A 53,993-nucleotide genomic window follows, 5' to 3' on the forward strand; every position below is an offset into this window, starting at 1 on the left:
CCTGCTGTCCAAAGCACTCACGACGCTGTCCAACATCGGCGTCCACCTCGTCTCCTGAAAGGGGCGTCATGCCAGAAGGATTCCCCGGCATCGACATGACCGATCCCGCCCAGCATTTCGCATGGGCGATCGGCGCGATGCCATCCCACCAGGCCGGCGGAATGCCCGTGCCGATCCCGCCGAAGATCGTCCCCGACTGGAGCAAGTTCCTGTACGACCTCGGGTTTCGGCATCACCCCGACGAGCAGACCCTGTTCCCCATTACTGGCGAGCAGACACACATGGCATGGCTGACGCCGGTGCGGTTCGTCAATCGCGACGAGTACGACAAGCACGTCGCAGCACGGGAGGGGAAGCTCGCCGACCTCGCGGCCGCGGCCGAGGCGATGAATCCAGGTCTCGCCGAACAGATCGCGGCCATGTCCGACCCGGATCGGCGTGCCGCGATGGCAGCCGAGGGCGCAAAGCTCGGCCGCCTGTTCGAGCAGATGCAGAACATGCAGAAGGGAAACACTGATGCCTGATCCGACATGGCTGCCCGAAGTCCTACGCGAAGCGGGCCTGCAGGTCGAGGAGTACCCCGGCTGGAAAGACCGAGGGCACGGCGACTTCGGGGATATCTGGGGCGTCGTCTGCCACCACACCGGCAACCCGCCGCCGGGCAACAACCCTGGCTACATCGCCAACCACCCCACCCTGGGCCTGTGCTCCCAGCTGCACCTGTCCCGCTCCGGTGTCTTCACCGTCTGCGGCGCCGGGATCGCCTGGCACGCCGGTATGGGCTCCTACCCGGGGCTGCCGACCAACAACGCCAACCAGGTGACCATCGGCATCGAGGCCGAGAACAACGGCACTGAGGGCTGGTCCGACGCCCAGTACAACGCGTACACCGCGGGCGTCGCGGCGATCCTGCGCAAGCTCGGCGAGCCCGCCTCCCACGCCATCGGTCACAAGGAGTGGGCCGGTGGATCACAGGGGAAGTGGGATCCGGGCGGTATCGACATGGACGACTTCCGAGCAGACGTAGACACCCAGCTGAAAGGCGACCCCATCATGTCCCTCACCGACGCCGAGCAGGTTGAGCTGCTCCAGAAGGTGCGCAAGGTGCACCACGAACTGACCTACGGATTCCAGTCACGGGTGGCCGGGTCGCCGTTCCGCGACACCGTCGCCGGGTATGTTCTGAACTCCGATGCCGCGGACTTCCGCAACGAGCAGCGGCTCAAGGCGTTGGAGCTCAAGGTCGACCAGCTGCTGGCGGTCCTGGTGCCGAAGGCAGGTGCGTGATGTCTCGCATCCCCGAGCCCGCCCTCATCCGATCGACGCTGATCGCGGTCACCGGCGTCCTCGCATTCATCCTCGGCAAGAACATCGACGTGTCGTGGATCGAACCTGTCTGCACGTTCTACGGATTCGCGGCCCCCGTCCTGGCTGGTCTCCTCATCCGGCGCGTGGTCACACCGGTCAAGGATCAGGTCGGTCTACGGGAGGCCGCGTGAGCCCCGAACTGATCGCGGCCGTTGGGGCCGCGGTCGGAACTGCGGTCACCGCACCAGTTCTCGCTGCCTGGACTGCGAGCCAGGGCAAGAAGCTGGCCGAGCTGGAGAAGAAGGTGACCACACTCCAGACCGAACTGGAGAAGTCGCAGGGGCTGTTCCGGTTGGCGGTGCGTTACATCCGCTCGCTGATCGGGCATGTGCGGGAACTCGAAGATGCGCAGCGCGATGGCCGTACGGCGCCGACTATGCCGCCCGTTCCCGAGCTGCTGATGGACGAGGTCTGACGTGACGTTCCCCGGCGGCGCCGGCGGATTCAACTCCGGCAACTACGGGCTTAGCGCGAACGGGTCGATCCCCGGTATGACCGGTCGCAGCCAGGCCACGGTTACCGATCAGATTTCCAGCCAGGCGATGGAAGGGTCGAACTGGAATGGGCTCGGCGGCATGCTGATCGGGATGATCCTGTCGCTGATCGCAGGCGCGATCGGTTCGGTGCTGGGCGGCTTCGGTTCGGTGCTCGACGCCATCTTCGGCACCGTCAACGACAACTACGTCCGCGACCTGCCGATCATCACCGACCACTCTCAGCAGCTCGCCGACCTCGAGGACGCGTTTCAGCAGCTCATTCTGCAAGGCGATGCGCTCGTCTTCACCGACGGCGAGATGTACACGCCAACGGCGGGCGTGCTGTCCATCGACGTCATCCTGATCGGCGCGGGCGCCGGGGGCGGCGGGGGACGTGAGGATGTCCTCGGCACAAACCGCGGCGGCGGAGCTGGCGGCGGCGGCGGTGGAGAAGTGCACACATCCATTCCGGCGAATCTCTTGCCGCAGATCGGGGGAGCGTTCGCCCCCATTTCGATTGGGATCGGGGCTGGCGGTGTAGGCGGGATTGGATCGCAAGTGCCCGGCAATGGCGGCGGGAACACCACGTTCGGCACTTTCCTCACTGCTGGTGGGGGCAACGGCGGACAGGGCGGGCAAGGTCAGCCCAGCATCGGCGGACTCGGGGGCACCGGCATGATCCCCGGCGGTAACGGAGGTATGGGCAGCGGGACCAACGGGTCCACTGGCACATCCACCAGCGGCGGGAACTCCAGCTCGCCCTACGACTTGCACGGTGGCGGCGGTGGCGGCGGTGGCGGCAACGGCTACGCAGCCGTCGCCCGCGCAGGCGGCACTGGGGGAATCTCCCCAGGTGGATCCGTGAACCAAAACGGCACGGCACCCGCGGCGATCATCGCCACCGGTGGCGGCGGTGGCGGCGGTGGGTTTGAACACCCCGGCGGTGTCGGCGCGGTGCCGGCCGGAGGAGGTGGTGGCGGGGCTGCCGCCCCGCTGGGATCGGGCTGGACTAACGGCGGCAACGGAGGCAACGGGATCGCGTTCGTGATCGAGCGGTTCACCTAGTGGCGAACGCGATCGCGACGATGCGCGTCTACACAGACGACGCCGTATGGACCAAGCCGGACAGACTGCTGCGCATCGATGTCTTGGTCCGTGGCGCGGGCGGCGGCGGTGACGCCACCACTGGCGGCGGCGGCGGTGCGGCGGTCCTCCTCGAGCGCATCCGACCCAACGACCTCGACGCCACAGTCAATGTGGTGGTCGGCCTCGGCGGGACGAGCGGCGATAACGGTGGTGCCAGCCAGTTCGGAGCCATCGCAGCCCCCGGCGGTGCGGGAGGAGCCAACGGCGGGGCTGGCGGGCTGGTAGCGGGCATGCGTGGCGGCAATGGGGGATCGACCGGACAGCCCGGCGAAGCGGCCACGAGCGGGGTGATCAGGCTGCTCGCCGCAGGAGGCGGAGGCGCCGGGTCTGGATCGACCGGCGGCCGGTCCGGGCTGGTCCCCGCCGGTGGCACTAGCCCGACCTTTTGGCCGTGGTGCCAATCAGGCGGCGGCGGAAATGCTGGCGGCGCAGGAGGTTTCCCCTCTGGCGGTGGCGGCGCGGGAGCCGCGGGTGCACACGGCGCCGTCGTTGTCATCGAGTACACACAGGAGGTCTGACCATTGAATACAGCTACCGTCCACATCCCATCTGTCGACGGATATTTCGGCGTCGCGGCTAGGTGCTTTCACCTCGACCCGCCCCGCATGATCGACGGGCGCGCGCACGAGTACGTCACCGCGGTGGTGCAGCAGCGGGTCGGAGTCCAGGCTGCCGAGGTCAAGGTCTATCCCGCCTCCGTCACCGGCGCGAGTGCGAGTTTGCAGCTCAACCGCCGGGTGGGCTCCGTTACCCTCGATGGCGATCCCGATATCGAGGGTGGCTACTGGCTGGCGCTCCAGCTGCTCGGCGGCTACATCGTTCGGGTGCGAGACGCCGTGGGGGACGAGTGAGCGCCCCTATCGGCCATGACCCGATCGGCCGGGGCCTGATCCTGTCGGCGGGCGCCGACTTCGTCCACGAGATCCAGCCCCGCACCGGCGAATTCCCCGCGGGCATGGAGGCGTGGATCGATATCTGGGACAGCCAGATGGCGGGAGTCCTCGACACCTGGACCGCTACCTGCACTGCCACCTCGGCGGGCTGGAAGGTCGAGGCCGCTACCGCCGACACGATCCCGGAGAACTCCCGCTACCGGCTGTTCGTCCAGTACCCGACCGCGCCGACCACCGAGCACCTCTGGTTCTACGGCTCGATCATCCGCAAGCAGTAGTCCCGCAACCGAACTCACCTCAACCCCCACGGCCGTCGGCCTGGGGGTTTCGTCATTTCAGGAGGCATCATGGCCATCGCAGTAGCAGCATCCCGGCAGGCCCTGGCCGACGCCTACAAGGCGCTCGGCGGCGCGGGCACTGTGTGGGTTTCCCTGCACACCGGCGACCCCGGGACCACCGGCACAGCCGAAGCGTCGGGCGGCACACCCGCCTACGCGCGCAAGCAGAGCACCTGGTCGTCCGGATCCGGCGGCGTGCTCACTGCCACCCAGGTCGTGATCGACGTCCCCGCCGGCACCTTCACCTACGCCGGACTGTGGACCGCGTCGAGCGCTGGCACCTTCATCGACAAGGTCGCTATCACCTCGACGACTCTGGGTAGCCAGGGTCAGATCCTGGTCACGCCCAGCTACACCCAGAGCTGACATGGCCTACGTCGACCCGCCCCAGCTCGGAGACCGGGCCGACCTGCCGACGACACTGTGGCGCGTCGACCCACCTGCCGCGGCCGTCGACCGCCTTCCGGCCGTGCCCCACGGGGTCGTCATCCCTGACGGGGTGGTCGCGAACTTCACTGGCGCGGGTGCGTCTGTCGCCACGCTGATCACCAAGCCCGGCGTCTACGCGAACTTCACCGGCCGCGGCAGCCTCACGGCGTCGATCCGTGCGAAGGTTCCCGTCATCGCGGCGTTCACCGGTGAGGGCTCCGTCGACCTAACCGGCTCATTGCCTGCGCGGTTCACCGGCGCTGGCGGGTTCGCCGCGGTGGCCTACCCCGGCAAGGTGCTGACAGCGGACTTCACCGGGTCCGGCGCCCTGACCGCACCCGTGGTCCCTGTCGGCACGACCGACGCGCCGTTCACCGGATCCGGCACGGCAACGGGCGCCATCGCGGTGCCGGTCACCGCCGAATTCACAGGATCCGGCGCACTGTCGGCGACCGTCCTCGGCGGCATCCCTGTCGCCGCGGCATTCACCGGCTCGGGCGCATTGGCAGCGAGCTCCACTTTCCAGTACGCAATCGCCGCACCGTTCACGGGATCAGGACAGCTCGGCGTTCAGCAGCACACATTCTCCGTGAACGCACCATTCACCGGCTCAGGCACGTTGTCGGCGGTCGTTGCACCCCAGTTCAACCCGTCCCGCATGACCAAGAACGGGAACAGCCCGAACCCCGGCACGTCCTTCTCATTGATCACGAGCTGGACGGCAGACACCGGTGGCTATCCAGGCAGCTCGGTGAGCAGCAATGGCTTGGTCGTGCAGAACACTAAGACCGGCGCGACGGTCGCGACCTCGATCGTGGCGAGCAATGCCGCGGCCGGTGCGATCAACATGACGATCCGACTCAAGGTCGGCACAAATGTGGTGGCGACCAGTGCCCCGACGAGCGTGCCCGCTTTCGGCGGCACTGCCACCATCGCCACATCGGGGTTGTGGGACGTAGTCGCAGGCGACCTCATCACCCTGGAGGCGATGGTGTCGGCGGGCGTCAACGCCTCGGTGACCGGCGGTGCGAACAGCTGGGTTCGGATTACCTGACCGAAGACACGAGCACACATCTAGGTCGTCGCGACGAGGCGCACTTCGAGCGTGAACACGGCAGCGTCGCTAGGGTCCAAGTCGAGTACTGTTTCGCTCACAACCCATTCCGTGGTGACCACGTTCTGTGGGTAGTTCGGCGTACACGGCAGTGCAGAGCATCGCATCACGAATCCTCCCGCGGTGACGGGTACAGCGCGATACCTGCCGGGAGGTATCGAGGCGCGCAGGCCACCGCTGGGGGATGATCCGACGCTGAATGTTCCAGGGGCCCAGCTGGCCTCGCCGCGCTTGACTGGCGCACTGCTAGTCGGCGGCATCGAAGTGACAACGCGTATCGGCGCTGCAACCGTGGTGGTCCGCTGCGCTGCGGCGTTCGTGCGTGCCGGTTGTCCGTCGCTGTTGAATGCGTCGAGGACTGTTGGCAGGATCGCAAATGCGCAGAGGCCGACGATGAATATTACGAGCAGCTTCCAACGTGTTCGCTGCTGCTGATTCCGGTCTGCCACTGTGCCCCCTGATGGATGAGTTGCCAACGTATCGGTGACAATCTCATGTCGTTACCCTGTTCGAAAAAATCGATCGCGCCCCGCCAGATTCTTGATTCTGGCGGGGCGCTTTTCGTCTATCCGTGCTCAGCTGTTCCGCGCGTCCATCGCGGTCGGCTTCTGCCAGGAGTCAGTACCGTCGATCCGGAACTTCCTGGGGGCGTCGGGGTCGGAAGTACCGGCGTTGCCGTCGGGGCCCGGGATTGCGAACTCGTTCATGTCACCTCCTCACGAATCTCAGTAGAGCTCGGATGGATCAGGTCAGCGGCGGATCGAATCGACGACCAGCCAAGCTACGAGCACCAGCAGCACGATCACGAGCACCAGCAGAGCCACGTCCATGCGGCGGATCTCCTTCGCTTGTCGAACTGGGTGGGTCGAACAGGCCCGCCAGGCGGCGGGAGTGGGCCTCCTCGGAGGAGACGATGACGACGTCGGCCGCGGAGATCAGAGCCTCGGGGATCTCGCCGCCGAGGTGCTCGGTCGACGGGGTGACTACGGCGTCGACCTCGTCGCGTTCGATGGTCGACAGCAGCTGGGCCAGCGGGTCATCGGTGTGCTGCGAGAACTCGATCGTCTTGAGCAGTCGGTAGCCGAGACGCTCTGTGAGGGTGCGGATTTGGATCTGGTCCCACACCTTGCGGGCGCCGGAGATGTCGGCCCGGATGTAGCCGATGGCGGGCGGTCTCATGCCTGGATGCCTAGCGCGCATCGGCCGACGCTCTGGCGTGACCACTCCTGTGCTCGGCCGGTCATCCCCCACACTCGCGGGGTCGCGGTGGTCCCGCTGACGAACCCGATCGCGGCCAGCCCTCGCAGGTGTTCGCGGACCTGGGTGGGCGACATCTGGGTGCGCTTGGCAATGCCGGCGGCGGTGAGCGCGCCGTCGACCAGGGCGCCGAGGGTGCGCGATTCTCCCTCGGTCATGACGTCGGCCCCGCTCGGCGTGCGCTCCACTGGCCGCAGCGGTTGGACCATGCGAGTCGCCGTCTGTGCAGCGATTCGACTGCATACAGGATCTCGGACAGTGGCTGTTGCAGAATCGCGGCCAGCGTCTCGGGGTACAGGAGTCGGCCAGGCTGGTCGAGCACCCCCATCACCCTGGTTTCCAATGTGGTCATGGCGTCCCCTGCCGTCAGCCCCACCGAATGGGGGATGACTCAGACGTTAAGACCGTGCGGAGACTTGAATGTTCGATGTTTGTTCGGAACGAACACGAGTACCGTGGTGGCCATGCACGAGGGTGACTCCGTAGGCGCAAACGTCAAGCGAATCCGCAACCAGCGCGGCATGACCCAGGGGCAGCTGGCGCGTGCTGCCACAGTGGGCCGTGCTCACCTGTCACAGGTCGAGAACGGTCACGCCGCTGCGTCAACGGTGTGGATCGGCGCTGTCGCTACGGCGCTCGGTGTCGACGCTGCAGTGCTGTACGGCAAGGATCAGCCCGAACAACTCCTCGACGTGCTGCCGGTGCTGCGCCGCGCCCTGGCCGCGACCGATCTTATGGACCCAGACCTGGAGCCGCAGCCAATCGAACAACTCCGCGCCCAATCGGCGCAGGTCGCACGCTGGCGGAAAGACACCGCCTACGGCAAGGTTATTGGTGCGCTACCCGATCTCGTTGACCAGCTGCTGATCTCAGGCAACGGCGTCGGCGAGCCTGCCTACGCGATGCTCACCGACGCCTACAGGGCAGCGAACACGGTGGCGCACAAGCTCGGCTACTCGGACCTGTCGCTGACCGCGACTGAGCGAATGGAGTGGGCGGCAACACGATCCGGTGACCCGCTACTCCTCGCGACCACCCACTACGTGAAGGCAGCGACGTTGTCGCGGGTCGGCGCGCCGAAGCAGGCGCTCCGTCTGCTCAATCGGGCAATGGCCGACATCGAATCCCTGGTGGACGAGGACGCTACCGCCGCGGCCGTGTACAGCATCCTGCACATGCGGGCCGGCACTATCGCCGCGGCGATGGGCGACGCGGATACCTCACGTTCGCATCTGGCTGAGGCTGCGCAGCTGGCCCGACACTTCGGTCCGGAGCGCATCGTCTACGACACCCCCGTCGGCTCGACGAACATCGCGCTGTACCAGGTGTGCGCGGAGGTCGACCTGGGCGAGGCTGGCAAGGCGCTCGAGGTGGCGAAGGCGACGCGGTTCCCTGACAGGTTCCCGAAGGAACGCAAGGGGTACTTCTGGCTGGACACCGCCCGCGCGTACCTCCTGGCGGGCGAGGTGGACGAGGCGATCGGCGCTCTGTACGAGTCGAGGCTGGCTGCGCCGGAGCACTTCCGGTCATCCTCATCGGCGAAGAACATCATCAAGACCGCTGCCGTGCAGCAGCGACGCGCGTCCGAGAGCCTGCGTAGCTTGTCGAATTACGCAGGTTTGCGGGACTGAGCGGCTACTGGTCTCGCCGTTCATCGAACACCCGGTGGTCGCACGCATCGGTCAGGGGCGGCCACATGATCACCGCGTCGCACGTCCGGCAGGCGTGGGTGCGATGGAGGCCCACCGCAGCGCAGGCAATCTTGCCGACAAGCACCCGGCCAGGGCCGAGACGGTGCCCGTTCGGGCAGGCGGCCGGTTCGGGCTCGACCCACCCTCGGCGCGTGCGGTAGAGGCGACCGGGCTCGACCACGCTGCCGTCGCGGAGACGCCACAGGATCGAACGCATGAGCGAATCGTACCGCTCAGTATGGGAGGTTTCCCAGGTACTGCTGGAGGTCAACTGTTGGGGGATTCTCGGCGCGGTCGAGCATGGCTCGCATCCGATCCAGCACCGCGGCTGACGACTCGCCTGGCCGGTAGGTGAGGTTCGGCATCCGCAGGATCGCCAGCGCGGATCGCACGTCGACCAGGCTCGGTGGGTCCGACATCTCCGCGACGAGGTGCCGGTGCAGGTGTTCGGCGGTGATGGATGTGTCGGGCTCGATCGCGTCGATCACGGCAGCCATGACGGCTGCCTCCTCAGGCGAGATCGGGTCGGTGCTCACCGCTTGCCGAGCCACTTTCGAACGGTCATGCGGTCGACACCGGCCTCGTGCGCGATGCGGGTTTCCGGCACGCCGTCTTCGCTAGCGAGGACAGCGGCGATCTGGCACCGGGCGAGCGCGTATTGCAGATCTCGGCGGCACGAGGCGAGGGTGTCGCCGAAGGTTTCCAACATCGAATCCCCAGCAAGGACCGCGACCGACTCTCGGTCCAGCATGTAGTCCAGCCCGGCGGCGAGCGCGACATCGCGGGTCGGCTGGTCATCGGGGTCGCTCCAGATCTTGCCAACATCGTCGCCGAGCTGGTTCATTCGCTGCTGCTGGTCGGGGGTGAGCTCGCCCCAGGACTCGCCTACCCAGTCACTCATGTCCATGTCAGATCTCCTCGTCTTGGTTGAGTTCCCACTCGGTGAAGTAGGCCAGCTCGTCGGGGATGGTTTCGCCGCCCATCGCGTTCTTGAAGGCCAAGCCTTCGGGGGTGCAGTGCACGTCGGGGGCGTGGTAGATGTCGACCTGGGCGACGGCGGCTTCGTAGAGGCGACGGGCAATGCCTTCGCGGCGGCGGTCGGCGCGCACGTCGACGCTGTTGATCTCGCCGGTGTTCAGGTCGGCGTAGAGCGACGCGACTTCGCCAGCGGTGTCGGTGATGATCCAGCGGTGCTGGTCCTCAGCCTGGCCAGGGAAGGGGCCGATGCTGTAATCGATCGCGTTGCTCATGTAGACGACTCTACAATCAATGTGTAGAGCTGTCTACACCCGCCCAGGAATCGGTCCGAAATGCCGGGAACCTCGGGCCTGTCCACCGCGTCTAACCAGGCATGACTCCCCGGACACGGCAATGCCAGGCCGACGTAGACCGCGGCCTGGCATTGGTGCGCGCACGCTGGCAGCGGCTAGGCCCCTGCCCTGGACTCGCAGACAGTGATCATCACGGCCACCGCCTCCAGGCGATCACCCGGCAGATCATCGCCGACATGGCCGCCCTCGACGTACGCCCGCCATGTGAGCCCACCACCGGCGGCCCAGGAGTTCTGGGCGATCCGGACGGTGACACCGGCGCGCAGGGTGAGGGTGACTGACCCATCCCGGTCGGAGACATGCCGGCGGGTGACGGTGCCCGGTCGGCACAGGGCGATCGTCGCCGCGGCGAGTGCCTGCGGGGTGAGAGTCGCGACCTCGGTGGGGGCGGTCATCGGTGCACCACCACATCCCACCCGTCGACGGTGCCTTTGGCTGAGATGTGGCGATCGGTCTCGTCGATCGTCAAGCCCAACGCTTGCCAGGTCTCGCCGAAGACTTCATCCCGCTTGGCGTAGTCGCGGGGGTAGGCGTAGACCGCTGGACCGCAGGTGTCCCACGACAGCTTCGGGTACTCGTTGCGTAGCCGATCCAGCAGGGCCGTCCCGACGACACCTTGCATCTGGAGGTCTCGCTGCAATCCCCGCAGGTCGACGCGGATCAACAGGTCGTCGCGGTCGAGGATCTGGCCGATGAGCTCGGCCAGGTGGTCGGCGTCGAGCGGGTGGAAGGACGCCAATGCGGGGACGCGACCGTCGTTCCTGTCGCGCCTCGAGCGCCAGTCGTCGGCGCGCTCTGTCGCGCTCGGGGCGGTCACCGGTCGGCCCACACCTGGCAGAGGTTGGTCACCTGGGCGAGCGCTGCCACGGGGTCGGCGGGCAGCTCGCCAGCCACCACGTCGGCACGCTGTGAGGCCAGGCGGCCGTCGCCGATGTGGCCGGTGAGCTCCCACAGGATCAGCGTGGAGTTGAAGACGTCGGTGGTGAGGACGAGGTCCAAGCGGTGGGTGATCGCGATCCGGGCGTAACCGGGCATGGCATGTAGGCCGAACTCGGGCATGTTGGTGACGAGCTCGGCGGCGATGGTCTCGGGAGCGTGGGGGAAGGCTTCGGTGGTGGTCATGGAGACGGCCTCTCGGGATGAGTGATACTGGACCGAGATGGCGCGTTCTGCCTGCTCAGGCCATTACGCCCTCTATATGACATTAACTAAGGTCACCGATGAGAATGTCACTCCGGAGCAGAAATCACAGCTCATCAGAGGCGTCACCGATCTGCTCTTCGACGTGCTCGGTAAGGCCCCCGACAGTACTTATGTCGTGATCGACGAAGTGCCGCTGACGGATTGGGGTGTGGGCGGGGTGAACGTCGCCGAGTATCGCGCTCGGCGCGCCGCCGCGGAATGAGTCCCCGCTGACGAGCCGGGTGCGCGCAACGGTTGCGCCCGGCTCACAGCAAACTGTCGAACTCGACCGAGGCGTCGAGGGCGAACCAGCCCATCGAGATCCGTCTCCCGCGCGTCACGAAATAGCTGGGCCCCAGCCACAATCCCGGCTCGATCTCGCGCAGTTCGTCGTAGATCCCGCGAGCGGGGCTGCGCGGACCCGTGCGGGAATCGTCGTAGTCGAGCCGCACCGCGGACTTGCCGTCGACCACCGAATCGCCCACCGTCGCGACGAAGCTCAGCGCGCGGACACCGCCGAGGAGACGAAAGACATTGTGGCCGACCGCCATGGCGTCGTCCACGTGACGAAACGATTTCCCCACCCATGAGTACGAGGGCCGCGCCATCAGTGGTCCCAGCACCCGCTGCGCGGACCCGGGGAACGAACGCATCACCAGATCACCCTCGAGGCGCGCGAAATCGGCTGTCGTCACCGCGGGCGCCGCGGCGAACAGGCGAGGGAACTCGGCGATTCCCGCCGCGGACAGCGCGTCCAGCCGGGGCCGATGATCGGACGGTCGGCGGACCGGCATCAGGCCGTTTGCGGACAACGGTGTCTGCGTCATTGCTGGCTCGATTCTGCACTGGCGGGCTCGGGTACTGACCAGTGTCGCCCGGTCGCCGCCCGCGGACCGGCGAATCCGCCGGATCGGCGGTGCCGGCGAACGACGAAGGCGGTGACCCGGAACTCCGGGTCACCGCCTTCTCGCGTATCGAGAATCAGCCGCGCAGGGCGTATGGCTCGATCGCGCCGCGCTCCAGTGCCCGCGCGTCGATGGTTTCGGCGCGGTAGGGCAGCAGGGCGAGGCGGTCGCGCATGCCGCGGACCGGGTCGTCGATCTTCTCGTTCAGGCCGAACAGGAAGGTCCACTCGTGCTCGTCGCTGCCGTAGGGGACCACGGTGGCGAACTGCTCCTGGAAACGGCCCCAGGAACGCTTCAGCGTTTCGTTGCGCCACATGGTCGCGCAACCCGCCTGCGCCGTCAGTACGCCGCCGGGTGCCAGCAGTGCCTTACATCGGGACAGGAACTCCGACTCGTAGAGGCGGTTGTGCTGGGCATCCTCGACGCGCTCGTCGGGGAGATCGATGACGATCACGTCGTAGCGGGTGCCGGCTTGCTGCGCCTTGGCCAGGAAATCCCAGCCGTCGGCGTAGTGCACGTGGATCGGGCCCTCGTGGGCCACGGCGGCGGTGAGCTCGGCGGTGGTGTAGCCGTAGGGCAGGTGCTCGGCGCACAGCTCCACTTCGCGCTGATCGATGTCGACATGGTCGACCAGGCTCGCCCCGGCCGCCACCGACATCTGCGAGGCCACACCCTCACCGGAACCGATGATCAGCACCCGATCGAGCTTCTCCGCCAGCACGAACGCCGGGACCATCATGGCCTCGTGGTAGGTGACCTGCGAGAACTCGGTGGACTGGCGATCGTCGTCGGAGAACAGGGAGATCCCCTGATCGGTCCGCGCGATCACCATGTGCTGGAACGGGGTGTTGGTATCGACGATCACCTCGTGCAGATCCCAGATCCGGGTCAGGCCGTCGCCCACCGGTTCGTAGATCTTCTCGGCGCCGTGGCCACGCTGGACCACCTGCATCCGAACAGTGGTGGGGGACAACTTGTCTCGGAGCAGGTCGACTGCTTTCGTCGCGCCCGCACCGATGCTGCCGCAGGTGAAGACGTCGACGAAGATGTCGCCGGACTCCGGATAAGTGTGAATCGAGGCGTGCGACTCCGCCAACAGCGCGAGGACGGTCACCCCCTGCGGATCGAACTTTTTATGTACGACTTCGCAGATGGTGACGCCCGCCGCGAGCAGAGCTTCACGCAACGCCGATTCGAGTCGTTCGAGATCGTCACACAGGTCTGTGTCGACGCCACCGAACTCGGCCAGCACGTGCCAACCGGTGAATTCCGCCGTCATGGGCAAACTCACTCTCGCTCAGCGCCCGAGACATGAACGGTCAAGGGCGGAAAACCATTGAAGGACACCGACGAATAACTCGCGGTATAGGCGCCGGTGTGCAGGATCTGAATCCGGTCACCGGCTCGCAACGTGGTCGGCAGAAGGACCTTCGTGCGTTGATACAGTACATCGTCGCCGTCGCAGGTCGGACCCGCGACCACCGCCTCCTCGACCGGATCGCCGTCGCGATCGGTGACGAAACGGTAAGCGATGTACTCGTTCTCGGTCTCGGCCATACCGTTGTATCGGCCGATGTCGAGATACACCCAGCGCCGGCCATCCGGCGCGAAACGCACGCCGACGACCTCGGCGTGAATGGTGCCCGCGTTACCCACCAGCGCACGGCCGGGTTCCACGATCAGGCCGGTGGCCGCGGGCAGGAACTCGGCGGCGGCGCTCGAAATGGCGGCCGCGATCGCGTCGAGTTCGGGGGCTTGTTCGGCGTAGGAGATCGGCAGACCGCCGCCCACATTGACCGCCGTGAGGTGAATGTCCTTGTCCGCCAATGCCTTGACGATCTCACCGGCCTGCTCGATGCCGATCCGCCAGGCGGCGGGGTCGAGCTGCTGGGAGCCGACGTGGAAATAGGGGCCGCCGACCGTCAGGCCCAGGTCATGGGCACGCACCAGCAGTCGCAGGGCCTCGGCGGGCGCGCACCCGAACTTGGTGCCGAACGGCGTCCGTGATTCGGGGGCCGAGGACAGGAATCGGCACTCGACCTCGGAGCCGGGCGCGTGCTCGGCGATGCGGTCGAGGTCGTCTTCGGTGTCGAAGGCGTAGCGGCGTACCCCGAGGGCGAAGGCGCGCGCGATGTGGGCGCTCTTCTTGATCGGGTTGCCGTAGCAGAGCCGCTCGGGGGCGACGCCGAGGTCGAGGCACTGGTCGATCTCGCCGATGCTGGCGACGTCGAATTCGGCGCCCTCGTCGTCGAGCAGGGTGATCAGTTGGGCCACCGGTGCCGCTTTGACCGCGTACCTGATCCGGGTGTCCGTGGAGACGGCGGCGTCGAGGGTTCGGTAATTGGCACGTACCCGCTCGGGGTCGATGACAAGGTACGGGGAATCGAGCACGGTGAACTTTCTCCTCGGCGGCCGGGAGAGACTATCAGCGGCGCCTACCCAACAACGAATCCGTCAAACATTCGTCATATTCGTCATAGGCAGCTGGTATTACTCAGCCGGCTGTGACTGTGACCTCGTCGAACACGACCTCGCCCGCGGCGTCGGACTCCTCGAGATCCACGATCGCCGTCAGCGCCCAGCCGTGATCGCCCGACGGGTCGTCGATCACCTGGCGCACATGCCAGAAACCCGGCCGCTGCTCGATCTGGAACAGTTGCGGGCCGCGCGCGTCGGGACCGGTGCCGATCGTGGCGTACTCGTCGAAATAGGGGGCGAAGTCCTCGGCCCAGTCGGGGCCGGTGCCCAGCTCGTCGAGTTCGTACCAGCGGCGACGCGAGGCCAGCTCCACGCGACGGAACATGGCGTTGCGGACCATGATCCGGAAGGCGCGTTCGTTGGCGGTGATCGGGCGCACCGTTTCGGCGCCGAACGCGACCTGCTGGGCATCGTTCTCGGCGCCGGGATTGGTGAGCTGTTCCCACTCGTCGAGCAGGCTCGAGTCGACCTGGCGGATCAGTTCGCCGAGCCATTCGGTGAGATCGTCGAGATCCTCGGTGCGCGCGGCGTCGGGCACGGTGCGGCGCAGGGCCCGATAGGCGTCGGCGAGGTAGCGCAGCACGACGCCTTCGGAGCGGGTCAGTTCGTAGTGCGAGATCAGCTCGGCGAAGGTCATCGCGCGCTCGATCATGTCGCGTACCACCGACTTCGGCGACGGCGCGAATTCCGACACCCAGGGGTGTCCGGCCCGGTAGGTCTCGAACGCGGGGTCGATCAGTTCCGACAGCGGCTTGGGCCAGGTGACCTCTTCGAGCAGCTCCATGCGCTCTTCGTATTCGATGCCCTCGGCCTTCATTTCGGCGACAGCGGCGCCACGGGCCTTGTGCTGCTGGGCCATCAGCAGTTGGCGTGGGTCCTCGAGGGTCGCCTCGATCAGGGAGACGACATCGAGTGTGTAGGTGGGGCTTTCGCGATCCAGGAGTTCGAACGCGGCCAGTGCGAACGGTGACAGCGGCTGGTCGAGCGCGAAATCGCGTTGCAGGTCGACGGTGAGCCGCGCCATCCGGCCCTTCGCGTCGGGTTCGGAAAGCTGTTGCACCACACCGGCATCACGCAGCGAACGATAGAGACGGATGGCGCGCAGGATGTGCTTGCGCTGCGCGGGGCGCGGCTCGTGGTTGTTCTCGAGCAGGTGACGCATGGCGTAGAAACAGTTGCCGGGGCGGGCGATCACGTTGAGCAGCATCGAGTTCGTCACCGCGAAGCGCGACACCATCGGCTCGGGCGGGGCGGCGATGAGACGGTCGAAGGTCTCCTCGCTCCAGGAGACGAAACCCTCGGGGGGCTTGCGGCGCACCACTTTTCGCTGCTTCTTCGGGTCGTCGCCCGCCTTGGCGATCAGGCGGGTGTTCTCCACCTCGTGCTCGGGTGCCTGCACCACCACGGTGCCCATCGTGTCGTAGCCCGCACGGCCCGCGCGTCCGGCGATCTGGTGGAACTCACGGGCCTTGAGCCTGCGGGTGCGCACACCGTCGTATTTGGTGAGGCCGGTGAGCAGCACGGTGCGGATCGGGACGTTGATGCCGACGCCGAGGGTGTCGGTGCCGCACACCACTTTCAGCAGGCCGTCCTGGGCGAGCTTCTCCACCAAGCGGCGATATTTGGGCAGCATGCCCGCGTGGTGCACGCCGATGCCGTGGCGGATCAGGCGCGACAGGGTCTTACCGAAGCCCGACGCGAACCGGAAATCGCCGATGGCGGTGGCGATCGCGTCTTTCTCGGCGCGGGAGGCGAAGTTCACGCTCGTCAGTGCCTGCGCGCGTTCGAGGGCGGCGGCCTGGGTGAAGTGCACGACGTAGACCGGTGCCTGGTGGGTGGTCACCAGTTCTTCGAGGGTTTCGGTGATGGGCGTGCGCACGTACGAGAACGTCAGTGGGACAGGACGTTCGGTGCCCGCGACCACCGAGGTCGAGCGGCCGGTGCGCGCCTCGAGATCGGTGGCGAAGAAATCCACCTCCCCCAAAGTCGCCGACATCAGCAGGAACTGGGCGCGGGGGAGTTCGATGATCGGCACCTGCCACGCCCAGCCGCGATCGGGGTCGGCGTAGAAGTGGAACTCGTCCATCACGATCTGGCCGACCTCGGCCGCCGCGCCCTCGCGCAACGCCAGGTTCGCCAGGATCTCCGCGGTGGCGCAGATGATCGGGGCGTCGGCGTTGACCGCCGCGTCGCCGGTCACCATGCCGACGTTCTCCGCGCCGAACACCTCACACAGCGCGAAGAACTTCTCGCTGACCAGGGCCTTGATCGGCGCGGTGTAATAGCTGCGCTGCCCGTTGGCCATGGCGAACAGGTGCGCGCCGACCGCCACCAGAGATTTTCCGGAGCCGGTCGGCGTCGCCAGAATGACATGGGATCCCGACGCCAACTCCATCAGCGCCTCGTCCTGTGCTGGATACAGGGGTGTGCCCTGCTCGGCGGCCCACGCCGCGAACGACTCGTAGAGCGCGTCGGCGTCGGTCCCGGGAATTTCCAGCAGGTCGGTCAGATCCACTCCGACCACCCTAGTGGGTCCGGCGGGTCAGTCCTTACCGTCGCCGGCGGTGTCGTCGTAACCACCTTGCTCGGCCAGGAAGCGTTCGAACTCCGCGCCGAGCTCCTCACCACTGGGCAGTTCACCATCAGCGGCCAGCAGGCTGGACTGGCTTTCCTGGGCGGTGACGAAGCTGTCGTACTGGCGTTCCAGCGCTGTGACGACCGTCTCCACCTCCTCGTTGCCCGCGATGTGCTCGGCGACCTGCTCGCGCACGCGTGCGGCCGCCTCACCCAGCGCCGAGAGCGGCAGATCCAGGCCCGCGTTGTCGGCGAAATTCTCCAGTAGCGTCTGCGCGGCCTCGGGATAGTCGGTCTGGGCCAGGTAGTGCGGCACGTGCACCGAGAACCCGAGTGATTCGTGGCCGTGCTGGGCCATCCGGTACTCGAGCAGCGACGACGCGCTGCCTGGCACCTGCAACTCGCCCGGCCAGCGCTGGTGCTCGCCGATCAGCGAACGGTCCGAGGAATGCGCGGTGACACCGAGCGGACGGGTGTGCGGGATCGCCATCGGAATCGCCGAGAGGCCGATCGTGCGGCGCACGCCGAGCTGTTCGGCCAGCAGTCGCACCGCGGTGGTGAACTTCTCCCAGCGCAGATCCGGTTCCAGGCCCGAGAGCAGCAGGAACGGAGTGCCTGCGGTGTCGCGCAACGCCCACAGGTTCAGTTCCGGCTCGGCGTAGTCGGCGAAATGGTCGGTCTGGAACGTCATCATCGGCCGGCGCGAGCGGTAGTCGAGCAGCTCGTCGACATCGAAGGACGCGACCAGCTCCGATTCGAGGCTCTCGCGCAGATGGGTCGTCGCCAGGCGCACGGCATGTCCGGCGTCGGTGAAACCTTCCAGGCCGTGCACCAGCACGGGGCCCGCACCGTCGTCCGAGGACAACTGCGGCGCCGGGAACTCCAGTTCGTACATATGCGACTGGTCATCCATCGCGTTTCTCCTTCCTGCGCGGTCCACCATCGCTCGCGGGGGTGGGGAAGCGGATCTCCATTGTCCCCCACGCGAGCTAGTGCCATCGCACACGGCCGGGGACGGCTCGTCCTGGTAGGCAACAGCATGGACTCTCCTCGCATTCCCGCTGGGTGTGGTGATCGGGTTTCTGGCGGTGGTCGTGGGCTCTCCGCGCATTCCCGCCCGGTGTGGTGACCGGGCTTCTGACGGTGGTCGTGGGCTCTCTACGCATTCCCGCCGGGTGTGGTGATCGGGCTGCTGGCGGTGGTCGTGGACTGTTCGCCCATTCCCGTCCGGTGTGGCGGCCGGGCTGCTGACCTGGGTCTTGTGCACGCCGCGACTTCCCGGACGGCGTGGCGCGACCGGGCAGATCGACGCGGTGGGGCACAGTGGACGGTGTGAACGTGGCGCAGGCGACACCGATCCGTACGGGTGATCCGGGCCTGCGTCGCTGGTGGCTGGGGTTGGCGGCAGTGTCGTTCGCGCTCACCGGATGCGCGCAGAGCGTCAGCGGGACGCCGGTCGCCGAGAGCGCGGTGTCGGTGCGACAGGTCGATGGTGCATTGGCCGACCTACTGCCTTCACCTTCGCGTTTTCCGGCTCGGTACCCGGCGGTGGTGCTGCCCGCGCAGGCGGCGACGGCGGCCGCGGGCGATCTCGACGGAGTGGGGGCGGGCGCGACGGTCAGCCCGGCGCAGTGCATGCCGACCGAGGCCGAGCCCGGTGGGGAGCCCGCGGCGGTAGCGGTCGGGACCGACGACGCGAGCCGGGCCACCCTCACCGTCGAATTGTCGCGTAGCCCCGAGCCGGTGGCGCGACTGCGCGATCGGCTCCACGAGTGCGGGCAGATCCAGGTCCGGCGGGCCGGTGCGGGCTCCACCGTCACGACCGTGCTCGACCAGGCCGCGCCTGCCGGTACCGACGATGCGATAGCGTTGCGGCGCACCGTAGTTCCCGAGGTCGGCGGTGCGGGGCTGACACAGACGATGCAGACCTCGATCGGGCAGATCGGCGACGTGCGCATCACGGTGACGTCGATGACTTTCGGTGCCGGACAACCGGATACAGCCGCCGTGGACGAAATGTTCGCGACAACCGTTGCCTCCGTGAACGGCAGCTGACGCGCCTACCACGAGGCGCTGACAGATTCGCCGGCGGCGCATCGCCGGGACCGGGGTTTCTCCACAGCTCCGGCGCTACTCACAGGGCGGATAAAAGCCCAGGTCGGTGCGCCGCGTGTGCGGTAGGCGGCGGGCACAGTGGAGCCATGACGCATTCGACGAACCCCACCCGCCGGGCCAAGCGCACCGGGCCGTTTCCCCGCGCACTCGGCTGCGCCGAATCCACCCCCCGCTATCCCGGCGGCCTGCCACGCCCACCGCTGCGCGTCGACGAACCCGGTGAACTGATCGCCGCCCTGCCCGCGATGCTCGGCTTCGTCCCCGAACGATCCCTCGTTGTCGCCGTTCTGCACGAGGTGGCGGGTGGCGGGTCCGAGGCAATCGAGGCAGTAGTGCGCTTCGACCTCGACGCGGCCACCGACATGCGGCTGCTCGACCAGTTCACCGCCTGCCTGGCATCGATCTGCTTGCGCGAAGAGGCAACCGGGGTGCTCGCCGTCTTCGTCGAGGACCGCGCCGAGTTCGAGGGTGAGGAAGTCTTGCGTGCGGCCGAATTGATCGACGTGTTCGCCGAGGACGGGATCGCGGTTCGCGGTGCCTGGTCGGTGCCCGCGATCGCGGTGGGCGAGCGCTACTCCAGCGTGTTCGGCACGGTCGGGACCGGCCTGGTCGCCGACCCGGCGTCCTCGATCGTCGCGGTGTCACATGTGCTGGAAGGCAAGCAGATTCGCGGCTCCCGCCACGAGATGACCGCGCTGATGATTCCCGACGACCTGCTGAGCGCGCGAGTGCGTGCCCAGCTCGGGGCGGCGGACGCGTGGTATCGGGGTGGGCTGGCGGCGGCGACGCGCGCCGGGAACATGGTGGCCTACCAGCGGCGGGCACTGGAATGGGTGCTGTGGCAGATCGCCGACACCGCGTCGGGTGCACCGCGTGCCGAGCGCGAACTCGCGCGACTGGCCGCGAACCTGCGTGACCGGCCGATCCGCGACGCCATGTACGGGCTGGCGCTGGGCGATCACGCCGAAGCCGCCGAGCTGCTGTGGGCACAGCTGGCTCGGGCGACTTCCGGTTCCGACCGCGCCGAGGCCGCGGCCCTGCTCGGCTTCAGCGCCTACCTGCGCGGCGACGGACCGTTCGCCGGTGTCGCTATCGCCGCCGCCGTCGAGGCCGACGCCGAGCACGCGATGGCGGCACTGCTGGAGACTTCGCTGCAGACCGGGTTGCGGCCCGAACGGCTACGCAGACTCGCGCATTGTGGCCACCAGATCGCCGCCGATCTCGGGGTCGACATCGGCCCGATCGCCGGATGAGGCAGGCGTTTCAGCGAGCGCTGTGGGCGTTCGTGCCGAGGGAACGCAGGAAATCCCAAGCGTCGGAGACGATCTCGTCGAGGTCGTTGTGCTCGGGTTGCCAGCCCAGTTCGGCGACCGCGCGGTCACTGGAGGCGATCAGTACGGCCGGATCGCCCGCGCGCCGCGGTGCGTCGATCGTCTCGATCGGCAGGCCGGTAACCCGCTCGCACGCCGAGATCACTTCGCGCACCGAGAAACCCGTGCCCGAACCGAGGTTGCAGATCCGGTGCGTGCCCGGCTGCGACGACGACAGCGCGAGCAGGTGTGCCTGCGCCAGATCGCGGATGTGGATGTAGTCGCGCACACACGTACCGTCCGGCGTCGGCCAGTCGGTGCCGTACACCGAAATGGCCTTGCGGTGACCCAGCGCCACCTGCAACACGAGGGGGATCAGATGTGTTTCCACGACCCGGTTCTCGCCGAGTCCGGCATAGGCGCCTGCCACGTTGAAGTAGCGCAGGCTCGTCGCGGCCAGATCGTGCGCCACCGCGTAGGAGGTGATGGCGTGATCGATGGCCAGCTTGCTCGCACCATAGGGATTGGTGGGGCGAGTGGGCGAGTCCTCGGTGATCGGGACCTGCTCTGGCTCGCCGTACACCGCGGCCGTGGAGGAGAACACCAGGCGCGGCGTGCCGGTCTCACGGATCGCCTCGAGCAGCGTCAGCGTCTTCACGACATTGCCGTGCCAGTACTTCTCCGGCTGCTCCACCGACTCGCCGACCAGCGACTGTGCCGCGAAATGCAGGACGCCGTCGAAGGATTCGGCACGCAGCAGGTCGGGGGCGGCGACCGCGATATCGCCGTCGACGAATCGGGCACCGGCCGGGACGCCGTCGGCATTACCGGTCGAGAGGTCGTCGACGACGACAACCTCGTGGCCCTCTTCGAGCAACACTGCGGCGCAGCCGCCACCCACGTAGCCGGCGCCGCCGGTGACAAGGAGTTTCACGAATCAGACCAGCCTCACCTGGACGGCATGCGCCATCTCTTCGGACAGTTCGAAACCGTTGTGGCCCGGCACCGTGATCAATACCGCACCCGGTTTGGTCTCCACGGTAACGCGGGCGTCGGGCACAACGCCCGCCTCACGCAACCGCCCGATGACCTCCGGGTCGGTCTGGATGTGCTCTGCCAGCCTGCGCACGACCACCGCGTGCAGCGCGCCGTTGGGCAGATCGGAGAGCCGGATCAGCTTCTCCTCGGGGGCGGGAGCGTCGCTGAGGCCGAGTTCGTCCAGGCCGGGAATCGGGTTGCCGTAGGGCGAGGTGGTCGGGTGGTTGAGCACCTCGATCAGGCGCCGCTCCACCTCCTCGCTCATCACGTGCTCCCAGCGACACGCCTCGGCGTGCACGTTCTCCCAGTCCAATCCGATGATGTCGACCAGCAACCGCTCGGCGAGCCGGTGCTTGCGCATCACCGACACGGCCATGGACCGGCCCTTGTCGGTGAGCTCGAGATGGCGGTCGCCGGCGACGAGCAACAGGCCGTCGCGCTCCATCCGCGCGACCGTCTGGCTCACCGTCGGACCACTCTGCTCGAGGCGTTCGGCGATACGCGCCCGCAAGGGCACCACGCCCTCTTCCTCGAGGTCGTAGATGGTACGGAGATACATCTCCGTGGTGTCGACCAGATCCTTCACCTGATACCCCTTCGTCAGGACGAATTCTACCCACGCGCGAACACCGGTCCGCCCGTCGGACCAGCGGCCCTATTTCTACTGCATGTCAACGCCACACGGGGTCCGCTGCTTCCGGCTAGCGTGGCGACCATGGTCACGTCGCCGCGCAGCGAACACGCAGGGACCGTCGTATGGACCGAGCGATTCCTCGGCTACACCTGGAGTCCGGAGCATCCGATGAAGCCCGCGCGCCTGCAATACACCATGTCGCTGGCCCAAAGCCTAGGTCTTCTCGATGGTGTCGAGCCGCTGGCACCCGACGCGGCCACTCGATCGGACCTGATGCGGGTCCACAGCAGCTCCTACATCGAGGCGGTGCGCCGGGCCGGGCAAGGCCCGCCGACACCCGAGGACGCCGCCTACGGGCTCGGAACCGCCGACAATCCGGTGTTCCCGCATATGCACGAGGCGGCGTCGGTGATCGTCGGCGGCACCCTCGCCGCCGCACGGGAGATCGCGGCGGGCCGTACGCGGCGCGCGGTGAGTATCGGCGGCGGAATGCACCACGCCATGCCGGATTCGGCGGCGGGGTTCTGTGTCTACAACGATGCCGCGATCGCCATCTCATGGCTGCTCGACCACGGCTTCGACCGCATCGCCTACCTCGATGTCGATGTCCATCACGGCGACGGCGTGCAACGGGCGTTCTACGCCGATCCGCGTGTGCTCACAGTCTCGCTGCATCAGCATCCGGCCACGCTGTGGCCCAATACCGGCTGGCCCGAGGAGACCGGTATCGGGGCGGCCGAAGGCACCTCGATCAACCTGCCACTGCTGCCCGGCACACGGGATGCGCAGTGGCTGAGGGGATTTCATGCGGTGGTACCCGGCGCGGTAGCCGCCTTCCGGCCGCAGATCATCATCAGCCAGTGTGGTGTCGACACCCACCGCGAGGATCCGCTGGCTGATCTGGAACTCACCGTCGACGGCCAGCGCGCGGCCTTCCTCGCGATGCGGGACCTGGCCGACGAATACGCCGAAGGGCGCTGGCTGGCCGTCGGCGGCGGCGGTTACGGCGTGGTGCGGGTGGTGCCGCGTGCCTGGACCCACCTGCTCGCCGCGGCACTCGATCGGCCGCTCGCCCCCGAAACGCCGGTGCCCACCGACTGGATCGAACAGGTGCGGGCATCCGCGCCGCGCGTGCGACCACCGACGACCATGGGCGACGGCGGCGACACCGCCTACCGCGCCTGGGACGGTCCCGGCGGCACACCCGAGATCGGCGATGCGGGCCAGATCCGCGCGCAGCGCGCGGTCGATACCGCGATCACGGCCACCCGGCGGGCGAGTTTCGGCCTGCTCGGGCTCGACCCGGAGGACCCCCGTGACTGAGCCACTGCTGCCCGATACCTCCGACACGCCCGCGAATCCGCCTGCGCCACCCCAACACTGGTACGGCGATGTGCTCGCCGCCGACGGCGGTGTGGTCCAGCTACGCCCGATCGTGCCCGCCGACGCCGACGCGCTCGCCGCCTTTCACACCGGTCTGTCCGATCGCACCCGATATCTGCGCTATTTCGGTCCCTACCCACAGATCTCGCCGAAGGACATGTACCGCACCACGCACGTCGACTACCGCGACCGGGTCGGCCTCGTCGCGGTACTCGGCACGGCCATCATCGGCGTGGCCCGCTACGAGCTGCTCGCCCGGCCGGGTCCACGCGCGGCCGAGGTGGCCTTCGTGGTCGCCGACGAGCACCAGGGACGCGGGCTCGGCTCGGTGCTGCTCGAGCATCTCGCCGGTGCCGCCGCCGAGAACGAAGTGGTCGCGTTCGTCGCCGAGGTGCTGGCCGAGAACGAGGCCATGATCACGGTCTTCCGCGAGGCGGGCTACCAACTGCAGCGCAGCCGCGACGGTTCCGAAGTGCACCTCGAATTCGCCATCGACCCCACCGAAGCGCTGCGCACCGTGCGGGATTCACGGGAGGCGGCCTCGGAGGCGCGCAGCGTCGGAAATCTGCTGGCACCCGGTTCGGTCGCGGTGATCGGCGCGTCACCGGAGCAGACCCGCGTCGGTGGTGCCGTGTTCGCGAATCTGCTCGCCGGCGGCTTCAGCGGGCCGGTGTTCCCGGTGAATCTGCACCGGCGTTCGGTGCGCGGTGTGCGGGCCTACGCCACGGTGCGCGAGATCCCCGACGAGGTGGACCTGGCGGTGGTCGCGGTGCCACCCGCCGCGATCGGGGCGGTCCTCGACGATTGCATGGCCAAGGGGGTCAAGGGCCTGGTCGTGCTGACCGCGGGCTTCGGCGAGACCGGAGCGGCCGGGTTGGCCGCCGAACACGACCTGGTGGCCGCGGCGCGCGGGCACGGCATGCGGGTGGTGGGGCCCAGCGCGCTCGGCATCGCCAACACCGACCCCGCGGTCGGCCTGAACGCCACCCTGGCCCCGGTGCTCCCCGAGCGCGGGCGGATCGGCTTCTTCTGCCAGTCCGGCCCGCTCGGTGCGGCGATTCTCGGCGAGGCCGCGGCCCGCAACCTCGGTCTGTCGACGTTCGTCTCGGCAGGCAATCGAGCCGACGTCTCCGGCAACGATCTGCTCCAGTACTGGGACACCGCCGCCGACACCGAGGTGATCCTGCTGTACCTGGAGAGCTTCGGTAACCCGCGCAAGTTCTCCCGGCTGGCGCGCCGGGTGGCACGCGGCAAACCGATCGTCGCGGTGAGCAGTGGGCGCCTCGCGGCCGGTGCCGACATGGACCGCACGGTGGTCCGTGACCTCTTCGGCCAAGCCGGAATCATCCAGGTCGACTCCATCTCCGAACTGTTCGACTGCGCCGCCCTGCTGGCCTGTCAGCCGCTACCGAAGGGCCCCCGAGTCGCGGTGGTCGGCAACAGCGCCGCGCTGAACTGGCTGGCCATCGACGCCGCCCGCGGCGAAGGTCTGCACGTGTACCGGCCCGTGACGGCCCGCGACCGAGGCCCCGGCGCTCGACCGACCGAGCACGGCGTGCACGGCAGCCGGCCGACAGCTGTGCAGAGTGCCTGGTCGGAGGGACGGGTCGTGGACAGCGCCCAGCAGGCCGAGCGGGATTCGGGTGGTGCGGTGTCGGCCGAGCGGGGTGCGGACAGTCCTCTGCGGATCGACCGGGATTCGGCCGAAGTGGCCGAGCGAGATGCGGACCGAGCAGGGCGAGTCGGCCGGAGGGCAGATCGTGGCGGGGCCGGGCGGGGAGCAGATCGTGTGCGGCGGACCGCACGGGATTCGGATCGTGCGGCGCAGGGTGCGGATCGCGTCGGCCGGACCACGTGGGGCGCGCGTAGTACTCGGCGTGCGGGCCGCGGTGCGGACATCAGCGTCGAACTTCCCGAGCGGGATACCGGAGTTGCCGGGCCCATCGAGCGGGGCGTGGGCGTGGACGGCCCGGTGGACCTCGGACCGGAGGCGACGCCTGCCGACTTCAGGGAAGCGGTCCTCGCTGCGCTACGCAGCGACGAGATCGACGCGGTGATCGTCGTGGTCGCACCGCCGGTTCCGGTGCCGATGGAGGGCTTCGGGGACGCCTTGCGGGCGGCCGCCGCGGCGGCGCCGGGCAAGCCGGTGCTCACCACCTTTGTCGCGGAATCGGGCATTCCGCGACAGTTGGCGGTGCGTACCACCGCGGGCGCACCGGCGCGCGGATCCATCCCGTCCTACCCGGACCCTGAGCGGGCCGCGCGTGCGCTGGCCAGGGTCGATCGGTACGCGCGCTGGCGTGACCGGCCGATCTCGCCGGTGGTGCGCCCGCCCGGGATCGACACCGCGGCCGCGGCGGCGCTGGTGGAGGGCTGGCTGGCGGAATCGGGCGGACGGTGGCTCACCGATGAGGAGGCGGTGCTGCTGCTCGGGTGCTACGGGATCGACGTGGTCGAGTTCCGGGCGGTGCGCGACGGCGGGCAAGCGGTCGCCGCGGCCGAGGAACTGGGCTATCCGGTCGCGGCCAAGGCGACCGGGGAGCTGTGGCGGCGCCGACCCGATCTGATCGGCGTGCGCTTGGACCTGTGGGGACCGGATGCGGTCCGTCAGGCCTACACCGACCTGGTGGAAATCTGCGGCGATCCGCTTCTGCACGTGCAGAAGATGGCGACCAAGGGGGTCGGCTGCGTGCTGCGCGTCACCGACGACCCCTCGTTCGGGTCGGTCATCCAATTCGGCCTCTCCGGCATGATCATCGACCTGCTCGGCGACCGTGCCTACCGTGCCCTACCGCTGACCCAGGAGGAAGCGACCGCGCTCATCGACGCGCCACGTGCGGCACCACTGCTGTCGGATGGACCGGGCCGAGTGGGCGTCGACAAAGCAGCCCTCGCCGAACTGGCCCAACGCATTTCGGCCCTGTTCGACGACATCCCCCAGATGCGCGAACTCTCCTGTGACCCCGTGCTGGCCGCGTCGGCATCGGCGGAGATCATCTACGCCCGAGCCCGCATCGGCCCCGAACCCAGCCGCTTCGACACCGGCCCCCGCCGACTGGCCTGAGGTGCGACGGTCCCCGTCGGCCGTGGTCGCCCCGCCCAGGCGGCGCGTCTGACCGGGGATCCGACGCGGAGCCGGAATAACGAACAACGCCGACCGGCTCGCGACCCGGAGGGGAGGGGTTCGCGGTCGCCGGTCGGCGTTTCGGCAGACGACCCCGGGGGGCCGTCGAGATTTGGATCAGCTGGCGTAGGCGCGCAAGCGGTCGGCGCGGTCGCCCTTGCGCAGCTTGGACATGACCTCGCGCTCGATCTGACGGACTCGCTCACGGGACAGCCCGAACAGCTTGCCGATCTGGTCCAGGGTGCGCGGCTGGCCGTCGTCGAGACCGAAGCGCAGGCGGATGACCTGCTGTTCGCGCTCGTCGAGGGTGGCCAGGACACTGCGCACGTCGTGGTGCAGCAGGCCGGCGATGACGGCACTCTCGGCGGAGGTGGCTTCGGAGTCCTCGATGAAGTCACCGAGCGGGGCCTCTTCGTCGTTGCCGACGGGCATGTCCAGGCTCACCGGGTCGCGGCTGTGGTCGAGCAGGTCGGCAATCTTCTCCACCGGGATGCCCGACTCGTTGGCGAGTTCGGCGTCGGTGGCCTCGCGGCCCAGCTGCTGGTGCAGTTCACGCTTGATCCTGGCGAGCTTGTTCACCTGTTCCACCAGGTGCACGGGCAGCCGGATGGTGCGGCTCTGATCGGCCATACCGCGGGTGATGGCCTGACGGATCCACCAGGTGGCATAGGTGGAGAACTTGAAGCCCTTGGCGTAGTCGAACTTCTCCATCGCGCGGATCAGTCCGAGGTTGCCCTCCTGGATGAGGTCGAGCAGCGGCATGCCGCGGCCGGTGTAGCGCTTGGCCAGGGATACGACCAGACGCAGGTTGGCCTCGAGCAGGTGCGAGCGGGCGGCGGAGCCCTCGCGGACCAGGATCGCCAGATCACGCTTGCGAGCCGCCGTCAACCGCTTACCGGTTGATAGCAGGTTCTGGGCATACAGGCCCGCCTCGATGCGCTTGGCCAACTCGACCTCGTCGGCCGCCGTGAGCAGTGCCGTGCGTCCGATTCCGTTGAGGTACACGCGTACCAGATCGGCTGCGGGGCTCTGGGCGTCGATATCGGCCTCGCTGGGGCGCAAACGAGTGGTGGCGGGGCTTGTCATGACTTGCCTCCTGTCGGTGGTGTCTCACTCCGTTCAACGGACCCGACTTAGAGAAAGTTCCCGTTCCCGCGGTCGATAAACCGCTCTGAGCTGCTGGTTCCCACCCCAACGGCTGAGAAGTTCCTGAGAAGAGCGCCGTGGTCGCCAACTCGCTACCACCGCGGGGCGGTTCAGACCGGCCGCACCAATCCGTGGCGGACGAGTCCGGCGACCACACCGAGTGCCTGGGCGGCGAATTCCGGCGTGACCTGCTCGGCTCCGTCGGCGAGAGCGAGGAGTTCGATCAGCTCGTACAACGGCAGCCCGTCGGGCCGCATTCCCGCGACCAGGGCGACTGTCGACTCGTCGACTTCGTGCTGCCAGCGTGGTCCGTCGCCGCGATGAAGCCGGGCCACCTGCTCGGTCCAGCCGAACTCGCCGGGCAGGTATACCCGCTCCAACGCGGTCGCCGGGCTCGGCGCGAAACGAGATGTCCACGCGAGTTCCTCGTCGCCTGCGACCGCGCGCAGCCACGCCGACCGCGCGAAATACCCGGCCACCTCAGTGCCGAGCGGGTCGTCGAAACCGTGGGTGAGGTCCTCGGCGAGGAGTTCGGTCGGGCCGTCGATCGCGCGCAGATAGACGAAGCCGAACCCGATGCCTTCGACGTCGGCGGCGTCGAAGGCATCGAGCCACCGCGCCGCCTGTTCCTGGGCGGCCGGGTCGCGGGGGTCGAGGCCCGCGTCGCGCAGCCAGGTGCCGACGTAGAGGGCCGGGTCGGCGACGTCGCGCTGCACGACCCACGCGTCGACGCCGTGGGCGGGCAACCAGCTCGACACCCGTTGCCGCCAGTCCTCGCCGTCCACGTGCACCCAGGCAGCGAGCATGGCCGCCGTGCCGCCGGGTGCCAGCAGCGCGGGCGCCCGCCCGATAACCAGTTCGCTGGCGCCGTCCAGGGCGAGTCCGGAGTCGCGATAGGTGTGCTCGATGCGCGCCGGACCGACCACGAACGGCGGATTGGCCACGACCTGATCGAAGCGCCGCCCGGCCACCGGCTCGAACCAGGACCCCTCGAGCAGTTCGATATCGAGTTCGTTGAGCGCCGCCGTGGCCTGTGCCAGCCACAAGGCCCGCGCGTTGACATCGGTCGCGGTGACCCGGCCCGCGTAACCCGCCGCGTGCACGGCCTGCACGCCACAGCCGGTGCCCAGATCCAACACGGTGCCGACGGCTTCGGTCGGTGTCGCGCGCAGCAAGGACAGTGACGCGTGCCCGACGCCGAGGACGTGATCAGAGGTGAGCGTGCGCCGCCGCATCGAATCGTCGAGATCGGACAGGATCCACCGCGTCCCCGCGCCGACATCGAGCGGCCGCAGATCCAGCGCGGCCCTGACCTCGTCGCCCTCGCGGAGGAGCAGACCCGCCGCCACCGCCGCGTCGATGCGCACCGGCGCCAGCGCGGCGGCGACCTCGCGCTCCGGCAACACGTCGCCGAGAAGCAGCAACCGCACCAGCGTGCCGAGGTCACCGGCCGCGCGCGCGGCCCGGCGCACCGGTACCGGCTCCGAACGGCTCAGCGCCGCATGCACATCCGGACCCAGCGCTTCCACCAGCGTGTCGGCGGCGTAACCGACCCGGATCAGCGCGGTGCGCAGGTCCGGGCACAGTGCGGTGAGCAGGGAGTCGGTCATCGTCGGGTTCGTAGGCACCCGCCTACTCTGCCAGGACCGCGAGTACTGAGATCGACCAACTGCCGGTGCGTGTCGCCGCGCACACAGCGCCTCGGGTCGCCGGTGGCTGTGGCGGTCGATGCGGCTGGGAAGGATAGCCGTCGGGTCGGATGGGCATCGTCTGCGCTCGCAGTGGCCGACCGATTGACGTATTGCGATAGTCGGCGGCGCTGCTGCTCAGCCGGTGTACGGGTCTCTGGATGTCACGCAGTACAGCGCGTTTCCGGGGTCCCGTAGGACTATCCAGTGTTCGGCGTCGGTGATTCGGGTGGCGCCGAGGGATTCGTGCCAGGCGGCGGTGGCAGTGATGTTCGACGAGGCCAGGTCGGCGTGCGCGCCCGTGGGGCCGGGGTCGTCGAGGCGTTGGAGCAGGAAGTGCAGTGGCTGGTCGGGGCCGCGGAGGCGGGAGAATTCCGGGCGGCGGCCGGGCCTGTGCGTCCAGTCGGTGAGTGCCTGCCAGAAGGCGGTATCGGCGTCGATGTCGGTGGGGGACAGGTCGAGACAGATCTGGTCGAGGCGGGTCACCGTGCCGTCGGGTGCGGTCGACACCGTGACCGGTGCAGGCCCGAGATCCGATCGGCCGGCCGCCGGAGTGAGGCAGAACGTCTGTCCGGCAGGCGATTCCAGCACGGTGTAATCAGGCAGCTCGGCCGTGACGCGGGCGCCGAGCCCCGTTGCGGTCGCGACCGCCGCGGGGATGTCGTCGACGTCGAGGTCGAGATGGATGCCACCGTCATCGCCGACCGCTTGCATCTTGATCCACGCAGGTCCGGTGGCGGGCAACAGCGTGACGAACTCGTCGTGCTCGCCGCGTGGCGCCGACACCGTGGAATCGGTGACCGTCGCCCAGAACCGCGCACAGTCGGCGAACGAATCGACGGGCCGATCGAGAAACGCCCAGGTCCAGCGAATCATGCTGTCTCCCTTCCGATATGCGGCACTCGCCGAGCGGTCGGCCTGTTCCGGGCACACTGTCGGCAGTCCTGTCCGAACGGTAGGCGCCATGAGCTCCGCTGTCGACCAAGGTTGCGCGAGCGGATCGCGAGCGCCGCGATCGAGAGAACCTTGCGCGCGGGCGTCGAGAGTCCTTGGTGCGCAGTATGCGCGGCCGTTGACAGGCCCGCGCCCGTACTTGTTGGCAGGATATCAACGAAACATGTCATATCGGCCACTAGTCCGTCCTTCGCCGATGCGGCACGCTGGGCAAGTGACCGATCTACGTGCGCCCCTGCCGCCCACCGGCGACGACCCGGCCGACAACCTCACTCGCACTCCGGCATCGGGCGCCGGCGAACGCGGTCGACTCCACCCCGCGTGGATCGTGGCCGGCGTCGGATTCGTGGCCCTGCTCGGCGCGGCCGCCTTCCGCTCGGTTCCCAGCGTCCTCATCGACCCGCTGCACACCGAATTCGGCTGGTCACATGCGACGATCTCCACCGCCATCTCGCTGAATATGCTGCTCTACGGCCTGATTTCGCCGTTCGCCGCCGCGCTGATGGACCGATTCGGCATCCGCAAGGTGGTGTGTTCGGCGCTGGTGCTGATCGCCGCGGGCAGTGGGCTGACGGTGTTCATGACCCAGGCGTGGCAATTGGTGGCGACCTGGGGACTACTGGTGGGCGTCGGTGTCGGGTCGATGTCCATGCCGTTCGTCGCCACTATCACCGGACGCTGGTTCGTCCGGAGTCGCGGCCTGGTCACCGGGGTGCTCACCGCCGCGGGCGCCACCGGTCAGCTGGTGTTCCTGCCCCTGGTCTCGATGCTCGCCACCGAGCACGGCTGGCGGCTGCCCGCATTGATCGTGGCGGCGGTGGCACTGTCGGTGGTGCCGCTGGTGTGGTTGTTCGTGCGCGACTACCCCAGCGATGTCGGCGTGCGTGCCTACGGGGCGCCTGCCGGTTCGGACGCGGGGGCGCGGGTGCCGATCGCCGGCGGCGCGAACCGGGCGCTGACGGTGTTGGCCTCGGCCGCGCGCCAACCCGGATTCTGGCTGCTGGCGGGCGGATTCGCGATCTGTGGTGCCTCGACGAACGGCCTGGTCGGCACCCATTTCGTCACCGCCGCCCACGACCACGGCATGCCACCGACCACCGCGGCCGGACTGCTGGCACTGGTCGGAATCTTCGATGTGGCGGGCACCATCGCCTCGGGCTGGCTCTCCGACCGCGTCGACCCGCGCTATCTGTTGCTCGGCTACTACTCGCTGCGCGGCCTGTCGCTGCTGATCCTGCCGTCACTGCTCGGCCCGCACACCCAGCCGAGCATGTGGGTGTTCATCGTGTTCTACGGCTTGGACTGGATCGCGACGGTCCCGCCGACGGTGCTGCTGTGCCGTGAACTCTTCGGCGCCGACGGACCGATCGCGTTCGGCTGGGTCTTCGCCGCCCACCAGGTCGGCGCCGCGATCGCCGCCACCGGCGCCGGCCTGATCCGTGACCTCCAGGGCTCCTACGACCTCGCGTGGTACGTCGCGGGCGGTCTCTGCGGTATCGCGGCCGTCATGTCGATGTTGGTCCGCAGACCCAAGACGGCCGTGTAGCCGAACGCTGGCGGCTACCCAGCCTTCGCTAGCCGGACTGCGTGCGACAGGCGCCTATTCCAGCGTCTTGTGGTGTCCGGATTCGAGGGCGATCTGGTTGTTGCGGCCGTCCCAGCGGCTGGGTTCGTCCTTGGTACGCGGCGGCCGATCGTTGGCGACCAGTACCGCGATCCAGGGCAGCGGCACCGAGGCGGCGATGATCAGGATCGAGAGCAGCGGGTTCTCGAACGCGCTGTAGGCGATCGCGGCCAGGATCAGGCAGGGGATCCGGAAGGCCATGATGAACGTGTAGCGGCGCACTCTGGCGCGATGCTGGTCGTCGAGCGAGGGCGCGGCCTCGGTGATCAGCACGGCATGTTCGGCGGGGGCGGGACGGAAGAACCCACGCGAGGGCTTGGGCTCGGTGGGCATGGTCACTTCCGGGTCCGGCTTCGATTCGTCGGCGCCTGGGACATCGCCGTAGGACTGCATACCCCCGAGTCTTCCACTCGGCGTCGTCGAGCGCACACGCGGCTGGTCAGCGGTGCGGGCGCCGGATGCGGCATCATGGATGGCGTGAGTACAGACACTCTGGTACGCCCGGAAACCACGACCGACGAGACGACCAGCGACGACACCCCCAAATTCTTCCATTATGTGAAGAAGGACCGGATCGCCGAAAGTGCCGTGATGGGCACGATGGTCGTCGCCCTGTGTGGCGAGGTTTTCCCGGTGACGCGTTCGGCCAAGCCCGGCTCGCCCGTGTGCCCGGACTGCAAGAAGGTCTACGAGGGCTTGCGCAAGGACGGCGACTGAGCGCAGCGCTCGGTCGATGACGCCGGTGCCTCGGGTGAGGCGTCGGCGGTTTCGTCGTGCTCGTCGACCTCCTCGTCGTCACCGCGCACCTGGCTGGTGATCCAGTCCTTGACCTGCTCGATCCGGGTGGCCCGGGCAGGCCAGAACTCCTGAACGGCGGCGTTGAACTCCGCGCCGAGGATCACCGCGAAGCCGAGAAAGTACGTGAACAGCAGGAAGGCGATCGGAGTGGCAAGCGCGCCGTAACTCACCCCGGTGTCGGTGATCCACGACAGGTACCGGCGCAGCAGGTCGCTGGCGCCCATGAAGAAAACCCCGGCCACCAGTGCACCGCCGAAGAGCCGATGCCACGGCAGCGATTTGTGCAGGGCCAGCTTGTAGAGCGTGGTCAGCCCGAAAATCAGCAGCAGGCCGACGATCGGGTAGTAGAACGTGTCGATCAGCCGCAACCCCGGCTCACGCCAGGATTCGGGCAGCACCCGCCCGATCCGGGTCGGACCCAGGGCGATCACCGGCAAGATCAGCACCGCGGCCACCAGGAACTGCACGTACAGCAGCAGCGCGAAGATCCGCTGCCAGATCGGGTGACGCGCGTCCTGCTGCCCGTGCGCCTCCACGATGGCGTCGACGAAGGTAGCCATCGCCGAGGATCCGGCCCACAGCGACAGCACGAAACCCACCGACACCACCGCACCGCGTCCCCGGCCGAGCACGTCGTCGACGGTCGGTTCGATCAGATCCGAGACCACCGACGGACTGAAGAACTCGCGGCTGAACGCGATGATCTTGCTCTCCACGATCTGCACGGTGTCGGGCCCGAACAATCCGCCCACATAGCCGAGGCTGCCGAGCAGACCGAGCAACAGTGGGGCCAGCGACAGCGTCTGCCAGAACGCCGCGGCCGCGGACTTGGCGAAGATCGAATTGTCCCAGCACTTGATGGCGACCCGGACCATCAACCGCCATGCCGTAGCCAGCCGGCGCACCCACGGCGCGTGATCGCTGTGACGTTGCGGGGCGGCCTGCGCGCCGACCGTGGGGCGCGCGGGCGAGTCGAGGGGCGGGAGCGTGTGCGGCGGGTGTGCCGCGTCGGCAGCCGGGACCTGGTCGTTGTTCATCTCAGTGTCAAGCATCCCGCACGATGGAGGTCCGTGTGGTACGGGCCGGGCATCGTGTCGGCGGGTAACAGGTAAATGGCCGGTGACCACGGGTGCGGTTGTGATGCCTGTCGCCCACCCCGCGTCGGTTTGGCGACACGCCGCATCGGGCGGCTAGGGTCGTCTGCGTGACTGGGTCGGGTGGTGCCGCTACGGCGAAGCAAGTGGGGACACCGGGCGATTCTGCCGCAGGAGGTGCCCCGTCGGGTTCGCTGCGCGCCTGGCAGCGGCGCGCATTGACGAAATACCTGGCCACCAAGCCGCGAGACTTCCTCGCGGTCGCGACGCCCGGCGCCGGTAAAACCACCTTCGCGCTGCGGGTAGCCGCGGAGTTGCTGGCGGATCGCACGGTGGATCAGATCACCGTCGTCGCCCCGACCGAGCACCTCAAGCACCAATGGTCGTCCGCGGCCGCGCGGACCGGAATCCAGCTCGACTCGCGGTTCTCCAACTCCACCGGCGCGACCTCCGGCGACTATCACGGCGTGGTCGTGACTTATGCCCAGGTCGCCGCCCACCCCACCCGGCACCGGGTGCGCACCGAGAACCGGCGCACGCTGGTGATCCTCGACGAGATCCACCACGCGGGCGACGCCAAGACCTGGGGCGAGGCGACCGAGGAGGCGTTCGGCGACGCGACGCGTCGTCTGGCGCTGACCGGAACCCCGTTCCGCAGTGACGATTCGAAGATCCCGTTCGTCACCTACGAGCCCGACGAAGGCGGTTTCCCGCGTTCGCGCGCCGACCATTCCTATGGCTATGCCGACGCGCTCGCCGACGGCGTCGTGCGTCCGGTGGTGTTCCTGGCCTACTCCGGCGACGCGCACTGGCGCGACAGTGCGGGTGAGGAGCACACCGCCCGGCTCGGCGAACCGCTCAGCGCCGAACACACCGCGCGGGCCTGGCGCACCGCGCTCGATCCGGCGGGCGACTGGATCTCGTCGGTGTTGCGCGCGGCCGACATGCGCCTGCGTCAGCTGCGCGCCTCCGGGATGCCCGACGCGGGCGGTCTGGTGATCGCCACCGATCAGGAACGGGCTCGCGACTACGCCGAACTGCTCGAACACATCTGTGGCGAGCGGCCCTCGGTGGTGCTCTCCGATGATCCGCAGTCCTCGCAGCGCATCAGTGAGTTCGGCAAGAGCACCCAGCCGTGGATGGTGGCGGTGCGGATGGTGTCCGAGGGCGTCGACGTGCCACGGTTGGCCGTCGGCGTGTATGCCACCAGCGCGTCGACGCCGCTGTACTTCGCGCAGGCCATCGGCCGTTTCGTGCGTGCCCGCAAGCCGGGGGAGACCGCGAGTGTGTTCCTGCCGTCGGTGCCGGTGCTGCTGGATCTGGCCGCGCAGCTCGAGCTGCAGCGCGATCACGTCATCGGCAAGCCGCATCGCGAGAAGGACGGCCTCGACGATGAGCTGCTGATGGACGCCAACAAGGCCAAGGACGAGCCCGGCGAGGACGAGAAGTCCTTCGTCGCGCTCGCCGCGGACGCCGAACTCGACCAGCTGATCTACGACGGATCCTCCTTCGGCACCGCCACCATCGCGGGCAGCGACGAGGAAGCCGACTATCTGGGCATCCCCGGTCTGCTCGACGCCGACCAGATGCGCGCGCTGCTGCGCGACCGGCAGACCCGCCAACTCGCCGACCGAAGCGCCGCCCAGGAGTCCGCCCCGCCGCCAGCGGCCGTCGCCGAACGGGTCGCCACCTCCGACAAATTGGGCGAACTGCGCCGCGAACTCAACAGCCTCGTGGCCATGCACCACCACCGCACCGGCAAACCCCACGGCGTGATCCATGGCGAACTCCGCCGCGAATGTGGTGGTCCGCCAACGGCATTGGCCAGTGTCGATCAATTGGGCGAGCGCATCGCGGCCCTGCGTCGACTCTGAGAGATCCCGCCGACGGGTCGCCGCCCTCGACGTAGATCCCTGTCCGGCCGTTCGTCGATCACACGGCCCCACCTAGCGCGTCGCGGCCGCCAGTGTCTGCATGGCGCTGTCGACGGCGATGTTCAGTTCGTCGGGCCCGACGCCGTCTCTGGCCTGGATCGACAGCCCGTAGAGCACAGTGCTGAAAAGCATGGCGAGCGAAGCGGTGTCGGTGTCGGGGGCGAGGTCGCCTTCGGTGACGCCACGGTCGAGCCTGGCGTGGATGTCGGCTGTGGTGTGGCGGCGGGCTTCGACCAGGAATTCGCGGACTGCGGCATTTCGGGTGGTGTAGGTCGCGCCGGCGAGGACGACCATGCAGCCGTGCGGAAGGCCGGGGTCGGTGTAGATCGGAATGTTGTCGCGCAGCATCGCCTCGATCGCGGCGTAGGCGGTGGGTTGCTCGCGCAGCGCCCTGGCCGTGTGGGAACCCTCGCTGCGGCCGTAGAGCTCGACGGCGGCCCGGAACAGTGCTTCCTTGTCGCCGAAGGCGGCGTAGAGGCTGGGGGAGTTGATGCCCATGGCGGCGGTGAGGTCGCTCATCGAGGCGCCGTCGTAGCCCCGTTCCCAGAACACCTCCATCGCCCGGCGCAGCGCGACCTCACGATCGAAACCCCGGGGACGCCCGCGTTCTGCCATGCGAAACCTTTCTGTGCCGATCGGTAAATATACCCCGTGGCGCGGGAGTCGCAGCGTCCGCCCGCTAATTCTGTGTCGATCGATAAGAAACTCTTGACGGCGGGGTGTGGATGCGCTTGTCTATTTGTGTATCGACCACTACAAAATTGGAGCGAGCCCGATGACGAGTACTGACAACGTTGCCCTGGTGACCGGCGCGAGCCGTGGGATCGGCGCGGCCATCGCCCGCGCACTGGCCGCCGCGGGCGCCGATGTGGCGTTCACCTACCAGCGCGACGAGGTCGCCGCGAAGGCGGTCGCCGCCGACATCGCGGCGCTGGGCAGGCGGGCGCTGCCGATCAAGGCCGACAGCGCCGATGCCGCACAGGTCGTCGCCGCCGTCGATCAGACCGCGCGCGAACTGGGCGGCCTCGATGTGCTCGTGAACAACGCAGGCATCTTCCCGGCCAAGCCCTACGAGGAGTTCACCCTCGACGAGATCGACCGCGCGCTGAACATCCACGCACGCGCCGCCTTCGTCGCGGGCCAGGCCGCTCTACCGCACCTCGGCGAGGGCGGCCGGATCATCTCCATCGGCTCCAACCTGTCCGACCGCGCGCTCTTCGGCGGGCTGTCGCTGTACAACCTGAGCAAGTCGGCCCTCAACGGCTTCACCAAAGCCCTTGCGCGCGAACTCGGTCCGCGCGGCATCACCGTCAACCTCGTCCAGCCCGGCCCCACCGACACCGACATGAACCCGGCGAACAGCGGCCACGCCTCGACCCAGCGAGAGTTCAACGCCCTCGGCCGGTTCGGTGCCGCCGCCGATGTCGCCGACCTGGTCACCTTCCTCGCGGGACCGTCCGGTCGATCGATCACCGGCGCGATCCTCACGGTGGACGGTGGCACCAACGCCTGAGCAGGGTCGATGGGCACATGGCTCGGGATGTCGGGTGCCGCGTGGTGTTCGAGCGGATGAGCCGCATCGCCTGCGGCTCATCCGGCCGTTGATTCCTGGCCGAAGGCTCAGGGGGCGGGCACGAAGAACTGGGTCGGGTCGAGAGCGTTGATGCTGGTCCAGCGCGGTTCCTGGACGGGGAGGCCGGAGTCGGTGGTGGCGTCGAAGTAGCCCTGCAATTCCAATGCCAGGCGCGGATTCTCGTCGACCTTGCGGGCGATCGTGTACAGGGTCGCGAACACATGCACGCAGCGCGCGGTCCGTGCCGAGCAGGAGCAATCGGTGCTCACCACGGTCGGCGCGGGGGAGTGGCCCGCGTCGAGCAGGGCCCGGTGCATCTCGTCGGTGAGGACGGAGGGGTCGGTGATCGTGTGACCGATCGCGGTCACCGCCGCCCGCGACAGCGGTGCCACCTCGACGTGCGCGATCGACGCCTGACCGCCGCGATGCAGGTGCGCGCGCACGGTGCGACCCTCGATCTCGATGCGCGCACCGTCGTTGCGGGCGATGCTGCGGGCCCGCGGCAGCAGTGGTTCCGGGCGGGTCTGGCGCAGCGGTTCGGCCAGTCTTACCCAGTCCATTCCCCATGGGGTGTAACCGAATTCGTTGTCGGCCATCAGTTCGCTCGCTTCCGGCGCAGGATGTCGACGAGGGCGTCGTCGTCGAGGCGGGCCAGTTCGGCGATGCCCGCGGTATCGGACAGGTCCGTCAGCGCGGACTTGCGGGTGTGCATCGCCGCGATGTGTTCCTCCACCGTCGTGGCGCTGGTGAGGGTGGTGACGGTGACGGTGCGCGTCTGCCCGATCCGGTGCGCCCGGTCCGAAGCCTGCGCCTCCACCGCCGGATTCCACCAGCGATCGAAATGGATCACATCGGCCGCACGGGTGAGGGTGAGGCCGGTGCCCGCGGCGCGCAGGCTCAGGATCAGGACCGGCGGTCCGTCCGGTGCCTGGAAGCGGGTAACCAGGTCGCCGCGCTGGGTGGCGTCGAGCCCGCCGTGGAAGAACGGCGCCTCGACGCCGAACTGTTCGGCCAGATGACGCACCAGCAGGTCGCCGGTCTTGCGGTACTGGGTGAAGATCAGCGTGGGGTCACCGGTGTCGAGGTTGGTGGCGACGATGTCGGCGCACAGGTCGAGTTTGCCGGAGCGGCCCGCGAGTTCGCCCAGGTCGCCGGAGACCAGTCCGGGGTGGTTGCACACCTGTTTGAGGTGGGTGAGCGCGGCCAGCACCCGTCCCTGTCGTTGCAGGCCCGAGCCGAATCCCTCGTCGAGGGCCTCGGCGAGTACCGCGTCGTACACCCGTTCCTGCTCGGCGGTGAGATCGCACAGCAGATCACTGTGGATCTTCGCGGGTAGCGACGCCGCCACCTGAAGCTTCTTGCGTCCCAGGACAACCGGCTCGACAGCATCGCGCAGCCGGGCCGCCGCTGTGGCCGAACCCTCCTCGATCGGCCGGACGAACCTTCGCCGGAACTGTGTTCGATGTGCGAACAGTCGCGGCACGGTGAGGTTGAGCAGCGCGAACAGTTCGTCGAGGTGGTTCTCCACCGGCGTGCCAGTGAGCGCGACCTTCGCGTCGGCGGTCAACGCTCGCGCCGCCCGCGACACCTGGGTCCGCGGATTCTTCAACGCCTGCGCCTCGTCGAACACCACCGTCGCCCACTGCTCACCGGTCAGCGCCGCACCGTGCAGCCGCAAGGTCGGATACCCGGTCACGACGACCGTCCCCGCCCCGGCGGACACCGCACCACCACGCCACGGCACCGGCTTCAACCCCGGCGCGAACCGTTCGATCTCGTGCGCCCAGTTGCCGACCAGCGAGGTCGGGCACACTACCAACTGCGGCCCATCGGCGCGCCCCTGAAGGAACCCGATCGTCTGCACCGTCTTACCGAGGCCCATCTCGTCGGCCAGCACGGCCCCGCCGTACGCCGAAACGGTCTCGCGCAACCAACCGACCCCACGCACCTGATACGGCCGCAGCGTGGCATCGAGGACACCCGCGAGCTCTCCGTCCAGCGCCTGCGTCTCGCAGAGCACCCGCGCCGCTCGCTCGGCGGAGACGATCGCAGTGCCGACCGCATCGGGCACCGCGTGCGCGGCGGCGGGTAATCGGCCGGGCCGTTCGTCGGTCATCAACGCACGCCACGCCAGGGCGGACGGGGCGAGGTCGTCGATGGTGACCTCGGCCAGTTCGGCCGACGTGACCACGGCGGTCGCCACTTCGACGGTTTCGATCGCGCCGCGCTCGCCGACGGGCAGCGCGAGGGTGAGCTGTTCCGGATCGCCGATTCCTGTCGGCGCGGCACCGGCATCGTGCCCGGTCCACGTCCACAAGGCGAACAGATGACGGTCGGGGAGGTAGGTGGCCTCGATGGCGGGCAGAACGTTCTCCTCTGATCGGGAAGCGCGAACAACCGAACAACGTACACTGTACTGAGTTTGTTCCCGAACGCTCGGACAAGTTCCGGAGAGGACGGCCCGTGCCCGCCGACGAGGACGCGAAATCCACCGCACAGGCCACCCAGATCCTCGAACTACTGTGGCGCCACGCCTTGCCGTCCAAGCCGGGCGCGCGTGGCCCGAAACCCGGTCTCACCGTGGACGATGTGGTCTCGGCCGGCATCACGCTGGCCGACCGCGACGGTATCGACAAGCTGACGATCCGGGCCGTCGCCGCGGAACTGGGCCTGCGCGCGATGAGCCTCTACACCTATGTCCCCAGCAAGGACGCCCTGATCGTGCTCATGGTCGACGCCGTCGCCGCCGCGGACACCCCGATCCCGGTCGACCTGCCGGTCCGGGCACGCATGATCGCCATCGCCACCCAGATCAGGGCCGAACTGATCGAGCACCCCTGGCTGCTGGAAGTGTCCCCCTGGCGCCAGGTACTCGGCCCGGCCAGGATGCGCCGCTACGAACGTCAGCTGGCCGCGATCGACGGCGTCGGCCTCGGTGATCTGGTCATGGACCGCGCGATCGCGGTGCTCACCGACTTCGCCACCGGCAATGCCCGCCTCGCCATCGCGGCCGCGGGGGCCGCCGCGCAACTGAGCGACGCGCAGTGGTGGGAGGTCAGCGGCCCCGTACTCGCCCGGGTGATGCCCGCCGACGAATTCCCGCTCGCCGGGCGGGTCGGCACCGCCGTCGGCGAGTACTACCAGGCCCCCGCCGACCCGGACGGCGCGTTCGACTACGGCGTGGTCACTCTCGTCGACGGCATTCTCGCCGACGCCCGCTGAGCGCCGATGCGGCATTCCTCCGCCGCGCACGGCCGAAGCGTTCGGCGAGGGCCTGCGTCGATACCCGGATACAGCAACAGCGGGCGCCCTGTTCGGGTCGCCCGCTGTCGGGAGTATTTGATTGTCGGATGTGATTGTTCCGGACGCGAGGAGGGGTCAGATCGCGGGAGCTTCGTCCGTGTTGATCACGGCTTCGAGTTCGCGCAAACGGTCCATGTGTTCATTCGCGTGATGCTGGCAGAAGAGCAACTCGCCACCCGCAGGAAGCACGGCACGCACTCGGGCAGCCGCCCCGCAACGATCGCAACGATCGATCGCGGTCAGTGGGGTGCTGGTCAGGGTTCCTGGCATGACTCCTCCGTCCCGGCTCCCGGCGCTGCGTGGCCGTTCGCCTAGGTGTGGGCCTCGTGGTCACTCCACGTGGCTCGCGTCCGCTACTTCCCAGCAGTGGTACGACTACTCTGTCAGACGTTCGGGGTTCAGGCTTTGTTCCCGGAAGTGAATCTTTGTGTTTTCGATAACAGACCTGCGGTTTCGCTGAAAGCGAACACCCGCCGGTCGTCGGTTTCGAGCACCCACCGATCACCCGCGAAGCGCTGATGCCACCTCCCACTCGATCCTGCTACTCACCGATATGTCGCTCGCTGCGGTGTTGCTCGTTACGCACGGGGCGTAACCACCGAACCGGGCCGAACATGTCGAGTTGTGACAGGGTCTTGACCGTCCGAACCTGTTGTCTACCCGGAGATTACCCGTGACATCCGACACTCACACGTTTGTTCACCTGTGTTCTTCCCAAGAATGGGAACAAGCCCGCAGCGCGGGCGAACGCAGACCCCCGTCACTGGCCGACGCCGGCTTCGTGCACCTGTCCACCCCGGAGCAGGTCCACCTGCCCGCCAACCGGCTCTTCGCCGGCCGCACCGACATGGTCGTGCTGTGGCTGGATCCGGCGGCGTTCACCGGTGCGGTGAAGTGGGAGCCGGGAGTGCCGAGCGACCCGTCGTCGATGCTCTTCCCGCACCTGTATGCCCCGCTGCCGGTCGCCGCGGTGCTCGCCGCGCAGCCGTACCTGCCCGGCTCCGACGGCGTGTTCACGACACCGCGCCGGGACGGAGTGGCGTAGACCACAATCGGCACCGGGCGCGACTACTGTTGATGAGGTGAACGTCGACGTCACAGCGCTACCGGGCATCGGAGTGCGTAAGGATTTCGAAGTCAGGTCGGGGCGCCGCGTCGGGGTGGTCGCCCACCGCGACGGTGACATCGATCTGATCGTGTCCAAACCCGACGACCCGGACGCCATCGCCGCCCAGGTGCCACTGTCCACCGATGAGGCATCGGTGCTGGCGAACCTGCTCGGCGCGCCGCAACTGGTCGCCAAACTCAACGACGACCACCGCGATCTGCCGGGCATCACCACCCGTCAACTCGCCGTCGTCGACGAATCACCCTATGCGGGGCGAACCCTCGGCGAGACGGGCATGCGCACCCGTACCAAGACCTCGATCGTCGCGGTGATGCGCGCCGGTCAGCTCCACCCGTCACCCGGACCGGACTTCACCTTCACCGAGGGCGATCTACTCGTGGTTGTCGGCACCCCGGAGGGCCTGGAAGCGGCCGCGAAGATTCTCGTGCACGGCTGAGCGCCGTGACCTCGCAGGCCTTGGCTCTGCTCGAGCTCGGCGTGATCTTGTTCGCGCTGGGGATCTGCGGGCGAGTGGCGGGCCGGTTCGGGATGTCACCGATTCCGCTGTACCTGCTCGGTGGGCTGGCGTTCGGTCGCGGCGGGTTCATCGAGCTCGACGCCGCCATCGAGTTCGGGCACATGGCAGGCGAGATCGGTGTCGTGCTGCTGCTGTTGCTGCTCGGGCTCGAGTACACCGCCCCCGAGCTGATGACCGGCCTGCGACGCTCCTGGGCGGCCGGAGTGCTGGACCTGGTCGCCAACGCGCTCCCCGGCGTCGCGGTGGCGCTGATCCTCGGCTGGGGTGTACTCGGTGCCGTCGTGCTCGGCGGGGTCACCTATATCTCGTCGTCGGGGATCGTGGCCAAGGTGCTCGACGACCTGGGCCGCCTCGGTAACCGCGAGACCCCGGTGGTGCTGTCGATCCTGGTGTTCGAAGACCTCGCGATGGCGGTGTACCTGCCGATCCTGACCATGATGCTGGCGGGGCTGAGCCTGCTGAGCGGACTGATCTCGCTGGCGATCGCGCTCGCGACCATCACCGTGGTGCTCGTGGTCGCGCTGCGTTTCGGGCGGGTGGTGTCGGCGGTACTCGACAGCGCCGATCGCGAAGTGTTCCTGCTCCAGCTGCTCGGCGCCGCGCTGCTCGTGGCCGGCGCGGCCTCGGCGCTCAATGTCTCGGCCGCGGTCGGCGCGTTCCTGCTCGGCATCGCCATCTCGGGATCCACCGCGCACGAGGCAGCGAAACTGCTGGAGCCGCTGCGTGATCTGTTCGCCGCGATCTTTTTCGTCGCGTTCGGCCTGTCGATCGACCCGGCCGCGGTCCCACCGGTGTTCGCCTGGGCGGTCGCGTTGGCAGTGGTGACCACCGGCACCAAGATCGCGGTCGGCTGGTGGGCGGCGAGCAAGCAGGGAATCCGGCGGATGGGCCGTGCGCGGGCGGGCGCGGCGCTGGTGGCGCGCGGCGAATTCTCCATCGTCATCGCGGGACTGGCGGTCGCCTATGGCAAGGCCGACGCGGAACTGGCCGCGCTGGCCTCGGCCTATGTGCTCCTGATGGCGATCCTGGGCCCGATCGCGGCGCGCGTGGTGGAGCCGGTGGTCGAATTCGTCAGGCGCCGTTCGGATGTCGCGACGAGCTGATCAGTCGACGACGCGACGCGGCCAGGCGCCTGCACCGTCGTAACTCAGTTCCTCGGTGCGGTACTCCTGCGGTGCGGCCGGCGCGAACTGCGCGACCGGCCGTGCGGTCCTGGCCGGTCGCGGACGGTGCCGCGAGGTCAGCCACATGCGCGGCAGCGCTTCCTCGTTCTCGATCTCGGTGAGGCTCACGCTGATCAACACGAGCATGGTGACGATGCTGCTCACCCCGATCAGCGGAGCCAGCAACTCCATCGCCTCGGCGCCGGTCGCGGGCGCGGTCTGATGCCCGGTGTGCGCGCGCATCGACGCCATCCCGGTGTAGTGCATGCCGCACACGGCTACGCCCATGATCAGCGCCGCACCCACGGTGGCGAGAAAACCCTTGACGCGCAACGTGAACCACAGCGCCACCACCGAAGCCACCACCGCGATCAGCATCGACAGTGCCACGATCGCCGGGTCGTATTGCACGGTCGCGCTGGACTTCATCGCGTACATGCCGGTGTAGTGCATGGTCCCGACACCGAGGCCGGTGATGGTGCCACCGGCGAGCAACGAGCGCAGTGTCGGCTGCGGCTTGTTGACCATGAACAGCCCGATCCCGACCACCACCATCGCGGTGATCGCGCTGCACAGCGTCAACGGGATGTCGTAGCGGATGTCGGCGCCGCGGATGGTGAAACCGAGCATGGCGATGAAATGCATGACCCAGATGCCGGTTCCGCCGATCGCGATCGCGGCGCCGATGAGCCAGGCGACCCGTCCCTCGGCGGCATTGCGACCGCGAGCCGCGCACTGCAGCCCGAGCAGACAACCCGTGACCGACATGAAGTAGGCGAGAACGGGGGTGATCCAGCCGTAGCTGAAGTGGTAAATGTCGAGCACGCGCGAAAAACCCTCAAATGCCGATACCGCAGACTCGAGGCGGTAGAACGAAAAACTGAATGTGACGATACGGTGAAATTCGCCAAACCGTGTCCTCCCCAGTGCAATCCATCGGTGTGGGTTTGATCACGAAACGATTACCCGTCGGTACATTGGATAAAACAGACCGCTTGGAATGTAGCGGTCGAAACGAAAACGAGGCCCGCACCACCGAATCGGTGGTGCGGGCCTCGTGTCGTAGAACCGTTAGTCGAGGTAGTCGCGCAGAACCTGCGAACGGCTCGGGTGGCGCAGCTTGCTCATCGTCTTCGATTCGATCTGGCGGATGCGCTCACGCGTGACGCCGTAGACCTGACCGATCTCATCGAGGGTGCGCGGCTGACCGTCGGTGAGGCCGAAGCGCAACCGCACCACGCCCGCCTCACGCTCGGACAGGGTCTCCAGCACCGACTGCAGCTGATCCTGCAGCAGGGTGAAGCTCACCGCGTCGACAGCGACGACCGCCTCGGAATCCTCGATGAAGTCACCGAGCTGGCTGTCGCCCTCGTCGCCGATGGTCTGGTCCAGCGAGATCGGCTCACGCGCGTACTGCTGGATCTCCAGCACCTTCTCCGGCGTGATGTCCATTTCCTTGGCGAGCTCCTCCGGCGTGGGCTCACGGCCCAGGTCCTGGAGCAACTCGCGCTGGATGCGGCCGAGCTTGTTGATCACTTCGACCATGTGCACCGGAATACGGATGGTGCGGGCCTGATCGGCCATGGCGCGGGTGATGGCCTGACGGATCCACCACGTCGCGTAGGTCGAGAACTTGTAGCCCTTGGTGTAGTCGAACTTCTCGACCGCGCGGATCAGGCCCAGGTTGCCTTCCTGGATGAGGTCCAAGAACGCCATGCCGCGGCCGGTGTAGCGCTTGGCCAGTGAGACGACCAGTCGCAGGTTGGCCTCGAGCAGGTGGTTCTTGGCCCGGTTGCCGTCGCGCACGATCCAGTTGAAGTCCCGGCGTGTCGTCACCGAGAGTTTCTCGCCCGCCTCGGCGAACTCGCGCATCTTCTCCGCGGCGAACAGGCCGGCCTCGATCCGCTTGGCGAGTTCGACCTCCTCTTCGGCGTTGAGGAGCGCGACCTTGCCGATCTGCTTGAGGTAGGCGCGCACCGAGTCGGCGGAGGCGGTGAGTTCGGCGTCCTTGCGTGCTTGACGCAGCGCTTCGGACTCCTCCTCGTCCCAGACGAAATCGCCGGAGGCCTTGTCCTTCTCGGACGGCTCCGCGGTATCGGCTACCTCGGTGGTTTCCTCGGCGACGTCTTCGACGACGACTTCCTCGCCGACGAGTTCGTCCTCGGCGACTTCGAGATCACCGAGATCGTCGACGTCGACCGACTCGTCGTCGAGCTGCTCGTCACCGCCCTCGCCCGAGGTCGCCTTCTTCGCGGCGGTCTTCTTGGCCGGAGCCTTCTTGGCGGCAGCCTTCTTCGCCGGCGCCTTCTTGGCTACGGCTTTCTTGGCCGGGGCCTTTTTGGCGGGGGCCTTTTTAGCCGGCGCTTTCTTAGCCGGGGTTGCGGCGTCGTCGGCATCGGCGTCGGAGGCCGAGTCGGCGGTCTGACGGGTATTCGTGGCTACCACGTACGCCCTTTCGTGACGGTCTCGTGCGGCGTCACGCCAGAGTGGTTTTCCGGCGGAGCGGTCGGTCGGGTTGCACCGGCGATGCGTCGGCCGGGGGAAGTCGGCGCTCGTTCACCGACCTTCTCGCGACCGGCCGCGGCCGGAAGGTTTCACCGGCTCACCGCCGGACGTGTTCCATTGTAACGATCCAACCAGGGTACTCATGGCACGATGCCACCCAGGCGTTGCGTCGCAGGCCGCGCCGGGCTACGGCGCGATGCCCGCATCGATGGCCATCGCCGCGCCGACGATACCCGCGGTGTTCTTCAATACGGCCGGAATCACGGGAGTTCGGTTGGTGAGCAAGGGAATCCACTGTTCGTGATCACGGCTGATGCCGCCGCCCGCCACGATCACCTTCGGCCAGAACAGATCCTCGATGTGACCCAACACGCGACTCACCCGCTGCGCCCACTCGGGGTAGGTGAGATCCTCGTTGTCCTTGACCGAGGCCGCGGCGAGATCCTCGGCGTCGGCGCCATCGATCTCGAGATGGCCGAGTTCGGAGTTGGGGATCAGCACGCCGTTGTAGAGCAGCGCGGAGCCGATGCCGGTGCCGAAGGTGAGCAGCAGGGTCAGCCCGGAGAGGTCTCGCGCGGTGCCGTAGGAATCCTCGGCCAGGCCCGCGGCGTCGGCGTCGTTGAGCACGGTGACGGCTCGCCCACCCAGTGCCTGCGCGAACAAGGCGCGGGCATCGGTGCCGATCCAGGCCTGGTCGATGTTGGCCGCGGTTCTGGCGTGGCCGTCGAGCACCACACACGGCATGGTGATGCCGACCGGGCCGTCCCACCCCGCCTGCGTCACCAGTTGGGCGACCGCCGCGGCGACGGCCGCGGGCGTTGACGGCTGCGGTGTCGCGATCTTGATGCGGTCATGGGTGAGCAGCCCGGTGGCCAGATCGACCTCGGCGCCCTTCACCCCGCTGCCGCCGATGTCGATCCCGAATGCGTGCCCCCGAGTGGACATGGTTCAACCCCTTGCTGACGCGGTCGATGTGCCTGACAGGCACCAGCAAGCAGAGTAGCGGTAGTCACCTCTCGCGCGACGCGCCACGACATGTGATGCGATGGAGCGGTGCCCGAATACACCGAGCCCGAGACTTCCCCCGCCCCCGCCCCCGCCCCCGCCCCCGCCCCCGCCCCCGCCCCCGTCGCATCCGCCGATTACGAGCAGTTGCGGCGCCTCGCCGTCGAGCTCGCCGAAGCGGCCGCCGCGCATGTGCGCGCCCGCAGGCCCGAGGTGTTCGCCGAGGACGGACCCGTGGTGGGCGCCGTGGCCACCAAGGGGCACGTCACCGATCCGGTCACCATCGTCGACACCGAATCCGAACAGCTGATCCGTGGCCTGCTCGCCGAGCGCAGGCCCCACGACGCGATTCTGGGAGAGGAGGGTGGCGGCGATGTCGGCGCCACGGCATCGGGCACTGTCACCTGGGTCGTCGACCCGATCGACGGCACCGTGAACTTCCTCTACGGGCTACCCGGCTACGCCGTCTCGGTGGGTGCGGTGGTCGATGGCAAGCCCGTGGCGGGCGCCGTGGTCGACGTAGCCGCCGCGACCACCTACAGTGCCGCACTGGGCGCTGGATCGCACGCTGTGCGCCCGGACGGCACCCGCGTGACACTTCGCTGCAGTAGCGAGGATTCGCTCTCGGTGGCCCTGGTAGCCACCGGCTTCGCCTACGGCAGCGTGCGCCGTGCCCGCCAGGCGCAGCTGCTCACGGAGATCCTCCCGCAGATTCGCGACATCCGCCGCCTCGGCGCCGCCGCCATGGACCTGTGCCATGTCGCCGCGGGCAGGCTGGAGGCCTACTACGAACACGGCCTCAACGCCTGGGACTGGGCCGCGGGCGCCCTCATCGCCGCCGAAGCGGGCGCGGTCGTGCACGTCCCCCCGGTCACCGTCGGCGGTGCCGCGGGCGAACTCACGGTCGTCGCCGCCCCCGGCATCGCCAAGGACCTCAACGACCTACTCGACCGCGCCGGCGCGCCGACCGCGCTCCCGGACTGACAATCGCGGCCGAAAACCAGCGGCGCCGGCCGCAAAGACATCAGCTCAGCATTTGACTTCGCGCGCGGCGTCGAGGAGGTCCGGGTCGATCGAGGACGAACTCGCGCCAGGGGCCAGGTTCTTCAGCGACCGGAGCACCGCCTCGGCGTCGGCGCCGGGGCGCAGCGACTCGCCGAACGCCTGCCCGAGAACCAGATCGACGGTGTCGTCGGTGCGCGGGTCCTCGATCAGCTCGGCGCAGGGTGCGATCAACTGCACCGAGGCGGCCGCCGGTCGACCGTTCACGCCGTACCGGATCTGACCGGTGCAGGTGAGGTCGCCTGCGACGTAGACCGGATCGTTACCGACCTGTGTCCCCGGCGCGCCGGCGAAGCCGAGGTCGGCCAGTGCCGAGGCGATGTTGCCCGCCTGACCGCTCTTGCCGTTGGCGTTGAACACCCGCACCCTGGACTCCGACAGGGCCGCCGGGTCGACCTCGGCGAGCCGCGTCGGACCCACCCGGGTACCCAGAGCCGCGGGCTGCGGTGCGCTGGTGGCCGTCGGTGTGCTCGGCGGGTTGCACGCCATCGGTTCGTTGCTGTCGTCACGGGTTCGGAACGCCGTGATCCAGACGAACAGGCTCACCAGAGCCAGCACGAGGACCAGCGCGAGCCAGAGCTCGGGCCGCCGCCGCGGAAAGGGTTTGCCGTCGCGATCAGTCGCGCTGCCTTCGGTGATCAGTGAAACCACGCGCTCACTCTACGAGTCCCGCCGCGGTACGCGAGTCGGGGAGGTCTCGGCGAGTTTCCCAGCAGGTGACGATTCGTCGTCGGTTTCGGCACGGCTGGGGTTTGATTGCGACTTTCGCCCGTTGGTCCGCTATTGTCTGCCCGCCCAGATCGAATATTTACCGGTGAAACGGTGGTCGGTCGCGGGAACAACAAGGGCATGTCCTGCGTTTACCGAACGCTGTCGGAGTAGATCGCTAGCCGGTCGAACCTGATAGTCGACCGGTGCACGTGTGAGGTGCACCACCGGCGGGGCGGTACGAACGCCGGACCCCTGCGGGGTTACGGCAATCGACTGATCCGGGATATACGGAGTAAGGACTGAGGGGAAGACGACATGGCAACCGACTATGACGCACCGCGGCGCACCGAATCCGACGAGGTGTCGGAGGATTCGCTCGAGGAGCTGAAGGCGCGCCGCAACGAGGCGCAGTCCGCCGTCGTGGACATCGACGAATCCGATACAGCGGAATCGTTCGAGCTTCCCGGCGCGGATTTGTCCGACGAGGTACTCAGCGTTCGGGTGGTCCCGAAGCAGGCTGACGAGTTCACCTGCTCGAGCTGTTTCCTCGTGCATCACCGCAGCCGACTGGCCACCGAGAAGGGTGGCCAGTTGATCTGCATGGACTGCGCGCTCTAGCGGCAAGCAGTGTGCGGCACCTTGCGGTCGACATGATCCGCACGGGCCGCGCAGTCTGATCCGGTACGGATCAGCGAGGAAGGGTCAGCCCGCGCTCGGGAGTCCGAGCGCGGCCAAGACCCGGTCCGGCCTGCGCGTACTGACCAACCAGTACGGCGTCGGGTCGTCCGGGTCGTCGAGCACCAGCAATGCCAGCGGGCCGATCCAGGCCCGGTGTTGCACATAGGCGGCGGGGTCGAGTTGTCGGCCCAGCGCCGCACTCTTGGCCGTCGGCGCGACGGCCGTGGCGCGCGCGACGAAGCTCACCGGTAGGTGGGCACGGTCGACGCGCAGTTCCGCCGTACCGTCGTCGGCCACGGTGACATCCAGGCGATGCCTGCTCATCCACAACAGAATCCAGACCGGGACCGGCGCCAGCAGAACGTAGGGCAGCCAGGCCCGTAGCCCCGGCGCGCCCATGTGGATCTCGGCCGCGAGCAGGCCCGCGATCGCGAAGCCGACCGGCCACCACCACAGCGGCACCCACAGGCGCTCGGAGTAGGGCGACGGACCCTGCGCGCTCGGCGCGCGGTGGTCGGTGTCCGCGGTCGCGGTGGTCGGGGAATCGGGCTGGTCGGGCACCCCTCAACACTAGGTCACCGCACCAGGGCTGCGACGAGAAGGTCCGGCCTCGACCGCGTAGTCTCGACCGATGTGAACGCACTTGCACCGATTCCGCTGCGGCGGCTCGATCCCGGCATCCCTGTGCCGACGCGTGCCCATCCGGGTGACGCGGGCGTCGACCTCTGTACCACCGAGGATGTGATCATCGAACCGGGCGAGCGGGTGCTGGTCGGCACCGGGATCGCGATCGCGTTGCCGATGGGCACGGTCGGCTTGATCCATCCCCGTTCCGGCTTGGCCGCGAAGGCCGGTCTGTCGGTGGTCAACACGCCCGGCACGGTCGACGCGGGCTACCGCGGTGAGATCAAGGTGTGCCTGATCAACCACGACCCGCGCACCGCCATCGAGCTGCGTCGCGGTGACCGCATCGCGCAGTTGCTGGTGCAGCGGGTCGAGCCGGTCGATTTCGCCGAGGTCGACGATCTCGACGACACCGCCCGCGGCACCGGCGGATACGGGTCGAGCGGCGGGCACGCCAGCCTGGCCGGCAAGGAGGCGTGATGGGTCTGTTCGGGAAGAAGAAGCGCGCGCGCGACGACGATGCCGACTACGTCGAGTACGACGACGCCGACTACGTCGAGTACGACGAGGCGGACTACGACTTGGACGCGGACTCCGACGAGTACGACACCGACGAGTTCCAGCGCCCCGACTTCGCGCGCCTCGACTTCGACGACGCGCCGACCGATGAGCGCATCTACGGCAACTTCGACCACGCCCCCGATGCCGCCGCAGGCCCCTACGACATCAGCGAGGTCTCCGACGAGGCGATCTCGCGGCGCCTCGACCTGGGTTCGGTGCTCATTCCGGTGCCCCAGGGCGGGCAGTTGCAGGTGGAGATGAGCCCCGACGGCACCCCGCAGGCGGTGCACCTGGCCACCGAGCACGGCAGGCTCACCGTCGCCGCCTACGCCGCGCCGAAGTCGGCGGGCCAATGGCGCACGGTCGCCGCGGATCTGGCCGAGTCGCTGCGCGGTGACGGCGCGAGCGTGGCCGTCGAGAAGGGCCCGTGGGGCCGTGAGGTCAAGGCGATCACCGAGGGCGCCGACCTGCGCTTCATCGGCGTCGACGGCCCGCGCTGGATGATCCGTCTGGTCGCCGCCGGTCCCAAGGGCGCCGTCGACGACCGCAGCCCGCTGATCACCGCCGCGCGCGCGGTCCTGGCCGACGCCGTGGTCCGCCGCGGTACCGAGCCACTGCCCGTGCGCGACCCGCTCCCGGTGGTCCTACCCCAGGAACTGGCCGAACAGCTGGCCGCCGCCCACCAGCAGCAGGTCCAGGCCCAGCAGGACGCCCTCGAGGCCCAGGCGGCCGCCGCGGCCGCCCCGCCGCCCTCGGCCCTCCCGCCGAAGCTGCCGGACGAGCCGCGTCGAGGCGCGGACGGTTCGGCCATGCAACAACTAGGCCTGAACTAGGCTTTCCCGCCTCTCCGCGACTTTTGCCGGTCGTGGGGAGGCGGTTCAGCTAGTGGCCGGGCCGGCGGTTCGGGGTGAGTTTTGTGTTGGGGGTGCCCGGCGAGTTACCCATGTACTCGCGAAATCAGTTGTTCTGCAAGGCTTTCCGTTGCCTGAGTGGTCGCTGGCAGTAACGCGCTCAACTCTGCGAACCCGGCATGCCCGAGTATTGCCGGGTCGGCGCCGAGCTCGGCGAGTGTCACTCGGTGCAGTCGGGCCGACGGCAATGTTGCCGCCCATTCTTCGGCGACGGCGATCGGGTGTACCGGGTCGTCGGTCGCGCCGACCACCGCGACCGGCACATTGTTGGCGGCCAACGCTGCCGTCGACGGCCACGCGTACCCCGCGGCCTCGTCCAGCGCCGCGGGTAGATGCGGCCACTGTCCGCGCCACGACTGGGTCAGCGCGTCGGCCAACCACGGCGGACTCGACGCCCGCATTCGCTCGATCACCGCCTCCAGGCCATCGGCTCGCAGTTGCTCGGCGGTAACCGAAGCGCTCAACGCCGCTGGGCACGCGGCGGTTTCGGCACCCGTCCAGGCGGGTAATGCTGTGATGACACCGACAACCGCGGTACGGTGCTCGGCTGCCCAGTCGAGTGCGATCGCGGCGCCGAGGGAGATGCCCGCGGCCAGGACCGGACCGCGCGCCGCGGCAGCGTCCAAAGCCGCGGTACAGCTCCCGATCACGGCCTGCGGGTCCGGTTCGACGGCGTGGAACGCGAGTCCGTGCGCATGGGCGGCAGGCCCGAACGCGCGGGCGGCGAAAGCGGCATCGGAGCCGGTCCCCGGCAGGGCGACCACGGTGACCTGGGGTGGGGTGCACAACACCGACCGAGCGTAGCGGCCGGGCGTTTGCCCATCTACAGTGGCGGTGTACGGCCAACTAGCGGGAGAAGCGTGCCATGTCGTCATCCACGGGCGGACACAAGTCGGGATCGGGTCCGGACTCGGGATATTTTCGTCGACTCGGTCGTCGTCTCACCGCCGATATCGATCAGCTCGACGCCGAGGAATTGGCGGAGACGGTCGATGCCTCCGGTGCCCGGCGGGCCAAGGATTGCTGTCGCGGTGAAGAGGCGACGATTCTGGGCAGGCTCCGCAGTGTCGAGGCGTGTCCGAAGGCGGCCGGTGCCACCGTGCAGGCCGAGTTCTTCGACGGCACCGACGCCATCACCCTGGTGTGGATCGGGCGCAGGCGCATTCCCGGAATCGAACCGGGCAGGCGCATTCTGGTCCGCGGCCGCGTCGGCGACCGCGACGGCCGTAAGGTGATCTTCAACCCCTACTACGAATTGCGCGGGAACAGCTGACGTATGCCCTCCAGCGACGAGTACCGCATTGCCGCGGACCCCGAAGCCACCGTGGCGTTGCCCGTGGTCACCGATGAATCGGTGGACCCGGAGATCGACACCGAGGTCGAGAAGGCCGAACAGACCTTGCTCGAGCAGCTCGGCGGTTTCAGCGGCCTGATCTATTCCACCCTGCCCGTTCTGGTCTTCGTCCCGGTGAACACCTTCGCGGGCCTCACCGTGGCCATCTGGGCCGCCCTCGGCGTCGCCGCCGCCATCCTCATCTGGCGGCTGGTGCAGCGCAGCCCCATCCAGCCCGCGATCTCCGGCTTCCTCGGTGTCGGGGTGTGCGCGCTCATCGCCCAGCGGGTGGGGGAGGCCAAGGGCTTCTTCCTGTTCGGCATCTACACCAGCCTGGTGTACGCGGGCGTGTTCGCGCTGTCGATCCTGCTGCGCAGACCGCTCGTCGGCGTGATCTGGGGCGCGCTCAACGGCCACGGTCACCGCTGGCGCACCGACAAGCGCGTTCGTCAGCTCTACGACCTGGCCACCGGCGTCTGGGTGGTCGTGTTCGGTGCCCGCTACCTGGTGCAGTCACAGCTCTACGACACCGACCACACCACCTGGCTGGCCGTGGCGCGCATCGGCATGGGCTGGCCGCTCACCGCGATCGCCCTGGTGGTCACCGTGTGGGCGGTGCGCCGCGCCGGACATCTGCCTGCCGAGAAAGCCGACAAGTCCGGTGCCGGAACGGAATCCGTGTCCGCGTAAGGGTGGGTAGCGCGCCGCCGGAGGTGGGGAAGTACCCACCCTGGGGTGCCTGGTTGCGACCGCCTGTTCGTCGCACGATCAATGCGTACCGAAAAACACGCGATGATCGTGAGAGGACCGGCGACCATGATGGCAACCGAGCACCGAAATGAGCGACCGGCCACCGCTGCCCGCCGCGACGCCGCCAAGATCCCGGCGCCGGTG

65 protein-coding genes (2 of these 65 cut by a window edge) are annotated in these 53,993 nt (G+C 68.3%); 32 read left to right on the top strand and 33 right to left on the bottom strand.

The genetic code is table 11. The annotated features are described in order from the left end of the window. The 11 genes from ACFWO8_RS06780 to ACFWO8_RS06830 form a co-directional block, all read left to right on the top strand. Nucleotides 1-58, top strand: partial view of a hypothetical protein gene (locus tag ACFWO8_RS06780; protein WP_378944754.1) — the end only. It extends 1,655 nt beyond the left edge of the window; only the last 58 of its 1,713 coding nucleotides appear in the window; its start codon lies beyond the left edge, outside the window; it ends in the stop codon at nucleotides 56-58. A gap of 37 nt (nucleotides 59-95) precedes the next feature. Then, nucleotides 96-524, top strand: coding sequence for a DUF2744 domain-containing protein (locus tag ACFWO8_RS06785; RefSeq protein ID WP_378944757.1), 429 nt, complete (start codon nucleotides 96-98; stop codon nucleotides 522-524). Further along, nucleotides 517-1,287 carry an N-acetylmuramoyl-L-alanine amidase gene (locus ACFWO8_RS06790; protein WP_378944761.1) on the top strand — a complete coding sequence of 257 codons (771 nt, stop codon included), beginning with the start codon at nucleotides 517-519 and terminating at the stop codon, nucleotides 1,285-1,287. Before ACFWO8_RS06785 ends, ACFWO8_RS06790 begins: the two co-directional genes overlap by 8 nt. Further along, nucleotides 1,287-1,499, top strand: a complete 213-nt coding sequence (locus ACFWO8_RS06795; RefSeq protein ID WP_378944764.1) for a hypothetical protein — start codon at nucleotides 1,287-1,289, stop codon at nucleotides 1,497-1,499. Before ACFWO8_RS06790 ends, ACFWO8_RS06795 begins: the two co-directional genes overlap by 1 nt. Next, nucleotides 1,496-1,783, top strand: coding sequence for a hypothetical protein (locus ACFWO8_RS06800; RefSeq protein ID WP_378944767.1), 288 nt, complete (start codon nucleotides 1,496-1,498; stop codon nucleotides 1,781-1,783). The genes ACFWO8_RS06795 and ACFWO8_RS06800 overlap by 4 nt, the downstream gene beginning before the upstream one ends. A gap of 1 nt (nucleotide 1,784) precedes the next feature. Continuing rightward, nucleotides 1,785-2,909, top strand: coding sequence for a hypothetical protein (locus ACFWO8_RS06805; protein WP_378944770.1), 1,125 nt, complete (start codon nucleotides 1,785-1,787; stop codon nucleotides 2,907-2,909). A gap of 20 nt (nucleotides 2,910-2,929) precedes the next feature. Further along, nucleotides 2,930-3,508: a glycine-rich domain-containing protein gene (locus ACFWO8_RS06810; protein ID WP_378944774.1), complete on the top strand. Its 579-nt coding sequence runs from the start codon at nucleotides 2,930-2,932 to the stop codon at nucleotides 3,506-3,508. A gap of 87 nt (nucleotides 3,509-3,595) precedes the next feature. Continuing rightward, the gene (locus ACFWO8_RS06815) at nucleotides 3,596-3,841 is read left to right on the top strand and encodes a hypothetical protein (RefSeq protein WP_378944777.1); all 246 of its coding nucleotides are present in this window, start codon (nucleotides 3,596-3,598) and stop codon (nucleotides 3,839-3,841) included. Next, a complete protein-coding gene (locus ACFWO8_RS06820) occupies nucleotides 3,838-4,161 on the top strand; it encodes a hypothetical protein (RefSeq protein ID WP_378944780.1) in 324 nt (107 codons plus the stop codon). The genes ACFWO8_RS06815 and ACFWO8_RS06820 overlap by 4 nt, the downstream gene beginning before the upstream one ends. Nucleotides 4,162-4,230: 69 nt before the next feature. Then, nucleotides 4,231-4,587 (top strand): hypothetical protein, encoded by a 357-nt coding sequence (locus tag ACFWO8_RS06825; RefSeq protein ID WP_378944783.1) that lies wholly within the window; start codon nucleotides 4,231-4,233, stop codon nucleotides 4,585-4,587. Between the two features lies 1 nt (nucleotide 4,588). Continuing rightward, nucleotides 4,589-5,704: a hypothetical protein gene (locus tag ACFWO8_RS06830; protein WP_378944787.1), complete on the top strand. Its 1,116-nt coding sequence runs from the start codon at nucleotides 4,589-4,591 to the stop codon at nucleotides 5,702-5,704. A 635-nt stretch (nucleotides 5,705-6,339) separates the two neighbouring features. Here ACFWO8_RS06830 and ACFWO8_RS06835 read toward each other — a convergent pair. Genes ACFWO8_RS06835 through ACFWO8_RS06850 form a run of 4 tightly spaced genes read right to left on the bottom strand, consistent with a single transcriptional unit; the run spans nucleotide 6,340 to nucleotide 7,373 of the window. Next, nucleotides 6,340-6,471 (bottom strand): hypothetical protein, encoded by a 132-nt coding sequence (locus ACFWO8_RS06835; protein ID WP_378944790.1) that lies wholly within the window; start codon nucleotides 6,469-6,471, stop codon nucleotides 6,340-6,342. 37 nt (nucleotides 6,472-6,508) lie between these two features. Then, nucleotides 6,509-6,943 carry a hypothetical protein gene (locus ACFWO8_RS06840; RefSeq protein WP_378944793.1) on the bottom strand — a complete coding sequence of 145 codons (435 nt, stop codon included), beginning with the start codon at nucleotides 6,941-6,943 and terminating at the stop codon, nucleotides 6,509-6,511. Continuing rightward, nucleotides 6,940-7,179 (bottom strand): ArsR family transcriptional regulator, encoded by a 240-nt coding sequence (locus ACFWO8_RS06845; RefSeq protein ID WP_378944797.1) that lies wholly within the window; start codon nucleotides 7,177-7,179, stop codon nucleotides 6,940-6,942. The genes ACFWO8_RS06840 and ACFWO8_RS06845 overlap by 4 nt, the downstream gene beginning before the upstream one ends. Continuing rightward, nucleotides 7,176-7,373: a hypothetical protein gene (locus ACFWO8_RS06850; protein WP_378944800.1), complete on the bottom strand. Its 198-nt coding sequence runs from the start codon at nucleotides 7,371-7,373 to the stop codon at nucleotides 7,176-7,178. Before ACFWO8_RS06850 ends, ACFWO8_RS06845 begins: the two co-directional genes overlap by 4 nt. Here ACFWO8_RS06850 and ACFWO8_RS06855 point away from each other — a divergent pair. Next, complete coding sequence (locus ACFWO8_RS06855; RefSeq protein ID WP_378944803.1) at nucleotides 7,372-8,652, top strand: helix-turn-helix domain-containing protein; 1,281 nt, start codon at nucleotides 7,372-7,374, stop codon at nucleotides 8,650-8,652. The two genes, ACFWO8_RS06850 and ACFWO8_RS06855, sit on opposite strands and share 2 nt — an antisense overlap. 4 nt (nucleotides 8,653-8,656) lie before the next feature. On the opposite strand, the gene ACFWO8_RS06860 is transcribed toward ACFWO8_RS06855, so the two are convergent. The 7 genes from ACFWO8_RS06860 to ACFWO8_RS06890 form a co-directional block, all read right to left on the bottom strand. Then, on the bottom strand, nucleotides 8,657-8,929 hold the full coding sequence (locus ACFWO8_RS06860; protein WP_378944806.1) for a hypothetical protein: 273 nt from the start codon (nucleotides 8,927-8,929) through the stop codon (nucleotides 8,657-8,659). Between the two features lie 16 nt (nucleotides 8,930-8,945). Then, nucleotides 8,946-9,209 (bottom strand): hypothetical protein, encoded by a 264-nt coding sequence (locus ACFWO8_RS06865; protein ID WP_378944809.1) that lies wholly within the window; start codon nucleotides 9,207-9,209, stop codon nucleotides 8,946-8,948. 35 nt (nucleotides 9,210-9,244) lie between these two features. Further along, nucleotides 9,245-9,613 carry a hypothetical protein gene (locus ACFWO8_RS06870; protein ID WP_378944812.1) on the bottom strand — a complete coding sequence of 123 codons (369 nt, stop codon included), beginning with the start codon at nucleotides 9,611-9,613 and terminating at the stop codon, nucleotides 9,245-9,247. Nucleotides 9,614-9,620: 7 nt separating this feature from the next. Further along, nucleotides 9,621-9,962 (bottom strand): hypothetical protein, encoded by a 342-nt coding sequence (locus ACFWO8_RS06875; protein ID WP_378944815.1) that lies wholly within the window; start codon nucleotides 9,960-9,962, stop codon nucleotides 9,621-9,623. 176 nt (nucleotides 9,963-10,138) lie between these two features. Then, nucleotides 10,139-10,438 (bottom strand): hypothetical protein, encoded by a 300-nt coding sequence (locus ACFWO8_RS06880; protein ID WP_378944819.1) that lies wholly within the window; start codon nucleotides 10,436-10,438, stop codon nucleotides 10,139-10,141. Continuing rightward, entirely contained in the window at nucleotides 10,435-10,860 is a 426-nt protein-coding gene (locus ACFWO8_RS06885; protein WP_378944823.1) for a hypothetical protein, read from the bottom strand. The genes ACFWO8_RS06880 and ACFWO8_RS06885 overlap by 4 nt, the downstream gene beginning before the upstream one ends. Then, complete coding sequence (locus tag ACFWO8_RS06890; RefSeq protein WP_378944826.1) at nucleotides 10,857-11,165, bottom strand: hypothetical protein; 309 nt, start codon at nucleotides 11,163-11,165, stop codon at nucleotides 10,857-10,859. Before ACFWO8_RS06890 ends, ACFWO8_RS06885 begins: the two co-directional genes overlap by 4 nt. A 76-nt stretch (nucleotides 11,166-11,241) precedes the next feature. On the opposite strand from ACFWO8_RS06890, the gene ACFWO8_RS06895 reads away from it, so the two are divergent. Next, nucleotides 11,242-11,448, top strand: a complete 207-nt coding sequence (locus ACFWO8_RS06895; protein ID WP_378944829.1) for a 4-oxalocrotonate tautomerase family protein — start codon at nucleotides 11,242-11,244, stop codon at nucleotides 11,446-11,448. A 43-nt stretch (nucleotides 11,449-11,491) separates the two neighbouring features. Here the strand turns inward: ACFWO8_RS06895 and ACFWO8_RS06900 are convergent, their stop codons facing one another. The 5 genes from ACFWO8_RS06900 to ACFWO8_RS06920 all read right to left on the bottom strand — a co-directional run bounded on the left by ACFWO8_RS06900 (nucleotide 11,492) and on the right by ACFWO8_RS06920 (nucleotide 18,095). Then, a complete protein-coding gene (locus ACFWO8_RS06900; protein WP_378944831.1) occupies nucleotides 11,492-12,052 on the bottom strand; it encodes a hypothetical protein in 561 nt (186 codons plus the stop codon). Between the two features lie 154 nt (nucleotides 12,053-12,206). Next, nucleotides 12,207-13,409 (bottom strand): adenosylmethionine decarboxylase, encoded by a 1,203-nt coding sequence (speD, locus tag ACFWO8_RS06905; protein ID WP_378944834.1) that lies wholly within the window; start codon nucleotides 13,407-13,409, stop codon nucleotides 12,207-12,209. Between the two features lie 8 nt (nucleotides 13,410-13,417). Then, nucleotides 13,418-14,521, bottom strand: coding sequence for a type III PLP-dependent enzyme (locus tag ACFWO8_RS06910; protein ID WP_378944837.1), 1,104 nt, complete (start codon nucleotides 14,519-14,521; stop codon nucleotides 13,418-13,420). A gap of 103 nt (nucleotides 14,522-14,624) precedes the next feature. Further along, the gene (locus ACFWO8_RS06915) at nucleotides 14,625-17,123 is read right to left on the bottom strand and encodes a DEAD/DEAH box helicase (protein WP_378944841.1); all 2,499 of its coding nucleotides are present in this window, start codon (nucleotides 17,121-17,123) and stop codon (nucleotides 14,625-14,627) included. A gap of 27 nt (nucleotides 17,124-17,150) precedes the next feature. After that, nucleotides 17,151-18,095, bottom strand: coding sequence for a PAC2 family protein (locus ACFWO8_RS06920; protein ID WP_378944846.1), 945 nt, complete (start codon nucleotides 18,093-18,095; stop codon nucleotides 17,151-17,153). A gap of 419 nt (nucleotides 18,096-18,514) precedes the next feature. Here ACFWO8_RS06920 and ACFWO8_RS06925 point away from each other — a divergent pair, with 419 nt between their 5' ends. Together ACFWO8_RS06925 and ACFWO8_RS06930 are read left to right on the top strand one after the other, a co-directional pair. Then, nucleotides 18,515-19,237, top strand: coding sequence for a sensor domain-containing protein (locus tag ACFWO8_RS06925; protein ID WP_378944849.1), 723 nt, complete (start codon nucleotides 18,515-18,517; stop codon nucleotides 19,235-19,237). A 146-nt stretch (nucleotides 19,238-19,383) separates the two neighbouring features. Then, nucleotides 19,384-20,550 (top strand): DUF4192 domain-containing protein, encoded by a 1,167-nt coding sequence (locus ACFWO8_RS06930; RefSeq protein ID WP_378944852.1) that lies wholly within the window; start codon nucleotides 19,384-19,386, stop codon nucleotides 20,548-20,550. Nucleotides 20,551-20,560: 10 nt separating this feature from the next. Here the strand turns inward: ACFWO8_RS06930 and galE are convergent, their stop codons facing one another. Together galE and ACFWO8_RS06940 are read right to left on the bottom strand one after the other, a co-directional pair. Next, a complete protein-coding gene (gene galE / locus ACFWO8_RS06935) occupies nucleotides 20,561-21,541 on the bottom strand; it encodes a UDP-glucose 4-epimerase GalE (protein ID WP_378944856.1) in 981 nt (326 codons plus the stop codon). A 3-nt stretch (nucleotides 21,542-21,544) separates the two neighbouring features. After that, nucleotides 21,545-22,231, bottom strand: coding sequence for a metal-dependent transcriptional regulator (locus tag ACFWO8_RS06940; RefSeq protein ID WP_378944859.1), 687 nt, complete (start codon nucleotides 22,229-22,231; stop codon nucleotides 21,545-21,547). Nucleotides 22,232-22,360: 129 nt separating this feature from the next. Here ACFWO8_RS06940 and ACFWO8_RS06945 point away from each other — a divergent pair, with 129 nt between their 5' ends. After that, a complete protein-coding gene (locus ACFWO8_RS06945; RefSeq protein ID WP_378944864.1) occupies nucleotides 22,361-23,602 on the top strand; it encodes an acetoin utilization protein AcuC in 1,242 nt (413 codons plus the stop codon). Then, nucleotides 23,595-26,726, top strand: a complete 3,132-nt coding sequence (locus ACFWO8_RS06950; protein WP_378944867.1) for a GNAT family N-acetyltransferase — start codon at nucleotides 23,595-23,597, stop codon at nucleotides 26,724-26,726. Before ACFWO8_RS06945 ends, ACFWO8_RS06950 begins: the two co-directional genes overlap by 8 nt. Before the next feature lie 177 nt (nucleotides 26,727-26,903). On the opposite strand, the gene ACFWO8_RS06955 is transcribed toward ACFWO8_RS06950, so the two are convergent. From ACFWO8_RS06955 to ACFWO8_RS06965, 3 genes are all read right to left on the bottom strand, one after another. Beyond that, nucleotides 26,904-27,872: a sigma-70 family RNA polymerase sigma factor gene (locus ACFWO8_RS06955; RefSeq protein ID WP_056811283.1), complete on the bottom strand. Its 969-nt coding sequence runs from the start codon at nucleotides 27,870-27,872 to the stop codon at nucleotides 26,904-26,906. A 170-nt stretch (nucleotides 27,873-28,042) separates the two neighbouring features. Continuing rightward, nucleotides 28,043-29,542: a methyltransferase gene (locus tag ACFWO8_RS06960; RefSeq protein ID WP_378944870.1), complete on the bottom strand. Its 1,500-nt coding sequence runs from the start codon at nucleotides 29,540-29,542 to the stop codon at nucleotides 28,043-28,045. 216 nt (nucleotides 29,543-29,758) lie between these two features. Further along, entirely contained in the window at nucleotides 29,759-30,496 is a 738-nt protein-coding gene (locus ACFWO8_RS06965) for a VOC family protein (protein WP_378944873.1), read from the bottom strand. Between the two features lie 292 nt (nucleotides 30,497-30,788). Here ACFWO8_RS06965 and ACFWO8_RS06970 point away from each other — a divergent pair, with 292 nt between their 5' ends. Continuing rightward, the gene (locus ACFWO8_RS06970) at nucleotides 30,789-32,120 is read left to right on the top strand and encodes an MFS transporter (RefSeq protein ID WP_378944877.1); all 1,332 of its coding nucleotides are present in this window, start codon (nucleotides 30,789-30,791) and stop codon (nucleotides 32,118-32,120) included. A 54-nt stretch (nucleotides 32,121-32,174) separates the two neighbouring features. Here ACFWO8_RS06970 and ACFWO8_RS06975 read toward each other — a convergent pair whose 3' ends face one another. Beyond that, nucleotides 32,175-32,531, bottom strand: a complete 357-nt coding sequence (locus tag ACFWO8_RS06975) for a DUF3099 domain-containing protein (RefSeq protein ID WP_378946188.1) — start codon at nucleotides 32,529-32,531, stop codon at nucleotides 32,175-32,177. Between the two features lie 144 nt (nucleotides 32,532-32,675). On the opposite strand from ACFWO8_RS06975, the gene ACFWO8_RS06980 reads away from it, so the two are divergent. Next, on the top strand, nucleotides 32,676-32,915 hold the full coding sequence (locus ACFWO8_RS06980) for a DUF3039 domain-containing protein (RefSeq protein WP_056815556.1): 240 nt from the start codon (nucleotides 32,676-32,678) through the stop codon (nucleotides 32,913-32,915). Here the strand turns inward: ACFWO8_RS06980 and ACFWO8_RS06985 are convergent. Then, nucleotides 32,885-33,871 carry a YihY/virulence factor BrkB family protein gene (locus tag ACFWO8_RS06985; protein ID WP_378946191.1) on the bottom strand — a complete coding sequence of 329 codons (987 nt, stop codon included), beginning with the start codon at nucleotides 33,869-33,871 and terminating at the stop codon, nucleotides 32,885-32,887. The two genes, ACFWO8_RS06980 and ACFWO8_RS06985, sit on opposite strands and share 31 nt — an antisense overlap. A gap of 365 nt (nucleotides 33,872-34,236) precedes the next feature. Between ACFWO8_RS06985 and ACFWO8_RS06990 the strand changes: the two genes are divergently transcribed. Then, nucleotides 34,237-35,964, top strand: coding sequence for a DEAD/DEAH box helicase (locus tag ACFWO8_RS06990; protein ID WP_378946194.1), 1,728 nt, complete (start codon nucleotides 34,237-34,239; stop codon nucleotides 35,962-35,964). 72 nt (nucleotides 35,965-36,036) lie between these two features. On the opposite strand, the gene ACFWO8_RS06995 is transcribed toward ACFWO8_RS06990, so the two are convergent. After that, nucleotides 36,037-36,639 carry a TetR/AcrR family transcriptional regulator gene (locus tag ACFWO8_RS06995; protein WP_378944881.1) on the bottom strand — a complete coding sequence of 201 codons (603 nt, stop codon included), beginning with the start codon at nucleotides 36,637-36,639 and terminating at the stop codon, nucleotides 36,037-36,039. 160 nt (nucleotides 36,640-36,799) lie between these two features. On the opposite strand from ACFWO8_RS06995, the gene ACFWO8_RS07000 reads away from it, so the two are divergent. Continuing rightward, complete coding sequence (locus tag ACFWO8_RS07000) at nucleotides 36,800-37,537, top strand: SDR family NAD(P)-dependent oxidoreductase (protein ID WP_378944884.1); 738 nt, start codon at nucleotides 36,800-36,802, stop codon at nucleotides 37,535-37,537. A 107-nt stretch (nucleotides 37,538-37,644) separates the two neighbouring features. Here ACFWO8_RS07000 and ACFWO8_RS07005 read toward each other — a convergent pair whose 3' ends face one another. Both ACFWO8_RS07005 and ACFWO8_RS07010 read right to left on the bottom strand, forming a co-directional pair. Continuing rightward, entirely contained in the window at nucleotides 37,645-38,193 is a 549-nt protein-coding gene (locus tag ACFWO8_RS07005) for a hypothetical protein (protein ID WP_378944887.1), read from the bottom strand. Further along, a complete protein-coding gene (locus ACFWO8_RS07010) occupies nucleotides 38,193-39,923 on the bottom strand; it encodes a DEAD/DEAH box helicase (protein WP_378946199.1) in 1,731 nt (576 codons plus the stop codon). The genes ACFWO8_RS07005 and ACFWO8_RS07010 overlap by 1 nt, the downstream gene beginning before the upstream one ends. Before the next feature lie 137 nt (nucleotides 39,924-40,060). On the opposite strand from ACFWO8_RS07010, the gene ACFWO8_RS07015 reads away from it, so the two are divergent. Then, nucleotides 40,061-40,819, top strand: coding sequence for a TetR/AcrR family transcriptional regulator (locus ACFWO8_RS07015; protein ID WP_378944892.1), 759 nt, complete (start codon nucleotides 40,061-40,063; stop codon nucleotides 40,817-40,819). Between the two features lie 156 nt (nucleotides 40,820-40,975). On the opposite strand, the gene ACFWO8_RS07020 is transcribed toward ACFWO8_RS07015, so the two are convergent. Continuing rightward, nucleotides 40,976-41,170: a hypothetical protein gene (locus tag ACFWO8_RS07020; RefSeq protein WP_378944895.1), complete on the bottom strand. Its 195-nt coding sequence runs from the start codon at nucleotides 41,168-41,170 to the stop codon at nucleotides 40,976-40,978. Nucleotides 41,171-41,573: 403 nt separating this feature from the next. Between ACFWO8_RS07020 and ACFWO8_RS07025 the strand changes: the two genes are divergently transcribed. Genes ACFWO8_RS07025 through ACFWO8_RS07035 form a run of 3 tightly spaced genes read left to right on the top strand, consistent with a single transcriptional unit; the run spans nucleotide 41,574 to nucleotide 43,649 of the window. Continuing rightward, on the top strand, nucleotides 41,574-41,945 hold the full coding sequence (locus ACFWO8_RS07025; protein WP_378944898.1) for a DUF952 domain-containing protein: 372 nt from the start codon (nucleotides 41,574-41,576) through the stop codon (nucleotides 41,943-41,945). 37 nt (nucleotides 41,946-41,982) lie between these two features. Beyond that, the gene (locus ACFWO8_RS07030) at nucleotides 41,983-42,465 is read left to right on the top strand and encodes a cation:proton antiporter regulatory subunit (protein WP_378944901.1); all 483 of its coding nucleotides are present in this window, start codon (nucleotides 41,983-41,985) and stop codon (nucleotides 42,463-42,465) included. 5 nt (nucleotides 42,466-42,470) lie between these two features. After that, nucleotides 42,471-43,649, top strand: coding sequence for a cation:proton antiporter (locus ACFWO8_RS07035; protein ID WP_378944904.1), 1,179 nt, complete (start codon nucleotides 42,471-42,473; stop codon nucleotides 43,647-43,649). Here ACFWO8_RS07035 and ACFWO8_RS07040 read toward each other — a convergent pair whose 3' ends face one another. The 3 genes from ACFWO8_RS07040 to ppgK form a co-directional block, all read right to left on the bottom strand. Continuing rightward, nucleotides 43,650-44,534, bottom strand: a complete 885-nt coding sequence (locus tag ACFWO8_RS07040) for an MHYT domain-containing protein (protein ID WP_378944907.1) — start codon at nucleotides 44,532-44,534, stop codon at nucleotides 43,650-43,652. A 246-nt stretch (nucleotides 44,535-44,780) separates the two neighbouring features. Next, nucleotides 44,781-46,154 carry an RNA polymerase sigma factor gene (locus tag ACFWO8_RS07045; protein WP_378944910.1) on the bottom strand — a complete coding sequence of 458 codons (1,374 nt, stop codon included), beginning with the start codon at nucleotides 46,152-46,154 and terminating at the stop codon, nucleotides 44,781-44,783. A gap of 246 nt (nucleotides 46,155-46,400) precedes the next feature. Next, on the bottom strand, nucleotides 46,401-47,159 hold the full coding sequence (gene ppgK, locus ACFWO8_RS07050) for a polyphosphate--glucose phosphotransferase (RefSeq protein ID WP_378944915.1): 759 nt from the start codon (nucleotides 47,157-47,159) through the stop codon (nucleotides 46,401-46,403). A 108-nt stretch (nucleotides 47,160-47,267) separates the two neighbouring features. Between ppgK and ACFWO8_RS07055 the strand changes: the two genes are divergently transcribed. After that, entirely contained in the window at nucleotides 47,268-48,203 is a 936-nt protein-coding gene (locus ACFWO8_RS07055) for an inositol monophosphatase family protein (RefSeq protein WP_378944918.1), read from the top strand. A 45-nt stretch (nucleotides 48,204-48,248) separates the two neighbouring features. On the opposite strand, the gene cei is transcribed toward ACFWO8_RS07055, so the two are convergent. Next, nucleotides 48,249-48,932, bottom strand: a complete 684-nt coding sequence (cei, locus tag ACFWO8_RS07060) for an envelope integrity protein Cei (protein ID WP_378944921.1) — start codon at nucleotides 48,930-48,932, stop codon at nucleotides 48,249-48,251. Nucleotides 48,933-49,307: 375 nt separating this feature from the next. Between cei and ACFWO8_RS07065 the strand changes: the two genes are divergently transcribed. After that, nucleotides 49,308-49,610, top strand: coding sequence for a DUF4193 domain-containing protein (locus tag ACFWO8_RS07065; protein ID WP_056811237.1), 303 nt, complete (start codon nucleotides 49,308-49,310; stop codon nucleotides 49,608-49,610). A gap of 84 nt (nucleotides 49,611-49,694) precedes the next feature. Here the strand turns inward: ACFWO8_RS07065 and ACFWO8_RS07070 are convergent, their stop codons facing one another. Then, entirely contained in the window at nucleotides 49,695-50,231 is a 537-nt protein-coding gene (locus tag ACFWO8_RS07070; RefSeq protein WP_378944924.1) for a DUF3093 domain-containing protein, read from the bottom strand. Nucleotides 50,232-50,303: 72 nt separating this feature from the next. Here ACFWO8_RS07070 and dut point away from each other — a divergent pair, with 72 nt between their 5' ends. Next, nucleotides 50,304-50,774, top strand: coding sequence for a dUTP diphosphatase (dut, locus tag ACFWO8_RS07075; protein WP_378944927.1), 471 nt, complete (start codon nucleotides 50,304-50,306; stop codon nucleotides 50,772-50,774). Between the two features lie 5 nt (nucleotides 50,775-50,779). Then, complete coding sequence (locus ACFWO8_RS07080; RefSeq protein ID WP_378946202.1) at nucleotides 50,780-51,688, top strand: DUF3710 domain-containing protein; 909 nt, start codon at nucleotides 50,780-50,782, stop codon at nucleotides 51,686-51,688. Between the two features lie 104 nt (nucleotides 51,689-51,792). On the opposite strand, the gene ACFWO8_RS07085 is transcribed toward ACFWO8_RS07080, so the two are convergent. Continuing rightward, nucleotides 51,793-52,557, bottom strand: coding sequence for an alpha/beta fold hydrolase (locus ACFWO8_RS07085; RefSeq protein ID WP_378944932.1), 765 nt, complete (start codon nucleotides 52,555-52,557; stop codon nucleotides 51,793-51,795). A gap of 74 nt (nucleotides 52,558-52,631) precedes the next feature. Here ACFWO8_RS07085 and ACFWO8_RS07090 point away from each other — a divergent pair, with 74 nt between their 5' ends. From ACFWO8_RS07090 to ACFWO8_RS07100, 3 genes are all read left to right on the top strand, one after another. Beyond that, entirely contained in the window at nucleotides 52,632-53,039 is a 408-nt protein-coding gene (locus ACFWO8_RS07090) for an OB-fold nucleic acid binding domain-containing protein (RefSeq protein ID WP_101466671.1), read from the top strand. A gap of 3 nt (nucleotides 53,040-53,042) precedes the next feature. Next, nucleotides 53,043-53,789: a DUF3159 domain-containing protein gene (locus tag ACFWO8_RS07095; RefSeq protein ID WP_378944936.1), complete on the top strand. Its 747-nt coding sequence runs from the start codon at nucleotides 53,043-53,045 to the stop codon at nucleotides 53,787-53,789. Between the two features lie 129 nt (nucleotides 53,790-53,918). Then, a protein-coding gene (locus ACFWO8_RS07100; protein WP_378946205.1) for a sigma-70 family RNA polymerase sigma factor crosses the window boundary here: on the top strand, nucleotides 53,919-53,993 show its start. 570 nt of this gene lie beyond the right edge of the window; 75 of the gene's 645 nt are visible here — the first part of the coding sequence; its start codon is at nucleotides 53,919-53,921; its stop codon lies off the right edge, out of view.

This window comes from Nocardia sp. NPDC058480 (assembly GCF_042720495.1).
Taxonomy (GTDB): Bacteria; Actinomycetota; Actinomycetes; order Mycobacteriales; family Mycobacteriaceae; genus Nocardia.

Bases quoted from the DNA above. Each gene is read 5' to 3' on its own strand.
- ACFWO8_RS06825 (WP_378944783.1), top strand. From the start codon at position 4,231: ATGGCCATCGCAGTAGCAGCATCCCGGCAGGCCCTGGCCGACGCCTAC.
- ACFWO8_RS07000 (WP_378944884.1), top strand. From the start codon at position 36,800: ATGACGAGTACTGACAACGTTGCCCTGGTGACCGGCGCGAGCCGTGGG.
- ACFWO8_RS06815 (WP_378944777.1), top strand. From the start codon at position 3,596: ATGATCGACGGGCGCGCGCACGAGTACGTCACCGCGGTGGTGCAGCAG.
- ACFWO8_RS06945 (WP_378944864.1), top strand. From the start codon at position 22,361: ATGGTCACGTCGCCGCGCAGCGAACACGCAGGGACCGTCGTATGGACC.
- ACFWO8_RS06880 (WP_378944819.1), bottom strand. From the start codon at position 10,438: ATGACCGCCCCCACCGAGGTCGCGACTCTCACCCCGCAGGCACTCGCC.
- ACFWO8_RS06965 (WP_378944873.1), bottom strand. From the start codon at position 30,496: ATGATTCGCTGGACCTGGGCGTTTCTCGATCGGCCCGTCGATTCGTTC.
- ACFWO8_RS07005 (WP_378944887.1), bottom strand. From the start codon at position 38,193: ATGGCCGACAACGAATTCGGTTACACCCCATGGGGAATGGACTGGGTA.
- ACFWO8_RS07090 (WP_101466671.1), top strand. From the start codon at position 52,632: ATGTCGTCATCCACGGGCGGACACAAGTCGGGATCGGGTCCGGACTCG.
- ACFWO8_RS06890 (WP_378944826.1), bottom strand. From the start codon at position 11,165: ATGACCACCACCGAAGCCTTCCCCCACGCTCCCGAGACCATCGCCGCC.
- ACFWO8_RS06920 (WP_378944846.1), bottom strand. From the start codon at position 18,095: ATGGATGACCAGTCGCATATGTACGAACTGGAGTTCCCGGCGCCGCAG.
- ACFWO8_RS06795 (WP_378944764.1), top strand. From the start codon at position 1,287: ATGTCTCGCATCCCCGAGCCCGCCCTCATCCGATCGACGCTGATCGCG.
- ACFWO8_RS06930 (WP_378944852.1), top strand. From the start codon at position 19,384: ATGACGCATTCGACGAACCCCACCCGCCGGGCCAAGCGCACCGGGCCG.
- ACFWO8_RS06860 (WP_378944806.1), bottom strand. From the start codon at position 8,929: ATGCGTTCGATCCTGTGGCGTCTCCGCGACGGCAGCGTGGTCGAGCCC.
- ACFWO8_RS07065 (WP_056811237.1), top strand. From the start codon at position 49,308: ATGGCAACCGACTATGACGCACCGCGGCGCACCGAATCCGACGAGGTG.
- ACFWO8_RS06975 (WP_378946188.1), bottom strand. From the start codon at position 32,531: ATGCCCACCGAGCCCAAGCCCTCGCGTGGGTTCTTCCGTCCCGCCCCC.
- ACFWO8_RS06955 (WP_056811283.1), bottom strand. From the start codon at position 27,872: ATGACAAGCCCCGCCACCACTCGTTTGCGCCCCAGCGAGGCCGATATC.
- ACFWO8_RS06840 (WP_378944793.1), bottom strand. From the start codon at position 6,943: ATGAGACCGCCCGCCATCGGCTACATCCGGGCCGACATCTCCGGCGCC.
- ACFWO8_RS06855 (WP_378944803.1), top strand. From the start codon at position 7,372: ATGGCGTCCCCTGCCGTCAGCCCCACCGAATGGGGGATGACTCAGACG.
- ACFWO8_RS06830 (WP_378944787.1), top strand. From the start codon at position 4,589: ATGGCCTACGTCGACCCGCCCCAGCTCGGAGACCGGGCCGACCTGCCG.
- ACFWO8_RS06900 (WP_378944831.1), bottom strand. From the start codon at position 12,052: ATGACGCAGACACCGTTGTCCGCAAACGGCCTGATGCCGGTCCGCCGA.
- ACFWO8_RS06785 (WP_378944757.1), top strand. From the start codon at position 96: ATGACCGATCCCGCCCAGCATTTCGCATGGGCGATCGGCGCGATGCCA.
- ACFWO8_RS06995 (WP_378944881.1), bottom strand. From the start codon at position 36,639: ATGGCAGAACGCGGGCGTCCCCGGGGTTTCGATCGTGAGGTCGCGCTG.
- ACFWO8_RS07020 (WP_378944895.1), bottom strand. From the start codon at position 41,170: ATGCCAGGAACCCTGACCAGCACCCCACTGACCGCGATCGATCGTTGC.
- ACFWO8_RS06850 (WP_378944800.1), bottom strand. From the start codon at position 7,373: ATGACCACATTGGAAACCAGGGTGATGGGGGTGCTCGACCAGCCTGGC.
- ACFWO8_RS06960 (WP_378944870.1), bottom strand. From the start codon at position 29,542: ATGACCGACTCCCTGCTCACCGCACTGTGCCCGGACCTGCGCACCGCG.
- ACFWO8_RS06895 (WP_378944829.1), top strand. From the start codon at position 11,242: ATGACATTAACTAAGGTCACCGATGAGAATGTCACTCCGGAGCAGAAA.
- ACFWO8_RS06875 (WP_378944815.1), bottom strand. From the start codon at position 9,962: ATGAGCAACGCGATCGATTACAGCATCGGCCCCTTCCCTGGCCAGGCT.
- ppgK (WP_378944915.1), bottom strand. From the start codon at position 47,159: ATGTCCACTCGGGGGCACGCATTCGGGATCGACATCGGCGGCAGCGGG.
- ACFWO8_RS06985 (WP_378946191.1), bottom strand. From the start codon at position 33,871: ATGGTCCGGGTCGCCATCAAGTGCTGGGACAATTCGATCTTCGCCAAG.
- ACFWO8_RS07095 (WP_378944936.1), top strand. From the start codon at position 53,043: ATGCCCTCCAGCGACGAGTACCGCATTGCCGCGGACCCCGAAGCCACC.
- ACFWO8_RS06865 (WP_378944809.1), bottom strand. From the start codon at position 9,209: ATGGCTGCCGTGATCGACGCGATCGAGCCCGACACATCCATCACCGCC.
- ACFWO8_RS06845 (WP_378944797.1), bottom strand. From the start codon at position 7,179: ATGACCGAGGGAGAATCGCGCACCCTCGGCGCCCTGGTCGACGGCGCG.
- ACFWO8_RS06790 (WP_378944761.1), top strand. From the start codon at position 517: ATGCCTGATCCGACATGGCTGCCCGAAGTCCTACGCGAAGCGGGCCTG.
- ACFWO8_RS06835 (WP_378944790.1), bottom strand. From the start codon at position 6,471: ATGAACGAGTTCGCAATCCCGGGCCCCGACGGCAACGCCGGTACTTCC.
- ACFWO8_RS06810 (WP_378944774.1), top strand. From the start codon at position 2,930: ATGCGCGTCTACACAGACGACGCCGTATGGACCAAGCCGGACAGACTG.
- speD (WP_378944834.1), bottom strand. From the start codon at position 13,409: ATGACGGCGGAATTCACCGGTTGGCACGTGCTGGCCGAGTTCGGTGGC.
- ACFWO8_RS06870 (WP_378944812.1), bottom strand. From the start codon at position 9,613: ATGAGTGACTGGGTAGGCGAGTCCTGGGGCGAGCTCACCCCCGACCAG.